Source organism: Sporichthyaceae bacterium (assembly GCA_036269075.1).
In the GTDB taxonomy this organism is placed as follows: domain Bacteria; phylum Actinomycetota; class Actinomycetes; order Sporichthyales; family Sporichthyaceae; genus DASQPJ01.
The window spans coordinates 1-57671 of record DATASX010000059.1; the positions used below are offsets into that span (position 1 = coordinate 1).

Below are 57671 nucleotides of genomic sequence, written 5' to 3' on the forward strand. Positions count from 1 at the left end.
CGTTGGTTCACCGCCGAGGAGGCCAAGGAATACGGCTTCGTCGACCACGTCGTCACAAATGCCCGCCAGGTCCAGGGTTCCGGAGGGACCGCATGAACGATCGGTGCGATCACGAGCCGGCGATGAGCGCCGCGCAGGCGCCCTACCTGCCGCAGTCCCGGTACGTCCTGCCGCGCTTCGTCGAACGCACCAGTCAGGGCTATCGCGAGTACGACCCGTACGCGAAGTTGTTCGAGGAGCGGATCATCTTCCTCGGCGTGCAGGTCGACGACGCCTCGGCCAACGACGTCATGGCGCAGTTGCTGACTCTGGAGTCGATGGACCCGGACCGCGACATCCAGATCTACATCAACTCCCCGGGCGGCTCGTTCACCGCGCTGACAGCGATCTACGACACCATCCAGTTCGTCAAGCCGGACGTGCAGACGATCTGCATGGGGCAGGCGGCCTCGGCGGCGGCGGTGCTGCTGGCCGCCGGCACACCGGGCAAGCGCCTGGCGCTGCCGAACGCCCGGATCCTGATCCACCAGCCCGCGATCGAGGGCAGCGGCGGTCAGGCCTCCGACGTCGAGATCATCGCCAACGAGGTGCTGCGAATGCGCGCCAAGTTGGAGGAGATGCTGGCCAAGCACACCAACCAGGACATCGAGATCATCCGCCGCGACATCGAGCGCGACAAGATCCTCACCGCCGAACAGGCAAAGGCGTACGGGATCGTCGACGACGTGATCTCGTCCCGCAAGTCCTCGCTGCTGTCGCTGCAGGCCTGACCGTCCTCGGGCGCGCGCGCCGACCCTCGGAAGGTCGGCGGGGCGGGGGCGGTGTCCGGGCGGTGTCCGGGCGGCGACGGGTAGCCGTCCCGAGCGTGTCCACGGGCGGTGTCCGCTTACGGCTGAATAGTCCGACTCGCCCGCTGAAGATGGTGTGGCGTCCGTTCGAGGAAGGTAACGTCGAGGCCAGAACGCTGGTCCCGAGGGTCCGGGCCGGCGTGCGATGAGCAGAGGGGATACGCCGCGTGGCACGCATCGGAGACGGTGGAGACCTGCTCAAGTGCTCTTTCTGTGGAAAGAGCCAGAAGCAGGTCAAGAAGCTGATCGCCGGGCCAGGCGTGTACATCTGCGACGAGTGCATCGACCTGTGCAACGAGATCATCGAGGAAGAGCTCTCCGAGAACTCGGAGATGCGCTGGGACGAGCTCCCCAAGCCGATGGAGATCTGCGAGTTCCTCGACTCCTACGTGGTCGGGCAGGAAATCGCCAAGAAGGCGCTCGCGGTCGCGGTCTACAACCACTACAAGCGGGTCCAGGCAGGCGAGGCCGCCAAGGGCACCGGGCCGGACGTGGTTGAACTGGCTAAATCCAACATCCTGCTCATCGGCCCCACCGGTTGCGGTAAGACTCACCTGGCACAGACGTTGGCGCGCATGCTGAACGTGCCGTTCGCCATCGCCGATGCCACCGCGCTGACCGAGGCTGGCTACGTCGGCGAGGACGTCGAGAACATCCTGCTCAAGCTGATCCAGGCCGCGGACTACGACGTCAAGAAGGCCGAGACCGGCATCATCTACATCGACGAGGTCGACAAGATCGCCCGCAAGAGCGAGAACCCGTCGATCACGCGCGACGTCTCCGGTGAGGGCGTCCAGCAGGCGCTGCTGAAGATCCTGGAGGGCACGACCGCGAGCGTGCCGCCGCAGGGCGGGCGCAAGCACCCGCACCAGGAGTTCATCCAGATCGACACCACCAACGTGCTGTTCATCGTCGGTGGCGCCTTCGCCGGCCTCGAGAAGATCATCGAGGGCCGCGTCGGCAAGAAGGGCATCGGCTTCTCGGCGACCCTGCACTCGAAGGTCGACCTGGACAAGACCGACGCGTTCGGCGACGTGATGCCCGAGGACCTGCTGAAGTTCGGCATGATCCCGGAGTTCGTCGGCCGGTTGCCCGTCATCACCAGCGTCCGCAACCTGGACCGCGACGCGCTGGTGCAGATCCTCAGCGAGCCGCGCAACGCGCTGGTGAAGCAGTACCAGAAGCTCTTCGAGCTCGACAACGTCGAGCTGGAGTTCACTCCGGACTCGCTCGAGGCCATCGCCGACCAGGCCATCCTGCGCGCCACCGGCGCCCGTGGCCTGCGCGCGATCATGGAGGAGGTCCTGCTCTCGGTGATGTACGAGGTCCCGAGCCGCAAGGACGTCGCCCGGGTCGTCATCACCCGCGAGGTCGTGCTGGAGAACGTCAACCCGACCCTCGTCCCGCGCGAGGTCGAGTCCCGCAAGCGCGCCCCGCGCGAGAAGTCGGCCTGACCGAAGCCTGGGGGCGCACCCAGCCGCCCAACTACCTAGCCGCCCAACTACCTAGCCGCCCAAGTACCCCCGGGCAGAGTTGCAACTGGTGATGCGACCGGCGCCGGATTGTCGTCACACCAGTTGCAACTGCGCCCATGGGTGGTCCCGTGGGTGGTCCCGCGCACCCGTCGAACGGTCGACGATCACCCGCCCGTAGCCTCCGGGCCATGGACAAGGCGAAGTACCACCAGGCCGTCGGCGCGATGATCGGCCACATGACCGGCTCGATGGTCTGCTTCGGCATCTGGCTGGGCGACGAGGTCGGGCTATGGCGGGCGATGCACGGCTCCGAGCCGATGACCGCGGCGGACATCGCCAAGGCTGCCGGCACGAACGAGCGCCTGACGCTGGAGTGGCTGCGTGGGCAGGTCGCGGCGCAGCTGCTGGACTACGACGAGGCCGCCGAGACCTTCCTGCTGTCCGAGGAAGTGGCCGCGCTGGTCGCCGACGACACCTCGCCGGTGTTCATCTCGCGGGGCATGTACACCACGTCCGCGCTGTACCACGACATGGACCGCATCGCCCAGACGATGCGCGGCGACGGGAAGTTCGCCTGGGGCGACCACCACCCGCACCTGTTCAAGGGCACCGAGTGGTTCTTCCGCACCGGATACCGCGCTCACCTGACCAGCAGCTGGATCCCGGCGATGGACGGGGTCGTGGAGCAGCTGACGGCCGGTGCCGCCGTGGCCGACGTCGGCTGCGGGCACGGCGCCTCGGCGATCGTGCTCGCCGGCGAGTTCCCGGCCAGCCGAATCGTCGGCTTCGACTATCACGCCGCCTCCGTACGAGTGGCCCGCGAGCGGGCCGCGGAGGCCGGGGTCGGCGACCGCGTCGAGTTCGAGGTCGCCGGCGCGCACGACTACCCCGGTAGTTTCGACCTGATCTGCTTCTTCGACTGCCTGCACGACATGGGCGACCCGGTGGGCGCCGCGCGGCACGCCCGGGAGCGGTTGAACCCGGACGGCTCGGTCCTGCTCGTGGAGCCGTTCGCCCTGGACGGGCCGAGCAATCTGACCGACAACCCGATGGCGCCGATGCTCTACATCGCCTCGGCCGCGATCTGCACGCCGACCTCGTTGGCCCAGGACGTCGGACTGGGTCTGGGCGCCCAGGCCGGACCGGGCCGGCTCCGGGAGGTCTTCGCCGAGGCCGGCTTCAGCCGCTTCGACGTCGTCAGCACCTCGGCCCTGAACATGATCGTGCAGGCCCGCGTCTGATCCCCAACTAAACTCACGCCCGTGAGTGACGCGTCCGCCACCGAACTGTCCACCCGCTACGTCCCCGCCGAGGTGGAGGCGCCGCTGTACGAGAAGTGGGTGAAGGCGGGCTACTTCGAGGCGGACCCGGCCTCCGACAAACCCCCGTACGCGATCGTGATCCCGCCGCCGAACGTGACCGGGTCGCTGCACCTCGGCCACGCGTTCGAGCACACGCTGATCGACGCGCTGGTCCGACGCCGCCGGATGCAGGGCTACGAGGCACTGTGGTTGCCGGGCACGGACCACGCCGGGATCGCGACCCAGAACGTCGTGGAGCGGGAACTGGCCAAGCAGGGGCTGTCCCGGCACGACCTCGGCCGCGAGGCGTTCGTGGCCAAGGTCTGGGAGTGGAAGGCGCAGTCCGGCGGGAAGATCCTCGACCAGATGCGCCGACTGGGCGACGGCGTCGCGTGGGACCGGGAACGGTTCACCATGGACGAGGGCCTGTCGCGCGCCGTGCTCACGATGTTCAAGCGCCTCTACGACGACGGTCTGATCTACCGCGCCAACCGCATCACGAACTGGTGCCCGCGCTGCCACACCGCGCTGTCCGACATAGAGGTCGAGCACTCCGAGGACGCCGGCGAACTGGTCTCGATCCGCTACGGCGACGGGGCCGGCTCGATCGTGGTCGCCACCACCCGGCCCGAGACGATGCTCGGCGACACCGCGGTCGCCGTGCACCCGGAGGACGAGCGCTACCGACACCTGATCGGCACCACGGTCGAGCTTCCGCTGACGGGTCGTCAGATCCCGATCGTCGCGGACGAGCACGTCGACCCCGAGTTCGGCACCGGCGCCGTGAAGGTCACCCCGGCGCACGACCCGAACGACTTCGAGATCGGCAAGCGGCACAACCTGGCCGAGATCACGATCATGGACGACAGCGCCATCGTCACCGTGCCCGGACCGTTCCAGGGCCTGGACCGCTTCGAGGCCCGGCCGGCCGTGGTCGCCGCGCTGCGCGAGGACGGGCGCATCGTCGCGGAGAAGCGGCCGTATCTGCACTCGGTCGGGCACTGCTCCCGGTGCAAGACCGTTGTGGAGCCGCGGCTCTCGCTGCAGTGGTACGTCAACGTCGCGCCGCTGGCCAAGGCCGCCGGCGACGCGGTCCGCGACGGCCGCGTGGTGATCCACCCGAAGGAGTTGGAGCCACGCTGGTTCGCCTGGGTCGACAACATGCACGACTGGTGCATCTCCCGGCAGTTGTGGTGGGGCCACCGGATCCCGGTCTGGTACTCCGCCGCCGGAGAAGTGCGTTGCGTCGGGCCGGACGACGAGGCGCCGGGGGAGGGCTGGACCCAGGACCCCGACGTGCTCGACACGTGGTTCTCCTCGGGCCTGTGGCCGTTCTCGACCCTGGGTTGGCCGGAGCGCACGCCGGACCTGGCGCGCTTCTACCCGACCTCGGTCCTGGTCACCGGCTACGACATCCTGTTCTTCTGGGTCGCCCGGATGATGATGTTCGGCTTGTACGCGATGCAGTCTGACGGTCCGTCAGGAGATATTCCCTTCGGCACTGTCGCCCTGCACGGCATGGTCCGCGACCAGTTCGGCAAGAAGATGAGCAAGTCGTTCGGCAATGCCGTCGACCCGTTGGACTGGATGGACGCCTACGGCTCCGACGCCCTGCGGTTCACCCTGGCCCGTGGTGCCAACCCCGGCGCGGACGTGCCGATCGGTGAGGAGTGGGTCCAGGGCAGCCGGAACTTCTGCAACAAGCTCTGGAACGCCACCCGGTTCGCGATGCTCAACGGCGCGGCCGTCCGCGAACTGCCGGGGCCCGAGGCGCTCTCGCCGGTCGACCGGTGGATGCTGTCCCGGCTGCACGCCACGGTGGCCGAGGTCGACGCGCTCTATGAGGACTACGAGTTCGCCAAGGCCACCGAAGCGCTCTACCACCTGGTCTGGGACGAGTTCTGCGACTGGTACGTCGAGCTGGCCAAGGGCCCGCTGGCGGCCGGCGGCGCGGCGGCGCAGGCCACGACCGCGGTGCTCGGCCACGTCCTCGACGTCCTGCTGCGCCTGCTGCACCCCGTCATTCCGTTCGTCACCGAGGCCCTGTGGACCACGTTGACCGGCGGCGAGTCGGTGGTCGTCGCGCCCTGGCCGACCGCGCAACCCCAGTACCTGGACCCGGCGGCCGAGGCCCAGATCGCAGCGGTGCAGGACCTGGTGACCGAGGTCCGCCGCTTCCGGGCCGACCAAGGCGTGCCCCCGGGCAAGAAGGTCGCCGCGCGGATCACCGCCGACGGCTCGGTGCCCGGTCTGGCCGAGCACGTCGAGGCGGTCCGGTCGCTGTCCAAGCTGACCGTCGACGACGGCACCTTCGCAGCGACCGCGACCCTGCGGATCCCCGGCGCGGTCGTCGAACTCGACCTGGCCGGCGCGATCGACGTCGCGGCCGAACGGGCCCGCCTGAGCAAGGACCTCACGACGGCTGCGTCCGAGGTCGCCGCCGCCCGCGGGAAGCTCGAGAACAACGATTTCCTGCAGAAGGCACCGGAGCCCGTCGTCGCGAAGATCCGCGGCCGACTGTCCAGCGCAGAGGCCGACATCGCCCGCATCACCGCGCAACTCGACGCCCTGGGTCCCGCGTGAGCGACGAAGGGCGCCACCTGACCTCGGTGCCGGAGCCCGACGTCGCGGAGCAGTTGGCAGCCGTCGAGAAGGCGCTGCTGGCGCGGTGGCCGGAGTCGCGGCTGGAGCCATCGCTGGACCGGATCGCCGCGCTGTGCGACGTTCTCGGTTCGCCGCAGCGCGCGTACCCGGTCATCCACGTCGGCGGGACGAACGGCAAGACCAGTACCGCGCGGATGATCGAGTCGCTGCTGCGCGCGTTCGGGCTGCGCACCGGGATGTTCACCAGCCCGCACCTGCAGAGGATGCGCGAGCGGATCGCCTTCGACGGCCGACCGATCGACGCCGAGCGCATGGTCGCCGCCTACGTCGACCTCGAGCCGTACCTCGGCCTGATCGACAGCTCGCAACCGCACCGACTGTCGTTCTTCGAGACGATGACGGGGCTGGCCTTCGCCGCGTTCGCCGACGCCCCGGTCGACGTGGCCGTGGTCGAGGTCGGCATGGGCGGCAGCTGGGACGCGACCAACGTCGTCGACGGGCAGGTCGCGGTGATCACCCCGGTCGCCGTCGACCACGCCGCATACCTCGGCTCCACGCCGGCGCAGATCGCCGTGGAGAAGGCCGGGATCCTCAAGGACGGCGCGGCCGCGGTGCTCGCCGTCCAGTCGGAGGAGGTCGGCGAGGTGCTGCTGCGCCGCGCCGGCGAGGTCAACGCCGTCCTTGCCCGGGAGGGTCGGGAGTTCGGCGTGCGGGGCCGACTCGGCGCGCTCGGCGGCCAGGTGCTGGCCATCCAGGGCATCGGCGGGCTCTACGAGGACCTGTTCCTCCCGTTGTTCGGCGCGCACCAGGCCCACAACGCGGCCTGTGCGCTGGCCGCGGTCGAGGCGTTCCTGGGCGGCGGGCGCGAGCAACTCGACGTCGAGGTCTTGCGCGCCGGCTTCGCCGCGGTGAGCTCGCCCGGCCGGCTGGAGGTCGTCCGCAATTCTCCGACGATCGTGCTGGACGCCGCGCACAACCCGATGGGCGCGGCCGCGACGGCAGCGGCCATCGGCGAGGACTTCTCGTTCCGCCGACTGGTCGGCGTGGTCGGGGTGATGGCCGACAAGGACGCCGCCGGGATCCTGGCCGCCCTGGAGCCGGTGCTCGACGAGATCACGGTCACTGCGACCGCCGATCCGCGCGCGATGCCGGTCGACGAGCTTGCTGCCGTGGCCGTGGAGATCTTCGGTGCGGATCGGGTCACTGTGGCGACCCGGCTCGACGAGGCCCTGGACACCGCGGTCGGGCTGGCCGAGTCCGGCGACGACCCGGCCGGGGCCGGCGTGCTCGTGGTGGGCTCGATCGTGCTCGCCGGTGACGCCCGGACCCTGCTGCGCGGACCCAAGTGACGGGGGAGTATGAGCCGAAGGGGCTCACCGCGGCGTCCCGGGCGAAGATGCAGCGCCGGCTGTGCAGCGTCGTGCTGTTCTTCGAGGGCTTCGTGGTGTTCTTCGGCTCGCTGGTGGCCGCGCGGTCCTCCACCATGGTTTCCGAGGGACAGGCGCTGGCACTTGGGGGAGTGCTCGCCCTGGTGTGCGTGCTCGCGACCGGCTCGCTGCGGTCGCCCTACGGGATCCCGGTCGGCTGGGCCGTCCAGGTCCTGGTGCTGGCCACGGGCGTGGTCGTGCACGCGATGATCGTCATGGGGCTGCTGTTCGGGGCGCTGTGGGTCGCCGCGCTGCGAATCGGGGCGATGGTCGCCCAGGCGCCTTACGGGACGACGTCGGCCGAGAACCACCCCGGCCGATAGGCTCACGCCGACCTTCGCGCGCCCGCCAGGTGGCCGGCGCGCCGCCGTACTCAAGGAGATTTCGTGTCCCAGAACACCCTGGTCCTGGTCAAGCCCGACGGCGTGCGCCGCGGCCTGGTCGGCCAGATCCTCGCCCGCTTCGAGGCCAAGGGCTTCAAGATCGAGGCCATGGCCCTGCGCACCATCGACAAGCAGCTCGCCGACCAGCATTACGCCGAGCACGTGGAGAAGGGCTGGTACCCGGAGCTCCGCGAGTTCATCACCTCCGGCCCGCTGATCTCGCTGGTCCTGTCCGGCGACCAGGCGATCGACGTCGTCCGGCAGATCGTCGGCGCCACCGACGGTCGCAAGGCAGCCCCAGGAACCGTGCGCGGTGACTACTCGCTGTCCAACCAGGAGAACCTGATCCACGCGTCGGACTCCGAGGAGTCCGCGGCACGCGAGCTCGCACTCTGGTTCCCCGACTTCTGACAGGTCACATAAGCCACATCTGCCGCGGGAGTGGAACGCCGTCACGGGCGTGCCGCTCTCGCGTTTCCGTCCCTGGGGTTACTATCTTCGCAGTAGACCAATTTGGTCACACTGCGAACTTCAGTCACATCCATCACGGAGGTCGCCACCATGGCGATGACGCCCACCCGGCCGCGCCCCACCGGTTCCACCAGCGGTTCGGTCCCCAACCAGCTCTCGTCGCTGGTGGGCCGTGACATCGGGGTTGACCTGGGGACCGCGAACACCCTGGTCTACGTGCGCGGCCGGGGGATCGTGCTCAACGAGCCGTCCGTGGTGGCGGTCAACACCGTCACCGGCGAGGTTCTGGCGGTCGGCTCGGAGGCCAAGGCCATGATCGGCCGCACCCCGGCGCACGTCGTCGCGGTCCGGCCGCTGAAGGATGGCGTGATCGCCGACTTCGAGCTTGCCGAGCGCATGCTGCGCTACTTCATCCAGAAGGTGCATAAGCGCCGCTACTTCGCCAAGCCCCGCGTGGTCGTGTGCGTCCCGTCGGGGATCACCGGCGTCGAGCGCCGTGCCGTGATCGAGGCGGCCGACCAGGCCGGTGCCCGTGCAGTGCACATCGTCGAGGAGCCGATGGCGGCGGCGATCGGGGCCGGGATGCCGGTTGGCGAGGCCACCGGCAGCATGGTCGTCGACATCGGCGGCGGTACCACCGAGGTCGCGGTGATCTCCCTCGGCGGGATCGTCTGCGCCCAGTCGATCCGCGTCGCGGGTGACGACATGGACGAGGCGATCATCTCCTACCTGAAGAAGGAGTACTCGCTGCTCGTCGGCGAGCGCACCGCCGAGGAGATCAAGATGACGATCGCCGCGGCGCTGCCGGCCGGCGACGAGTACCGGGCCGACGTCCGCGGCCGCGACATGATCTCCGGACTGCCGAAGAACGTGGTCATCACCCCGGACGACGTGCGTCGCGCCATCGAAGACCCGATCAAGCAGATCATCGAGGCGGTTCGGGCCACCCTCGACGCCTGCCCGCCGGAACTGGCCGCCGACGTCATGGACCGCGGCATCGTGCTCACCGGTGGTGGCGCACTCCTGCGCCGCCTGGACGACCGAATCTGTGCCGAGACCGGAATGCCGGTCATCGTCGCTCCGCGTCCGCTGGACTGCGTGGCGCTGGGCGCCGGGCGGTGCGTCGACGAATTCGAGGCCCTGCAGTCGGTGTTCGCCGCCCACAACCAGAGCTCGTACCAGAAGCGGTACTGAAGCCAGATCTGCCCGGCCCGCAAGGGAACTGAGTCTGCGTCAGGAATTCGGCGATGATTCGCGACACCACCACCACGCGGGTGCTGCTGGGCGCACTGCTGCTCACCACGGTGGGCGCTGCGGTGGTCGACTCACGCTCGAGCTCCGCGGACTCGCCGCTGGCACCGGTACGCACGTTCGCGGCGCGGGTGTTCGGGCCGGTCGAGTCGGGGGTGGTCTGGGTGGCCGGTCCGGTCGCCGAGACCGTTACCGGGATCGGTCGCGCCCACTCCCGGCAGATCCGGATCGACGCCCTGGCGGGCCAGAACGCCCGCCTGGCCGCCCAGTTGGCCGCGACGCAGCAGCAGTTGGCCGGCAACGGCGCCCGGAGCGCGCTGGCCGAGGCAGCCCGCACCGCCGCCGTGAACGTCCGGCCGGCGCACGTGATCGGTGTCGCGCCGGACCGTGGTTACTCGTGGAGCGTGGCGATCGACCTCGGCAGCGACGACGGCGTTGCCCCGGACACCGCCGTGCTGGACGCGGCCGGATTGGTCGGCCGGGTCACCTCGGTCACCTCGCACACCGCCACCGTGGTGCTGCTGCTCGACCCGATTTCCTCGGTGGGCGTGCGATCGGCAAGTTCCGGCCAGATCGGGACGCTCACCGGGACCGGTGAGGACCTGTGCCGACTGACGATGTTCGACCCGCACAGCATCCCGGCGGTGGGCGAGGATCTGCGCACCTTCGGCTCTCGCGACGCCCGGCCGTACACCGCCGGGATACCGGTGGGGAAGGTCGTCTCGGTGACCCCGCGGCCGGACGGGGTGACGATCCTGGTGCGGCCGTACACCGGCTTCGGCGACCTGGACACGGTCGGCGTGGTCGTGCCCCCGGGCACCAGCCCTTCGAGCGTGACGGCGGCGGGCCCGACGTCATGACCAGGCGTGCGGGAAGCAGGACGAAGCGGTGAGCAAGCGCAGTGCGGTGGCCCTGGGCGTGCTGCTGGTGACCGTCGCGATGCTGCAGATCTGTCTGCCGGCCGGCGACGGGCGACTGTCGCTGTCCCCGGACCTGGTCCCGGCGCTGGTGTTCTGCGCCGCCGTGGTCGGCGGTTCCCGGATCGGTACGATCACTGGGTTGGCCTCCGGTGCGGTCCTCGACCTCGCGCCGCCGGCTGATCATCCGCTGGGGCAGTGGGCGCTGGTCCTGGCCGCGTGCGGGGCCCTGACCGGCGCGGCGCTGCGTGTCGAGCACCACCCGCTGTGGAACCTGGCCGGCGCCGCCGTGATCGGGGTCGTCGCCCAGTTGCTGTTCACCGGTGTCGGGCTGGCCTTGGGCGACCTGCACGCGCGCACGGACGAGACGGTGCAGGCGATCCCCAACGCAACGGTGTGGACGGTGTGCACGGCGCTGGTGCTGTTCCCGTTGACCCGTCGGATGATCCGTCCCGCGGTGGAGGCGGTCCGATGAGGATTCCCGCGAGCGTGCGCCGAGTCTTCCTGGTCCAGTGCATGCTGCTGTGCCTGATGCTCGTCCTCGGCGGGCGTCTCTGGTTCCTGCAGGGTCTGCGTTCCGGGCAGTACGTCGCGGCCGCGGACGCCAACACGGTGCGTGAGGTCGTCGTTCCGGCCGCCCGCGGCCTGATCCTCGACGACATGGGCCGGGTGCTGGTCCGCAACAAGAGCCGGACGCGGATCAGCATCGACCGGTCCTTGCTGCTCGCGCAGCCCGACCGGGGCGCCAAGACGTTGGACCGACTCGCTGCGGTGCTCTCCGTGCCGGCCGACAAGCTGCGCGCGCAACTGCGGCTGTGCGGCGCCGGTGTCGGTGCGCCGTGCTGGAGTGGCTCGCCGTACCAGCCGATCCCCGTCGCCGACAACGTCGACCCGAGCACCGCGCTGGCAGTCTCCGAACGCCGTGAGGACTTCCCGGGGGTCAGCGTCGATCAACTCGCGGTGCGCGACTACCCGGCCCCCTACGGGGTGAACGCCGCCCACATCCTCGGCTACGTCGCGGCCGCCGACGAGGGGCAGGTCAAGGCGCAGCGCGTGAACGGTGCCGTGGACCCGAAGCTCGGCACCGCCGACCTGGTCGGCCAATCCGGACTGGAACAGCAGTACGACTCGGCCCTGCGCGGGCGAGCGGGCGTCTCCCGCATCTCCGTCGACCACCTCGGGCATGTGCTCGGACCGGTGGGGGAAACCCCTGCGGTACCCGGCGACAACCTGGTCACCACGATCGACTCGAAGGTGCAGGCGCTGGCCGAGCAGCAGTTGGCCGCGGCCATCGACCGCGCCCGCCACGTCGCTGACTACCGCGGCCGCAAGTACCCGGCCGACTCCGGTGCCGTCGTCGTGCTGGACGTGAACACCGGTGCGGTCGTCGCGATGGCCGGTGCGCCCAGCTACGACCCGTCGGCCTGGGTCGGCGGGATCTCGCCGGACAACTACACGGAGCTGACCGGCGACTCGGCGAACCAGCCGCTGCTCGACCGGCCGATCGCCGGCGGTGGCGCGCCCGGCTCGACGTTCAAGGTGATCACCACCGCCGCGGCCCTGAGCGACGGTTACGACCCCGAGAAGCGATGGGAGTGCTCGAGCTCGTTCGGCATCGGGGGCCGCGCCTTCGGCAACTACGAGGGCGAGGCCTACGGGTTCATCACGATGGCGCGGGCCGTCGAGGTCTCCTGCGACACGGTCTTCTACCGGGTCGCATACGAGATGTGGCAGAAGGCCGGCGGCAGCAAGCCGGCGCCCGGCGCCGTCGACCCGATCCAGGACATGGCTCACCGGTTCGGCCTGGGCAAGCGCACCGGCATCGACCTGCCGGGGGAGTCGCCGGGCCGGATCGTCGACCGCGACTGGAAGCATGCCAACTGGCTGGCGACCCGCGTCGAGACCTGCAAGCGCGCCCTGACCGGGTACCCGGAGCTCGCGGCCACCGACCCGAAACGGGCCGCCTTCCTCACCGACCTGGCCAAGGAGAACTGCACGGACGGCTACCTCTACCGGGGCGGCGACGCGGCGAACCTGGCCATCGGGCAGGGCGACACGGCGGTCACTCCGTTGCAGCTGGCCCGCGTGTACGCGGCGATCGCCAACGGCGGGACGATGTGGCGCCCGCACGTGGCCAAGGCCGAGCTGAGCCCGACCGGCACGGTGGTCCATCGCTTCGGCCCGGTGTCGGACGGCAAGGTGGGCCTGCCGGACTCGGTGCTGGACTACATCCGTCAAGCATTGGTCGGGGTCACCACCAAAGGCACCGCCCAGGGCGACTACCACGGCTGGCCCCTGGCGCAGATCCCGGTGGCGGCCAAGACCGGCACCGCTGAGCACTTCGGCGAGCAGCCCACCTCCTGGTTCGCGGGCTTCGTCCCGGCCGGTGCGCACCCGCAGTACGCGGTGGTCATGACGGTCTCGCACGGCGGTACCGGCAGCGGCACCTCCGGCCTGGCCGTGCGCACGATCGAGGCGGCCCTGCTCGGCGTCGGTGAGAAACCCTTTGTTCCCAACGGTCAACTGCCCGCCGCGCTGCCGGTCGCGCGTCCTGACGGCAGCTTCCGGGAGCCTCGATGAGCGAGCTTGCGAGCTCATCAATGAGCACTGCGCGGCCGCGCCTATGAGCGTCTTACGGCCTGCTCCGATGGCCTTGGCGCCGGTCGGCGTCGGGGCTGCCCGGCGCGCCCGGACGGTGGTCCGCCGACTGTCCCGACTCGATCCGGTGCTGTGCCTGACCACGATCGGCTTGACCGCGTTCGGCTCGACCCTGGTGTGGGCCGCGACGCGGGCACGCGCCGGGGACGGCGGCGGCAGCAGTTCGCTGATGGCCCGTCACCTGCTGTTCGCAGCGGTGGGTCTGGTCGTCGCGCTGGTGGTCGCGACCGTGGACCACCGTCGACTGCGCGTGCTCGCCCCGGCCGTGTACCTGGCGGCCGGCGCCGGCCTGCTGCTGGTGCTGACGCCGTTGGGCGCGACTGTGAACGGCTCGCACTCCTGGATCCGCTTCGGCGGCCTCTCGGCCCAACCGTTGGAGTTCGCCAAGCTCGCGATCGTGCTCGGCCTGGCGCTGCTGCTGGCCGAGCGCCGGGAGAGTCGGGGCACGGCCCGTTCCGGCGCCCGGGCGACCAACGCGGAGGTCCTGCTCGCGCTGGCGGTCACCGCCGTCCCGGTCGCGCTGGTGCTGTTCCAACGGGACCTCGGCTCGGTGCTGGTCATGCTGGTCACGGTGGCCGGGATGCTGGTCGTGGCGGCGGTCCCGCTGCGGTGGATCCTCGGCCTGGCCACAACTGCCGCCGTCGGCGTCGTGGTCGTCGTGCAGGCGCACCTGCTCAGCCAGTACCAGATCGACCGATTCGCCGCGCTGGCCGACCCGAACCTTGACCCGTCCGGCATCGGCTACAACGCACACCAGGCACGCATCGCGATCGCCTCGGGCGGGTTGACCGGAGCCGGCCTGTTCCACGGCACCCAGACCGTGGGTCAGTTCGTGCCCGAGCAGCACACGGACTTCATCTTCACCGTCGCCGGGGAGCAGTTCGGGTTGCTCGGCTCCGGTGCGGTGGTGCTGGCCTTCGCGGTCCTGCTGTGGCGTGGCTGCTCGATCGCGCGGGCCGCCACGGACCTGTTCGGGTCGCTGGTCGCCACCGGGGTGGTCTGTTGGCTGGGCTTCCAGGCGTTCGAGAACATGGGCATGGCGACCGGAATCATGCCGGTGGCCGGCCTGCCGCTGCCGTTCCTGTCCTACGGGGGCAGCGCGATGGTCGCGAACCTGGTGGCGATCGGACTGCTGTTGAACGTGGATGCGCAACGCCGTAACCCCGTCGGACCGCGCGGATGAGCGAGGTGCTCCGCTTCCGCGGCGCCCGAGGCACGGATCTGACGTACCGTCAGATGGGCGCCGGGCGGCCGTTGATCCTGCTGCACGGGTATTTCTCGAACGCCGAGGTGAACTGGCTGAAGTACGGTCATGCCGCGGCGCTGGCTGCGGCCGGGCACCTGCTGGTGCTGCCTGATCTGCGAGGCCATGGCGACAGCGCCAAGTCGCACGACCCCGCCGATTACCCGCCGGACGTGCTGGCCGAGGACGGTCTGGCGCTGCTTTCGCACCTCGGTCTCGACCCGGGGGACCCGAAGGCCTATGACCTCGGCGGATACTCGCTGGGGGCACGCACCACGATCCGGATGATGGTCCGCGGGGCCCGGCCCGGCCGCGCGGTCCTCGCCGGGATGGGTTTGTCCGGGCTGACCGCGGCCACCGTCCGCAGTGCGCACTTCCGCGATGTGCTCACCAACCTCGGCTCGCACCCGCCCCGTTCGGCGGCCTGGATGGCCGAGGCATTCCTGCGCACCACCGGCGGCGACCCGACGGCCCTGCTCCTGCTGCTGGACAGCTTCGTCGACACCAGTTCGGCCGAACTGGCGGCTATCACCGTGCCGACCGCCGTGGTGCTCGGCTCCGAGGACGACGACAACGGCTCCGGGCCGGAATTGGCCGCGGCCCTGGGCTCCGGCCTGAGCATCAGCGTCCCGGGCAACCATATGAGCGCGGTGACCAAGCCCGAACTCGCCGCGGCCTTCGTGGGCTTCTTGGCCCCCTAGCACACGTACTACCTGCCACGCCGATCATCGATGATCGGGGTTTCAGAGGGTGCGGAACTCCGGGGGAGGACTACCCAACCGGGCGCGCATCGTTTCGATCGCGTCCGGGTGCGAGTCGACCAGCAGGTAACGGCGGCCCAGGTCGCGGGCCACGGCGCCGAGGGTGCCGGAGCCGGCGAAGAAGTCGGCGACCCGGTCGCCCGGGCGGGAACTGGCGGCAACCATCCGGCGAACGATGCCCATCGGCTTCTGCGTCGGGTAGCCGGTCTTCTCCTTACCGGTCGGCGAGACGATCGTGTGCCACCACACGTCGGTGGGCAGCTTGCCGCGCGCGACCTTCTCCGGCGTCACCAGACCGGGGGCCATGTACGGTTCGCGGTCGACCTCGGCGGAGTCGAAGTGGTAGCGCGTCGGGTCCTTCACGTACACCAGGATGTTGTCGTGCTTGGTGGGCCACCGGTCCTTCGCGCGAGCGCCGTAGTCGTAGGCCCAGATGATCTCGTTGAGGAAGCACTCCCGGCCGAACAAGGCGTCCAGGGCGACCTTCGCGTAGTGCACCTCGCGGTAGTCCAGGTGCAGGTAAAGGGTTCCGTCGTCGGCGAGCACCCGCTGGACCTGCTCCAGACGGGGCGTCAGAAACGCCCAGTAGTCGTCGAAGACGTCGTCGTAGGAGCGCAGGGTGGCCCTCGTCTGCTCGTACGTGTGGCCGCCGAATCCGACGCGAGTGCCGGTGGCCGAACGCACCGTCCGCAGGCCGACCCGCTTCTGTGCCCGGCCGGTGTTGAACGGTGGGTCGAGGTAGACCACGGTCACGCACCCGTCGGGCAAGGCTTCGAGCACGCGCAGGTTGTCGGCGTGGACGACCAGGTCGCGGTCCGGGTGCAGCACGCCATCATGCTTACAGGGCCAGCGCCGCCCGACGCCCCGTCAGGTGCGCGTGTTCCAGGTCGTTCTCGGTGAGCTGCAACGCCCGACCGAAGCACTCGTCGGCCTCGGCCGTCCGCCGGGCCCGCGTCAGCAGTTCGGCGCGGGCCACCCAATAGGGTTGGTAGTCGCTCAGCTCGAGGCCCTCCAGCTCCGCCAGCGCGATCTCCGGCGACGCGATCTGAGCCAGCGCGACCGCCCGGTTCACCGCGACCACCGGGGTCGGCGCCACTGCCAGCCACTGGTCGTAGAGCGCCAGGATCTGCGTCCAGTCGGTGTCCTGGGCCCGGGCGGCGTCGGAATGGACGGCGTTGATCGCGGCCTGGAACTGATACGGCCCCGGGGCGCCGCGGCGCAGGCAGGCCCGCACCAACTCGTGCCCCTCGGCGATGAGGGCGCGGTTCCACCGGCAGCGGTCCTGGTCCGGCAGCAGCACCAGCCGCCCGGCCGAGTCGACCCGTGTCCCCCGCCGGGACTCCGACAGCAACAACAGCGCCAGCAGCCCGAGGGCCTCCGGTTCATCGGGCATCAACTCGACCAGCAGTCGAGCCAGCCGGACGGCCTCCGAGCACAGGTCGCCGCGGCTCAATTGCGAGCCCACCGCGACGTGCCCACTGGTGTAGACCAGATACACCACCGCCAGAACCGCACCGAGTCGCCCAGGCAGGTCCGCGTCCGCGGGGACGCGGTACGGGATGTTGGCGTCGCGGATCTTGCGCTTGGCCCGCACGATCCGCTGGGCCAGGGTCGCCTCGGGGACCAGGAAGGCGCGGGCGATCTCGGTGGTGTCCAGCCCGCCGAGCAGGCGCAGCGTCAACGCCACCTGCGACTCGGCGGCCAGTGCCGGGTGGCAGCAGGTGAACAGCATCCGCAGTCGGTCGTCGCGCACCGGACCCACCTCTCGCGTCGATTCGTCGGGCTCGGCCGGCAGCAGTGCCTCGGCGTGCCGGGCCTCGCGGGTGGCCTCCCGGCGCAATCGGTCGATTGCCCGGCGCCGCGCGGTGGTCATGATCCAGCCGCCCGGGTTGGGCGGGGGAGCGTCCGGGTCCCACCGCTCCAGGGCGACCACGAACGCGTCGGCCACGGCCTCCTCGGCCAGCGTGATGTCGCCGAGGAGGCGGGTCAGCGTCGAGACGCACTTGCCGTACTCGTCGCGGAAAACCCCAGCTACGAAGGACTCTGACGAACAGTCAGGAGTCACCGGGCTCGTCCTGGAACGGACGCACCTCGACCGGCAGTCGGCACGCGACCGTGGCCCGGGCGGCCAGCGCGAGCGCGGCGTCGAGGTCGGCGAGGTTCACGATCCAGAAGCCGCCGATCATCTCCTTGGTCTCGACGAACGGGCCGTCGGTCGTGGTCACCTTGCCGTCGACCGAGCGCAGAACAGTCGCCGTGGTCGGCGGATGCAGGCCACCGCCGAACACCCATTGGCCCGCGTCCTGGATCTCCTTGTTGAGCGCGCCGACGTCGGCGTAGATCTGTTGCATCTCGGAGTCCGCCGGGGCGTAGTCGCCGGAGTGCCACACCGACATCAGGTACTGGGTCATCGAGTCTCCTAGGTAGCCGGGTCGGCGTCGCGCCGACCGTCACCCTCTCCACGAACTCACCGGCCCGGAATCGACACGCTCCACGAGGGAGTTGATGTGACCTGGGTCACATCAGTTCACCTGGCGCTGGTGCCCCGCCCAGTACGGCTCCCGCAGCTTGAACTTCTGCAGCTTCCCGGTCGCCGTGCGGGCCAGCGAGTCGACGAAATCGACGCGCTTCGGGCACTTGTAACCGGCCAACCGAGTACGGCAGTGGGCGATCAACTCGTCGGACGTGGCCGGAGTGGCCAGCACGACCAGGGCTGTGACCAGTTCGCCCCACTTCTCGTCGGGGATGCCGATGACCGCGACCTCGCGCACGGCCGGGTGCGACATCAACGCGTCCTCGACCTCGATCGATGAGACGTTCTCTCCGCCGGAGATGATCACGTCCTTCTTGCGGTCGGAGATGACCACGTAGCCCTCGTCGTCGATCTCCCCGCCGTCGCCGGTGTGGAACCAGTTGCCGGCCTGGGCCTTCGCGGTCTCCTCGGGCAGCTCCCAGTAGCCGCCCAGACAGTGGTTGGACTGGGCGAGCACCTCGCCGTCGGCGTCGACGGCCATGCGCACGCCCAGGGCCGGCGCCCCGGCGCGACCGAGTTTGCGGGCCTGCTCGATGGTGGGCAGGTCGTCCCACTCGGCGCGCATCCGATTCACGGTCAGCAGCGGCGAGGTCTCAGTGAGCCCGTAGATCTGGATGAATTCCCAGCCCAACTCGCTGCCTACCCGCTCGATGGTCCGGGTCGGCGGCGGCGCGCCGGCGACGACGATCCGAACCCGGTCGCGCCCGGGGATCGGTCCGTCCCACGATGCCGCGGCCTCCAGCGCCGCGTTGACCACGGCCGGCGCGGCGCACATCAGCGTGACTCCGTGGCGCTCGACCCGGCGCAGGATCTCCGCCCCGTCGATCTGGCGGAGCACGATCTGCTTGGCGCCCAGGCCGGTCAGCACGTACGGCATTCCCCAGCCGTTGCAGTGGAACATCGGCAGGGTGTGGAGGTACACGTCGCGGTCGGTGACGGTGGCATGCAGGCCGAAGACGGTGGCGTTGAGCCAGAGGTTTCGGTGCGTCAGCTGCACGCCCTTGGGTCGCGCGGTGGTGCCCGAGGTGTAGTTGATCGTCGCGGTTGACGCCTCGTCAGGTTCTGCCCAGGGCTGCGGTTCGACCCCGCGCAGATAGAGCGACTCGTCCTCACCGAACACGAACTTGTGCGGCGCGTCGATCGCGTCCAGGCAGTCCTTCAGCGCCGGGTCGGCGTAGACGACCTGCGCCCCGGAGTGGGCGATGATGTAGTCGATCTCCGGCTGCGCCAGGCGGAAGTTCACCGGCACCAGGATCCGGCCCCACCCGGACACCCCGAAGAACGACGTGAGCAGGCGCGAGGAGTTCTGCGAGATCACCGCGACCCGACCGCCGGTCGGGATGCCCAGCTGGTCCAGCCGGGCCGCCTGGGCCCGGGCCATCGTCGCCATCTCGCGATAGGTGAACGCGCCCTGGTCGGGCGCCGGCTGATCCGGTTCGTCGACGACGCCCACGCGGTCGGGGTAGACCGACTCGGCGCGGTCCAGGAAGTCCTTGACGGTGAGCGGGTGGTACATGGGAAAACCTCCGAGCGATGCTGCTCTGCCGGGACACCGTGACCCTAGACACAACCGCGCTGACCAGGCCAGAGATCGAGCGCGAAAAGACGCTCGCGAAGCGGACGCCCGCGGCCGACTAGGCTGGCCCCGTCCCGTACCCGCAAGGAAGCTGGCTCCGCCGTGCCCGTCGAGTCGTTGTTCCCACGGCTGGAACCGCTGCTGCCGCTGGTGAGCAAGCCGGTGCAGTACATCGGCGGGGAGCTCAACGCGACCGTCAAGGACTGGGACTCCGCCACCGTCCGCTGGTGCCTGATGTACCCGGACGCCTACGAGGTCGGCCTGCCGAACCAGGGCGTGCAGATCCTCTACGAGATCCTCAACGAACGCGACGGCGTGCTCGCCGAGCGGACCTACGCGGTGTGGCCGGACCTCGAGGCGCTCATGCGTCGCGACGGGGTCCCGCAGTTCACCGTCGACGCGCATCGGCCGGTGTCGGCCTTCGACGTGCTCGGCGTCAGCTTCTCCACCGAACTCGGGTACACGAACCTGCTCAACGCCCTCGACCTGGCCGGGATCCCGTTGCGGGCCGCCGACCGCGGGCCTGACCACCCGCTGGTGATCGCCGGCGGCCACGCCGCGTTCAACCCGGAGCCGATCGCCGACTTCCTCGACGCCGCCGTGCTCGGCGACGGTGAGCAGATTGCGCTGGCGATCACCGAGGTGATCCGCGAGTGGAAGCTCGAGGGCTCGCCCGGCGGCCGCGACGAGGTGCTCTTCCGGCTGGCCGCGGGCGGCGCGGTGTACGTGCCGCGGTTCTACGACGTCAGCTACACCCCCGACGGCGCGATCGCCGCGATCCGGCCGAACCGGCCCGGCGTGCCGGCCCGGATCGTCAAGCACACCGTGATGGACCTCGATCAGTGGCCATACCCGCGCAAGCTGCTGGTACCGCTGGCGGAGACCGTGCACGAGCGGTTCAGCGTCGAGATCTTCCGCGGTTGCACGCGCGGCTGCCGCTTCTGCCAGGCCGGGATGATCACCCGTCCGGTCCGCGAGCGCAGCATCAGCTCCATCGGCGAGATGGTTCGCGAGGGCCTGGCCAACACCGGCTTCGAGGAGGTCGGCCTGCTGTCGCTGTCCAGCGCCGACCACTCCGAGATCCACGAGATCGCCAAGGGCCTGGCCGACCGCTACGCCGACGAGAAGGTCTCGCTCTCGCTGCCCTCCACCCGGGTCGATGCGTTCAACGTCACGCTGGCCCAGGAGCTGACCCGCAACGGCCGGCGCAGCGGGCTGACCTTCGCCCCGGAGGGCGGAAGTGAACGGATGCGCAAGGTGATCAACAAGATGGTCACCGAGGAGGACTTGATCCGAACGGTCACCACCGCGTACTCGAACGGGTGGCGGCAGGTGAAGCTCTACTTCATGTGCGGTCTGCCCACCGAGACCGACGACGACGTGCTCCAGATCGCCGACCTGGCGCGCCGCGTGATCGCAGCCGGCCGGGCGGCGACGGGCAGCCGCGACATCCGGTGCACGGTCTCGATCGGCGGTTTCGTGCCCAAGCCGCAGACTCCGTTCCAGTGGGCCGCGCAGCTGGATCACGAGACGACCGACGCCCGGCTGCGCCGACTCCGCGACGTGCTGCGCAACGACAAGCAGTACGGCCGGGCGATCGGATTCCGTTACCACGACGGCAAACCAGGTGTGGTCGAAGGCCTGCTCTCGCGCGGTGACCGACGCGTCGGCCGGGTGATCGAGGAGGTCTGGCGCTCCGGCGGACGCTTCGACGGCTGGAGCGAACACTTCTCGTTCGAGCGCTGGATGACGGCCGCGCAGGGCGGGCTGGCCGGCACCGGGGTCGACGTGGACTGGTACACGACCCGCGAACGCGGCTTCGACGAGGTGCTGCCGTGGGACCACCTCGACGCCGGCCTGGACCGGCACTGGCTGTGGCAGGACTGGCAGGACTCGCTGGCCGCCGACAGCGCGGATGTCGAGGACTGCCGCTGGGAGGGCTGCTACGACTGCGGCGTGTGCGGCGAGATGGGCACCGACATCCAGATCGGTCCCACTGGCCGGACGCTGTTGCCGCTCACCGTCAGTTGAGCAGGTCCCCGGAAGGTCCGCCGCCACCGCCGACCGTGCAGCGGCTGCGGGTCCGCTACGCCAAGCGCGACCGGTTGCGGTTCAGCAGCCACCGCGACTTCGCGCGCGCGTTCGAGCGCGCCCTGCGCCGCGCCGGGGTCCCGATCGCATTCTCGGCCGGGTTCTCGCCGCACCCGAAGGTCTCCTACGCGAACGCCGCGCCGACCGGGGTCGCCAGCGAGGCCGAGTACCTCGAGATCGGCCTGGCCGAGCGCCGCGAGCCGGACGAGGTGCGCCGGGCGCTCGACGCGGCCCTGCCACCCGGGCTGGACGTGCTGGAGGTCGTCGAGGCCGCCGCGGGCGCGCTGGCAGACCGGCTGGAGGCCTCGGTCTGGCGGATTCAGCTCGACGGGCTGGACAGGGAGACGGTCGCCGCCGGGCTGGCGAAGTTCCTCGCATCGGACCTGGTCGAGGTCGAGCGGATGACCAAGAACGGCCTGCGGCGGTTCGACGCCCGCGCCGCCGTGGCGAGTGCCGAAACACTCGATGTTGACCCATTGGTGAGTGGCTCGGCTCACCAGGACGAGCCCTGTGCGATAATCAAGTTGGTCGTCCGGCATGTCACACCCGCTGTTCGACCCGACGACGTCCTTTCCGGACTGCGCCGAGTGGCTGACCTCACGCCGCCACACCCACCTCGGGTGACCCGGCTGGCGCAGGGGCCGCTGGGCGCGGCCGCAGGTGAGGTGTATGACCCGCTGGCTGTCGATCGGTCCGGAGAAGGATCGATCGAGGTTCCGCGACCTGATCGGGTCGCGGGTCCGGCTTGCTGAGCTGGTCGTCGGTCCCACCCTGAGGGGTTCGCCCCTCGACCATTGCTCGACCGCTCCGCCGCCGCCTCCCGTGGGCGCGAACGAGTGGCTGAAACGACTTTCACGTCCGGCTCGATCGGCGCTGTGCCGCTCGGGACCGGGCACGAACTTTCGTTCGGTGCGGCTCCTGTCGCCTCGAGCGGACCAACGCAAGGTTCCCGTGCGGCGCTGCTACTCGGCGCCCGGGAGTCGGAACGGCAGAAGCCAGAAATGCTCGAAGACGAGCCCACCGAACAACCCAGCGAAACCCAGTCCTCCTCCGCCGCAGCTCCGGCCAAGCCCGCCCGCCGCCGTCGTGCGGCGGGTCGCCCGGCCGGCCCGCCCGTCGAGGCCGCCGCGGACCAGCCCGCATCGGCCGCGGACGAGCCGCCGCCCGCCGACGAGCAAGCGGCGCAGGCGCCCGCGCCCCGGGCCCGGCGGACCCGCAAGCGCGCCGAGGCCCCGGCTGACGCGCCGGATGCGCCAGCACTGACGACCACGGCCGAGGAACCGGCGCCCGAGGCCCCACCGACCCGCGCCCGGCGCTCCAGGTCGCGTGTTGCCGAGAAGCCCGCCGAGCCGGTCGAGGCGACCGACGCGGCCACCGAGGAGTCGGACGAGGCCGCGGCGAGCTCCGGCCCGCCCGCCCCGACCGTCCTGTTCCAGGCCCCGACCATCTCGACGCCCCGCCGCAGCCGCCGCGCCGGCTCGGCCGTCGGTGAGCCGACCGCGGTCGAGGAGGCCGCCGATCAGGCCGAGGCCCCCGCCGGGCCGGCCCGGCCACGTCGGCGCTCGCGCTCCGGCTCCGCGCCGGTGGAATCGGCGGCCGGGGACGTCGCGAAGGCGGCGGCCGACACCGCCGAGGCCGAGGACGACGGCACTGACGACCACGAGGACCACGATGGCTCCGAGTCGGGTCCGCGCCGCCGGCGCCGCCGGGGCGGTCGCGGCCGCCGCGGCCGTGGCGGCACGGGCGACTCCGCCACCGAATCCGAGGAAGACTCGGGGGACGCCGCCGCCGAGGCCGAGGAGTCCGGCGACGACGCCGGCGAGGACTCCGGCGACGATGCCGCCGACGGCACCGGCTCGCGGCGCCGCCGCCGCCGGCGGCGCCGGGGTGAGGACGGCCCCACCGCCGCCGACGATCCGGAGAAGACCGTCACCCGGGTGCGCAGCACGCGCACCGCACGCAGCGGCGGCGGCAGCAGCAGCAGCAGCGACAACGAGGTCACGGCGGTCCGCGGCTCGACCCGCCTGGAGGCCAAGAAGCAGCGTCGACGCGAGGGCCGCGAGGCCGGCCGGCGCCGTGCGCCGATCCTCTCGGAGGCCGAGTTCCTGGCCCGCCGCGAGGCCGTCGACCGGGTCATGGTCATCCGCCAGGGCAAGGAGCGCACCCAGATCGCCGTGCTCGAGGACGGCGTCCTGGTCGAGCACTACGTCAACAAGGTCAGCAGCTCCTCGCTGATGGGCGACATCTTCCTGGGCCGCGTGCAGAACGTGCTGCCGTCCATGGAGGCCGCGTTCGTCGACATCGGCAAGGGCCGCAACGCCGTCCTGTATGCCGGTGAGGTCAACTTCGAGGGCCTCGAGGGCCAGCCGAAGCGGATCGAGCACGTGCTGAAGTCCGGCCAGTCGGTGCTGGTGCAGGCCACCAAGGACCCGATCGGCCACAAGGGCGCCCGGCTGACCAGCCAGATCTCGCTGCCTGGCCGTTACCTGGTCTACGTCCCGGAGAACTCGATGACCGGGATCAGCCGCAAGCTGCCCGACACCGAGCGCAACCGGTTGAAGTCGATCCTGCGCCAGGTGCTCCCGGAGGACGCGGGCGTGATCGTCCGCACCGCCGCCGAGGGCGCCTCGGAGGACGAACTGCGCCATGACGTCGAGCGGCTGGCCGCGCAGTGGGAACGGGTCCAGGCCAAGGCCAAGACCGCGAACGCCCCGGCGCTGCTGCTCGGCGAGCCCGACCTGATGATCCGTGTGGTCCGCGACGTGTTCAACGAGGACTTCGGCTCGCTGGTCGTCTCCGGCGACGAGGCGTGGGCCGAGATCTCCGACTACGTCGGCCGCGTCGCGCCCGACCTGGCCTCGCGGCTGACCCGCTGGGTCGAGCCGACCGACGTGTTCGCCGCGCACCGTGTCGACGAGCAGATCCTCAAGGCTCTGGACCGCAAGGTCTGGCTGCCCTCGGGCGGTTCGCTGGTCATCGACCGCACCGAGGCGATGACGGTCGTCGACGTCAACACCGGCAAGTTCACCGGTTCGGGGGGCAACCTCGAGGAGACCGTCACCCGGAACAACCTCGAGGCGGCCGAGGAGATCGTCCGCCAACTGCGGTTGCGCGACATCGGCGGGATCATCGTCGTCGACTTCATCGACATGGTGCTGGAGTCCAACCGGGAACTGGTGCTGCGCCGAATGGTCGAGTGCCTCGGCCGCGACCGGACCAAGCATCAGGTCGCCGAGGTCACCTCGCTGGGCCTGGTCCAGATGACCCGAAAGCGCATCGGCCAGGGCCTGCTGGAGGCGTTCTCCGAGCCGTGCGAGCACTGCTCGGGCCGCGGGATCATGGTCCGAACCGACGATCCCAAGGCCAAGTCGCCGAAGCCGGCCCCGCCCAGCGGAAACGGCAACGGCCGCAACGGTCACGCCGCGGACTCGGCCGCGGAGGAGTCCGGCGAGACCACCGGCGAACCGGCGCCGCGGAGCTCCTCCCGCGGTGGGCGGCGGCGCGCACGCGGCGGCGGCGACCCTTCGACGCCGGGCTCGGTCACGGCCTCGCCGGACGATCCGGACGCGGCGGCGGTCGAGCCCGCGGTGGTCCACCAACGCGACGTGACCGAGAACAAACCCCAGGCGGAATCGCAGGCCGAAACCGAGGAGGTCCGGCCCGCGCGCCGGTCGCGGCGGCGCCGCGCCGACTCGGCTCCGGCGGTCGAGGCATCGGTTTGAGCCACGACGGCACCGGGCGGTAAGGTTCTGCGTCGGCGCCCAAGCGTCGGTTCAACCATGGGCTGATCCGGTGCCGCGCAGCGCCACTGGAAAGGCAGTGCCCAGCAAGCAGCCAGCAAGCAGAAGGTGAGTACTGCGGTGTACGCGATCGTCAAGGCCGGCGGCCGGCAGGAGAAGGTCAGCACCGGCGATGTCTTCGAGCTCGATCGCGTCGCGGCCGACCCGGGTGCCACCCTGGAGTTGCCCGCAGTGCTGCTGGTCGAGGGCACCACGGTGACCTCGGACTCGGCCGCCCTCGCGACCGTCAAGGTGACCGCCGAGATCTTGGCCCACACCAAGGGTCCGAAGATCGAGATGATCCACTTCAAGAACAAGACCGGGCACCGGGTTCGTCGCGGCCACCGCGCGAAGCTGACCCAGGTCAAGATCACCTCCATCACCAAGTAGGGACGCGGCAATGGCACACAAGAAGGGCGCGTCCTCCACGCGCAACGGGCGCGACTCCAACGCCCAGCGCCTCGGCGTCAAGCGGTTCGGCGGCCAGCAGGTCAACGCCGGCGAGATCATCGTGCGCCAGCGCGGCACCCACTTCCACCCGGGCGACGGCGTCGGCCGCGGTGGCGACGACACGCTGTTCGCACTGGTCGCCGGTGCGGTCCAGTTCGGTACGCGGCGCGGGCGCCGCGTGGTCAACATCGTCGCGGCGGAGTAATAACCGCCCGATTCGCATTTTTCAGACGAGGGTGACCGGCGACCCCGGTCACCCTGTCGTCTTTTGTGCCCCTGGTTTCGTAGCTCTGGAGTGAGATGACCACCTTCGTCGACCGCGTCGTCCTGCACGCCGCTGCCGGCGACGGTGGCAACGGCTGCGCGTCGGTCCACCGGGAGAAGTACAAGCCGCTCGGCGGCCCGGACGGGGGTAACGGCGGGCGCGGTGGCGACGTGCTGCTGGTCGTGGACCAGAACGTCACGACGCTGCTCGAGTACCACCACTCGCCCCACCGGCGCGCCGTGTCCGGCAAGCCTGGTCAGGGCAACAACCGCAGCGGCGCCGACGGCGAAGACGTGGTGCTGATCGTGCCGGACGGCACCGCGGTGATGACTCCCGACGGAACGCCGATCGTCGACCTGGTCGGGGCCGGTGCCCGATACGTGCTGGCCCGTGGGGGCCGCGGCGGGCTGGGCAACGCCGCGCTGGCCTCGCCGCGTCGCAAGGCCCCCGGATTCGCCCTGCTCGGTGAGCCCGGCGACTCCTGCTCGGTGGTCCTGGAGCTGAAGACCGTCGCCGATGTCGCGCTGGTGGGCTTCCCCAGCGCCGGGAAGTCCTCGCTGATCGCGGCAATGTCCGCGGCTCGGCCCAAGATTGCCGACTACCCGTTCACGACACTGATCCCGAACCTGGGCGTGGTCCAGGCCGGTGAGATGCGGTTCACCGTTGCCGACGTGCCCGGATTGATCCCGGGGGCGAGCGAGGGCCGGGGCCTGGGCCTGGAATTCCTGCGCCACGTGGAGCGCTGCGCCGTGCTCGTGCACGTCCTGGACTGCGCGACTCTGGAGCCCGACCGCGACCCGCTGACGGATCTGGCGGTCATCGAGGCCGAACTGTCCGCCTACGGGGGGCTGGACGACCGGCCCCGGATGGTCGTGCTGAACAAGGTCGACGTGCCCGAGGCAGCCGAACTGGCCGAGTTGGTCACCGCCGACCTGGTCGCCCAAGGGCTGCCCGTCCACCACGTCAGCGCGGTCAGCCACCACGGCCTGCGAGCGCTGGGTTTCGCGATGGCCGAGGTGGTAGCCGCCGCACGCGCCGCGGCCCCGCCGTTGGCGCCCAGTCCCATCGTGCTGCAGCCGAAAGCCGTCGACGACACCGGATTCACCGTCACTGTCGAGGAGTACGAGGGCGCACCGGCCTACGTCGTGCGCGGCGAGAAACCCCAGCGCTGGGTGCGGCAGACCGATTTCAGCAACCCCGAGGCCGTCGGTTTCCTCGCCGACCGGCTGGCCCGGATCGGCATTGAGGATCGCCTGCTGGAGCTGGGCGCCCAGGAGGGCGACACGGTGATGGTCGGCGGCTCGGGTCCGCTCTCCGAGGGTGCCGTCGTGTTCGACTGGGAGCCGACGATCAAGGCAGGCGCCGAGCTGTTGCACGGTCGGCGGGGGACCGACTTGCGCCTGGAGGGCCGATGACTCGAGCCGACGTCCTGGCCGCCAAGCGAATCGTGGTCAAGGTCGGCTCGTCGTCGCTGACCACCGCCCGCGGCGGGTTGGACACCGCGCGGGTCGACGCCCTGGTCGACACCTTGGCCGCGGTACGCCGGTCGGGGCGGGAGATCGTGCTGGTCTCCTCCGGGGCAATCGCCGCCGGGCTGGCACCGCTGGGGTTGACCCGCCGCCCGCGCGACCTGGCGACGCAGCAGGCCGCGGCCAGCGTGGGGCAGGGCTCACTGATTGCTCAGTACGCGAATTCCTTCAGCAGACATGATGTGACGGTGGGTCAGGTTCTGTTGACCGCCGACGACGTGATTCGTCGGGCCCACTACCGCAACGCGCAGCGGACCTTGTACCGGCTGCTGGCGATGTCCGCGTTGCCCGTGGTCAACGAGAACGACACCGTCGCCACCGACGAGATTCGCTTCGGCGACAACGACCGCCTGGCGGCGCTGGTGGCGCACCTGGTGCACGCCGACCTGCTGGTGCTGCTGTCCGACGTCGACGCCCTGTACAACGGCGACCCGTCCCGACCGGGCGCCGTCCGGATCGCCGACGTCCGCGGGCCGGAGGACCTGGCCGGGGTCCGCATCGGGACCGCGGGGAAGGCCGGCGTCGGCACCGGCGGGATGCAAACGAAGATCGAGGCCGCGCGTATCGCCACCTCGGCCGGGGTGCCGGTGGTGCTGACCGCCGCCGCGGCGGCGGCCGACGCGCTGGCCGGGAAATCCGTCGGGACGCATTTCCGGCCGACCGGCCACCGGGTGGCCACCCGCCTGCTGTGGCTGGCCCACGCGGCAACCCCGCGCGGTGAGCTGCACCTGGACGCGGGGGCCGTGCGCGCGGTTGTCAAGGGTGGAAAGTCACTGCTTCCCGCCGGCGTCACCGAGGTGGCGGGTGGTTTCGTGGCGGGGGATCCGGTGGACCTTTTGGACGAAAACGGTCACGCGGTGGCACGCGGGCTGGTCAACTTTGATTCGTCGGAACTGCCCAACCTGCTCGGTCGGTCGACACGGGATCTGGCACTTGAACTGGGACCCGCCTACGAGCGGGAGATCGTCCACCGCGACGATCTTGTACTGCTGCAGCGCTGAGAGAGGAGGTGGTCCGGTGGATCCGGACGGTGCGCATCGGCTCTGGCACGTCACCGTCACGGTGGCCGGGCCCGAAGCTCCGCTCGAGCAGGTCCGCGACGGGCTGGAGAGCATGTCCCAGGACCACCCGTTCCTGATGTCCGGCCGCTACGCCACGGACCGCGCCGAGGTGCGGTACTGGGAGGAGGCCGAGGATGTCCACGACGCCCTGGCGCTCGCCCTGCGGCTGTGGGGCGAGCACCGCGACAGCGCCGGGCTGCCGCACTGGGCCGTCGTCGGCCTGGAGGTCGTCGACCGCGACACGCACCGGCGGCGCGGCGAGGGCGCGGCCCTGCTGAGCCCGGGCGTGCGCCCCTTCTAGAACCCACATCTGCTGCCCGTCCCACCTGTCGGCGGGCCGCGATACGTGGGGCACGCCGCAGAAGTGCGTCATGTGGGGCGCCCGCCGGCTAGGCTGGGCCCGCGATGACCTATCTGGACCACGCGGCCACCACGCCGATGTTGCCGCAGGCATTGGCCGCAGTGACCACCGAGATGGGGCGCTGCGGGAATCCGTCCTCCTTGCACGCCGCCGGGCGAAGCGCGCGGCGGGTCGTCGAGGAGTCGCGCGAGGCGGTCGCCGCCGCCCTGGGCGCGCGTCCCGGCGAGGTCATCTTCTGCGCCGGCGGCACCGAGGCCGACAACATCGCGCTCAAGGGGCTGTACTGGGCCCGGCACGCCGCCGATCCGGCGCGGCGCCGGGTGCTGATCAGCGCGGTGGAGCACCACGCGGTGCTGGACCCGGCGCTTTGGCTCGAACGCTGCGAGGGCGCCGAACTCGAACTGCTCGAGGTCGACCAGGCCGGTCGGGTGCGCCCGGAGACCCTGGCCGCGGCGTTGGCTCGCGACCCGGGCTCGATCGCGCTGGTGTCGGTGATGTGGGCCAACAACGAGGTCGGCACCGTGCAGCCGATCGCCGAGCTCGCCGAGCGCTCGCGCGCCGCCGGTGTCCCGTTCCACACCGACGCGATAGCCGCGTTCGGCGCCGTGCCCGTCGACTTCGCCGCCTCCGGCGTGGACGCCCTTTCGGTGACCGCGCACAAGGTCGGCGGCCCGGTCGGGGTCGGCGCGCTGCTGCTGGCTCGCGGGGTCGTCCCGGAGCCGCTGCTGCACGGCGGCGGGCAGGAGCAGGAGGTCCACTCCGGCACGGTCGCGGCGCCGCTGGTGGCTGGGTTCGCCGTGGCGGCAGGCGCCGCGGCGGCCGAACTCGAGGTGCACGCCAAGCAGTTGGCGGGGCTGCGCGACGAGCTCGTCGCCGGGGTCGGTACCGCGATCCCGGACTCCGTCCTGAACGGCGACCCGGTCGACCGCCTGCCGGGCAACGCGCACTTCTCGTTCCCGGGCTGCGAGGGCGATTCGCTGTTGATGCTGCTGGATGCCCGGGGCATCGAGTGCTCCACCGGTTCGGCGTGCTCGGCCGGTGTCGCGCGGCCCAGCCACGTACTGCTGGCGATGGGCCGCGGCGAGGAGACCGCCCGCAGTTCGCTGCGGTTCTCGCTGGGCCGCACCTCGACCGTGGCCGATGTGACGGCACTGCTGGCGGCGCTGCCGCCGGTCGTCGAGCGAGCGCGCCAGGCCGGGGCGGCCGCGGCCGTCCGGCGGGGTTAGGCAAGCCGGTGCGGATCCTGGCAGCGATGTCCGGCGGGGTGGACTCCGCCGTGGCCGCGGCGCGCGCGGTGGCGGCCGGCCACGATGTGACGGGTGTTCACCTGGCGCTCAGTCAGAATCCCGCGACGTACCGCTCCGGCGCCCGCGGTTGCTGCACGCTGGAGGACTCCCGCGACGCCCGCCGGGCGGCCGACGTCCTCGAAATCCCTTTCTACGTCTGGGATCTGGCCGCCGAGTTCCGGGCCGAGGTGGTCGAGGACTTCGTCGCCGAGTACGCCGCCGGGCGGACCCCGAACCCGTGCCTGCGCTGCAACCAGAGCATCAAGTTCGCCGCGCTGCTGGACCGGGCCGCCGCGTTGGGCTTCGACGCCGTGTGCACCGGCCACTACGCCCGCATCGTCGAGGGCCCGGCCGGCCGCGAACTGCATCGGGCGCTCGATTCGGACAAGGACCAGTCCTACGTGCTCGGCGTGCTCGACGAGCGGCAGGTGCGGCATGCGATATTCCCGCTCGGCGACACCCGCAAGGCCGACGTGCGGGCGGAGGCGGCCGAGCGCGGGCTGGCCGTGGCGGCCAAACCCGACAGCCACGACATCTGCTTCATCGCCGACGGCGACACCGCCGGATTCCTGCGGCAGCGACTGGGGGATCGGCCGGGTCGGATCGTCGAGCAGGACGGGACCGAGATCGGCTCGCACGAGGGAACCTTCGGTTTCACCGTCGGCCAGCGCAAGGGGCTGCGAATCGGCACCCCGGCGTCCGACGGTCGGCCCCGCTACGTGCTCGACATCTCCCCAGCGACCGCCACGGTCGTGGTCGGCCCGGCCGAGGAACTCGACGTTCGGGGCCTGCTCGGCATCGCCCCGCGGTGGTGCGGGCCGGCGGTGGACGGAACGATCGGCTGCCTGGTGCAGATCCGGGCGCACGGGGACGCCGTGCCGGCGAAGCTGACCGTGGCCGGCGGATCGGTCGCGGTGCGATTCGCCCAACCGGTCCGCGGCGTGGCGCCGGGGCAGGCCGCGGTGTTCTACCTCGGCACCCGGGTCCTGGGCTCGGCCACGATCGCCTCGACCGACTGAACGGCTCCCAACGGGTTCTGTCGGACGCCGCCGATAATCTGAACAAATGCCGCCTGCGCTCCGCTTCGACCCCCCGCCGCTGTCGGCGTCGGGCATCGGTTCCCTGCCCGGAAGCGCCGCTCGGGAGGCCGCCGGCCTGGTGCTCGAGAGCGTCACGGGCCTGCCGTACCTGCCCGAACTGCCCAACCGCGGCCCGGGCGCGGACCTGATCGGGCGGTCGTTCGCGATCCTCACCGAGTTGTACGCAGGGACCGAGCCGAGCGGTTGGCGCTTCGCGGACCGACCGGGCCGGGAGACCCGGCGGGCGATCGCCTATCTCGGCGAGGATCTCGACGCGGTCGAGGAGCGATGGTCCCAGGCCGGGGCCTTCAAGGTCGCCGTCGCCGGGCCGTGGACCCTGGCAGCGTCGGTCGAGTTGCGGCACGGCGACAAGGCGCTGTCCGACCCAGGAGCGTGCCGCGACATCGCCTCCTCGTTGGCCGAAGGCCTGCGCGAGCACGTCGCGGAGGTTCGCAAGCGGTTGTCGGGCGTCGAGCCGTTGGTCGTCCAACTCGACGAGCCGGCGTTGCCCGCAGTGCTTCGAGGGTCGGTCCCGACAGCCAGTGGATTCGGGCGATTGGCCCTGATCGAGCCGGCCATCGCCCGGGCGGGCCTGCGGATCGTGGTCGACGCGTTGGCCGGCGAGGGTGTCGCGACGCTCGTGCACTGTTGCGCCGGCGGGGTCCCGGTCGACCTGCTGACCGAGGCCGGCGTCGCCGGGTTGGCTGTCGACCTGTCCTACCCGACGCCGGAGGAGCAGTGGGGCGAGTTCCTCGAGTCCGGTGGCGTCCTGCTGGCAGGCGTCGTGCCGAGTACCGACGTCGCGGTGCTGCCGAGCGCGCAGCGGACTGTCGATCCGGTCCGGCAGTTGTTCGGGCGGCTCGGCCTGCCGCCACGGGAGTTCGGCCGGGTGGTCCCGGTGCCGACGTGCGGGATGGCGGGGGCCTCCGACGCGCATGTCCGGGCCGCGACCCGGTTGTGCGTCGACGCCGCGAAAGTGCTCGCCGACCTTGCCGAAGGATGAGGTGGGGGGTCGATGACCACACCTGACGAGGTGTCGGTCGAGGCGTCGCCGGAGGCTCGGGCCCGGCACGCCGAACTGGCGGACCGCATTGGCGAGGCCGGGTTCCAGTACCACGTGCTGGACCGCCCGACCATCTCCGACGCCGACTACGACGCCTTGATGCGTGAGCTGCTCGCGTTGGAGGACGCGCACCCGGAGCTGCGCACCCCGGACTCCCCGTCGCAGAAGGTCGGTGGGGCAATCAGCAACGAGTTCGCCGAGGTGACCCACCTCGAGCGGATGATGAGCCTGGACAACGCGTTCAGCGCCGCGGACCTCACCGCCTGGGCTGCGCGACTGGACCGCGAGGGTGGCAGCGGGGCCGATTTCCTCTGTGAGCTGAAGGTCGACGGTCTGGCCGTCGCCCTCGTCTACGAGCAGGGCCGCCTGATCCGCGCCGCCACCCGCGGCGACGGCACGACCGGCGAGGACGTCACCCCGAACGTGCGCACGCTGGCGGGGATCCCGGAACGACTGACCGGCGCCGAGGTGCCCGAGCTGATCGAGGTCCGTGGCGAGGTGTACTTCCCGCGGGCCGACTTCGCGGACCTCAACGCGAGCCTGGTCGAGGCCGGCAAGAAACCGTTCGCCAACCCACGTAACGCCGCGGCCGGGTCGCTGCGGATGAAGGACCCGCGGATCACCGCGTCCCGGCCGTTGCGGATGGTCGTGCACGGGATCGGTGCGGCTACCGGGCTGACCGCCGACCGGCAGTCCGAGGTCTACGAACTGCTCGGGGCGCTCGGCCTGCCGGTGGCCACGACCTTCAAGCGGGCGAAGGATCTGACGGAGGTTCAGGACTACATCGAGTACTACCGCAAGCACCGGCACTCGGTGGTGCACGAGATCGACGGCGTGGTCGTGAAGGTCGACCAGCGCGACCTGCAGCGCCGGCTCGGGTCGACGTCGCGGGCCCCACGCTGGGCGATCGCGTTCAAGTACCCGCCGGAGGAGGTCAACACCAAGCTGCGCGACATCCTCGTCAACGTCGGGCGCACCGGGCGGGCGACACCGTTCGGCGTGATGGAGCCGGTCGTGGTCTCCGGGTCGACGGTCGGGATGGCGACTCTGCACAACGCGCGGGAGGTCAAGCGCAAGGGCGTGCTGATCGGCGACACGGTCGTGCTGCGCAAGGCCGGCGACGTGATCCCGGAGATCGTCGCCCCGGTGGTCGAACTGCGCGACGGCACCGAGCGCGAGTTCGTGATGCCGACGCACTGCCCAGCCTGCAACACCGAACTGCGGCCGGAGAAGGAGGCCGACGTCGACCTGCGTTGCCCGAACTCCCGGTACTGCCCGTCACAATTGCGGGAGCGGGTCTCGCACGTCGGCGGTCGCGGGGCCCTGGACATCGAGATCCTGGGGTGGAAGGCCGCGATCGCGTTGCTGGACAGCGGTGTCATCGGCGACGAGGGCGACCTGTTCACCCTCGACGAGGCCGCGCTCGCGCAGTCCCGGTTCTTCACCAAGGCCGACGGGACGCTGTCCGCGAACTCCGCCAAGTTCCTGGCCGCACTCGAGGCGGCGAAGTCCCGGCCGCTGTGGCGGGTGCTGGTCGCGCTGTCCATCCGCCACGTCGGGCCGACTGCCGCCGAGGCACTGGCCCGCCAGTTCCGGTCGATCCCGGCGATCATCGACGCCGACGAGGAGGCCCTGGCCGCCGCCGACGACGTCGGGCCCACGATCGCCGCGGCGGTGCGCGAGTGGTTCGCCGAGGACTGGCGGCGCGCGATCGTAGACAAGTGGGCTGCTGCGGGCGTCCGAATGATGGACGAGGTCGCCGACGAAGGCCCCCGGCCGTTGGAAGGCGTCTCGGTGGTGGTCACCGGCTCGCTGGAACGCTGGTCCCGGGATGAGGCCACGCTGGCGATCCAGAACCTCGGAGGCAAGGTCAGCGGCTCGGTGTCGAAGAAGACCGGCTTCGTCGTCGTCGGCGACAGCCCGGGCTCGAAGTACGAGAAGGCCGTCAGTCTCGGCGTCCCGATCCTCGACGAGGCCGGGTTCGCGGTGCTGCTCGAGCAGGGCCCCGAGCCTGCCCGAGCGGTTGCCCAACCCCAGACCCCCGACTTGTGACGGCGCTGGTTGCGTACTGAGGTTCAGTCAGATCCGCTGCGGATCGCCCGGGCGAGGTTGACCAGGTGGCCGAGGCGGGCCAGTTCGGAGCTGAGGAACTCCGGTCCGCCGCGGCGTGCCACGACCAGCACGCAGTTCGGGCCGCCGATCGTCACGGCGGCCGCCGCGGTCTCACCCCACGAACTCGCCCAGTCGATCGGGTCGAGCAGGCGGCGGGCCCGGGTGACCGGCAGCCACGGGGCGCTCACGCCGTCCAGGTCCTCCGGGGCCGCCTGGCTGCGGTGCACCAGCGCCAGTTCGCCGTCGTCGGAGCGCTCCATGATCAGCGCCCAGTCCGCGCGGAAGACGTCCGGGGCGAGGTCGACCAGGATCGCGTCGGCGCGCAGGGGCGACTCGGTCATCGCCTCCACTGCCTGCAGGTCGCGCTGCAGCCCGCCGCGGTGCGGGTAGAACCGCACGAACTCGACCTCGGCGCCGTCCACCGAATTGCACGCGCTCACCAACGCATCCGGCAGGCGGCCGTGCGGCAGGTCGACCAGGATGTCGTCGACGACCCTGCCGTCGTCGCGACGCTCGATGACGTCGACCCCGACGATGTCGGCCTCGGCGAGGCCCAGGGCCGTGGCGAGAGCGCCCAACGAGCCAGGTCGGTCCGCGATGACCACCCGCAGCAGATGCACGGGGGACATTGTGCTCCCCGCAGGCCCCGCCCGCCCCTGCGGCGCGACTTCGGCGGAAACCGGCGCCGCATAAGCTGACCAGGTTGTCCGCAGGCCCCGGCAGGAGATCGCAACCGTGTCCATCACCCGCGACGAGGTGGCTCACCTCGCTCGGCTGGCCCGTCTCGACCTGTCCGAGGAGGAGCTGGCCCGCATGCCCGGGCAACTCGACGCGATCCTCGGCGCGGTCGCCCAGGTCTCGGAGGTGGCGGGCCCCGACGTGCCGCCCACCTCGCACGCGATCGGCCTGGTGAACGTGCTGCGGGAGGACGTCGTCCGCCCGTGCCTGACCTCGGCCGCCGCGCTCTCGGGAGCACCCGCCGCCGAGGACGAGCGCTTCCGGGTGCCGCGGATCCTGGGGGAGGAGCCGTGAGCGAGCTTGCGAGCGGACCAATGTCGCAGTGCACGCCAGCTACGGCGACGCACCGGACGACGGAGGCACGCCGGTGAGCGAGCTGACCCGGCTCGATGCGGTGGGGGTCGCCGCAGCGATCGCCTCCGGCGCGGCAAGCGCCGTCGAGGTGACGCAGGCGCACCTGGACCGCATCGCCAAGACCGACGCGACCCTGGGCTCCTTCCTGCACGTCGACGCCGAGGGTGCGCTGAGCGCGGCTGCGGCCGTGGACGCCAAGCGCGCGGCCGGTGAGCGTCTCGGCCCCCTGGCCGGAGTGCCGCTGGCGTTGAAGGACGTCCTGACCCAGGACGGCATCCCGACCACGTGCGGGTCGAAAATCCTGGAGGGCTGGCGGCCGCCGTACGACTCCACGGTCGTGCGCCGGCTGCGGGCGGCCGACGTGGTGATCCTCGGCAAGACCAACATGGACGAGTTCGCGATGGGTTCCTCCACCGAGAACTCCGCCTACGGACCCACCCGCAACCCCTGGGACACCGACCGGGTGCCGGGCGGTTCGTCCGGCGGTTCCGCGGCGGCGGTCGCCGGGTTCCAGGTCCCGCTGTCGATCGGCACCGACACCGGTGGCTCGATCCGGCAACCGGCCGCGCTGACCGGCATCGTAGGCGCCAAGCCGACCTACGGCGGGGTAAGCCGTTACGGGCTGGTGGCGTTCTCCTCCAGCCTCGACCAGGCCGGGCCGTTCGCCCGCACCGTGCTGGACGCGGCTCTGCTGCACGAGGCGATCGGCGGGCACGACCCCTGCGACTCGACCTCCATCAGCGCGGCGGTCCCGCCGGTCGTCGAGGCCGCCCGCGCGGCCGACGTGGCCGGCATGCGGGTCGGCGTGGTGTGTGAACTCGGTGGCGAGGGCTACCAGGACGGCGTGAACGCGCGTTTCGCCGAAGCCGTCGCGATCCTGCGCGACCTCGGTGCCGAGGTTGTCGAGGTGTCGTGCACCCACTTCTCGTACGGGCTGCCGGCGTACTACCTCATCGCGCCGAGTGAGGCCTCCTCGAACCTGGCCCGGTTCGACGCGATGCGCTACGGCCTGCGGGTCGGCGACGACGGCACGGCCGGCGTCGAGGAGGTCATGTCGCGCACCCGGGCCGCCGGGTTCGGCGCCGAGGTCAAGCGACGCATCATCCTCGGCACCTACGCGTTGTCGGCGGGCTACTACGACGCCTACTACGGCAGCGCGCTGAAGGTCCGCACGTTGATCATCCGCGACTTCGCGGCCGCGTTCACGAAGGCCGATGTGCTGATCTCGCCGACCGCTCCGACCACCGCGTGGCGTATCGGTGAGAAGGTGCACGACCCATTGGCGATGTACCGCGGCGACCTGTGCACGATCCCGGCCAGCCTCGCGGGCATTCCCGCGATGTCGGTTCCGATCGGCCTCGCGGCCGAGGACGGCCTGCCTGCCGGGCTGCAGATCATGGCACCCGCGATGGCCGACGAGCGCATGTACCGGGTCGGCGCCGCACTGGAGAACGCGCTGCGGGAACGCGACGGAAAGCTGTTGATCGAGGGGGCACCGCAATCGTGAGCGACTGCGACGAGCGAGGAACGAGCGAGGAGCGCAAGCGAACGTGAGCACTGTGACGAGCGTTCTGGTTCCCTACGACGAGGCGATCGCGGCCTACGAGCCACTGATCGGGCTCGAGGTCCACGTCGAGCTCGGCACCGCGTCGAAGATGTTCTGCGGCTGCGCGACCGCGTTCGGGGCAGCCCCCAACACGCAGGTCTGCCCGACGTGCCTGGGCCTGCCGGGTTCGCTTCCGGTGGCCAACGCCAAGGCGATCGAATCGATCGTCCGGCTCGGGCTGGCGCTGAACTGCTCGATCGCCGCGTCCTGTCGGTTCGCACGGAAGAACTACTTCTACCCGGACATGCCGAAGGACTTCCAGATCTCGCAGTACGACGAGCCGATCTGCACCGACGGCTACCTCGACGTGGAGGTCGAGCGGAAGACCGTCCGCATCGAGATCGAGAGGGTCCACCTGGAGGAGGACACCGGCAAGTCGACCCACATCGGCGGGGCCACCGGTCGGATTCACGGGGCGTCACATTCCTTGGTGGACTACAACCGCGCCGGGATCCCGTTGGTCGAGGTCGTCACCCGCCCGGTGCCCGGCACCGGCGCGATGGCCCCGGTGGTCGCGAAGGCCTACGTCACCGAGCTGCGCGACATCTGCCGGACGCTGGGGATCTCCGACGTTCGCATGGAGGAGGGCTCGCTGCGCTGCGACGCCAACGTCTCGCTGGCCAAGCCCGGGGCGAAGTGGGGCACCCGCACCGAGACCAAGAACGTGAACTCGCTGCGCTCGGTGGAACGAGCCGTGCGCCACGAGATCTCCCGGCAGGCGGGTGTTCTCAATGCGGGCGGCCGGGTGATCCAGGAGACCCGGCACTTCAACGAGGACGCCGGCACGACAACCTCGGGGCGCAGCAAGGAGACCGCCGAGGACTACCGGTACTTCCCGGAGCCGGACCTGGTCCCGGTCGCGCCGGACCCGGCCTGGGTCGAGTCGTTGCGCGCAGCGCTGCCGGAGCTGCCGGCAGCCCGGCGGCGGCGGTTGCAGAGCGAGTGGAACCTGTCCGACCTCGAGCTGGAGTCGCTGCTCAACGCGGGCGCGGTCGAGCCGGTGGAGGCCACGGTCGCGCTGGGTGCCTCCCCGGATGCGTCCCGCAAGTGGTGGCTGGGCGAGATCGCCCGCGCGGCCAACGTGGCCGGCGTCGAGGTGACCGAACTGCCGATCACCCCGGCCGACGTGCACGCCGTCATCGGCCTGGTTGACGCGGGCAAGCTCAACGACAAGCTGGCCCGCCAGGTGATCGAGGGCGTGCTGGCCGGCGAGGGGAGCCCGGAGCAGATCGTCGCGGCCCGCGGTTTGGCGGTCGTCTCCGACACCGGGGCGTTGGCCACCGCGGTCGACGCCGCGATCGAGGCCAACGCGGACGTCGCGGAGAAGATCCGCGGCGGCAAGGTCGCGGCCGTGGGCGCCCTGGTCGGCGCGGTCATGAAGAGCACCCGGGGCCAGGCCGACGCGGCCACCGTCAAGGCGCTCATCCTCGACCGCCTCGGCGTCACCGAAGGCTGACAATGCTCGGAACGAGGTGCGGAACGGTCGGCGGCCGAGCGGCGCGACACCGGCCGATGGGGCAGGACGAAGGACAGGACGGCCACCGAGGGCGAAACTACCGGGACGAAACGTTCGAGGCGATCACCGAGTCATCGGCTGCGGCTGGTTCGCCTGCTGCGGCGCTATCCGCGTCGAGCCGATCTCCTTCAGCCCGTCCGGGTCCAGCAGATACACCGATGTCCCGCTGATCGCGACCAGGCGGCCGCCCACCGGCAGTACCCGGACGATCATCGAGTCCGCGACGAACTTGCCGGCCTGGTGCAGCCCGCCGTGGCTGTCGACGCTGATCGCCAACGCTGCGGGGACGCTGATCTGACCGACGAAGCCGGGCCCTGCGCTGTAACACTGGGCGTTCGGCGGGCACTTGACCTGCTCGGTCACGAACGCCGGCAGCACCGCCAGCTGACGGTCAGTCAGATACGTGAACGCCCGGGAGTCGTTCTGGACCGTGGTCGAGCCCTGACCGAACTCGACCTTGCCGGTCCGAGTCGGGTGCGCCAACCGCGAGACGTCGAACTCCTGAGCCTGCAGGCCGGTCGGATGGCCTTGCGCGTCGGCGTCCTGCCCGATGCCCATCAGCCGTGAGCTGCCGGTCGGGTGCAGGTAGGCCGAGTAGCCGGTCAGCTCGAGTTGACCGCGCAACGCCGGCGAGTGCGGGTCGGACAGATCAACCAGGTACAGCGGGTCCATCTGCCGGAAGGTCACAACTGCGGCCAGGTCGTCGAACCACCGGATCCCGTAGATGCGCTCGCCGGCGCCCAACCCGCTCACGCTGCCGACCTGGCGCAGCCCGTCCGGCTTCTCGGCCAGCACCACGACACTGCTCTGCGAGGTTCCCGGGCCGGACGGCCCCTCGCCGGGCGGCGCCCACGGCTGACCTGTCGTGGTCGCCACGCGCAGGTAGCCGTTGTGCTCGGAGAAGGCCCAGCGGCCCAGCAGGAAACCGTCGACGGTCCCGCTGCCGAGGTACGGAGTGGCCGCGCGCCCGGTCGCGTCGAACGCATGGATGGCGGTCCGACGTTCAACCGGTGCGGCGGGTGTCGAACCCGCCGCCGGGACCGGGCGCGCGGAGTTCCAGCCGCCCTCGGTGGTGGCCACATACAACCGATCGGCGCTGCTGTAGACCAGATCGCCGGTGCCGACCACCCCGGTGCCGCGGGCGGAGGTGAAGCGCGCGGCATCCTGCCGGGTGTCGACGGTCAGGATCGTGATGATCCCGCTGCCGGACTCCTGCGCCGGTCGGCTCACGTCGGTGCACCGCAGCAACGGACCGGAGGCCGTCAGGTGCCCGGCGCCGTCGTGGACCTGACGGGTCGGCAGGAAGTCCTCGGCCGGGGCCTTGTGCAGCCTCGCCTTGTTGGCGTCGGTCGCGGCCTGGGCGGACTCGCCGTCCTGCATCGGGCGGTAGACGACGTGCGGCGCGGAGCCCAGCACGATGCGGGCCACGCCGTCGTGCAGTCGTGCGGCCACGTACGAGCCGCTGATCGTCTCGACCCACTCGACGGCCGGCCGGTCGGGATTGGCGACGTCGACGACGGTCAGGCTCGCCTCCGACGAGCCGGGCCGGACCACCATCGCCGTGCTGGGCTGCCGCCGGATCGGGCCACCGGGCATCGGCCGGATCGGACCGGGCCCGTAGGAAGCGACCCACGTGTTGCCGATGACCAGCAGGCGGTGCTGCGGCAGTACCAGCAGCTCGTCGGTCGAGCTGCTCGGGAAGGTGAGGTTGCCGCGGGCCCGCGGGGTGCGCCCGCTGACGTCGACGACGTCGAGCCGGCCGCCGTTGAGCGTGTACAGGGTGGAGCCGTCGACCTTCGCCACGTCCGGCTCGTCGACCCCGGCCTCCTGGACGTTGGTGCCGGTCGGCCCGTTGGACACCCCGTCGGCGGCGGAAGAACTGCGCGCCTCCGGGCTCGCCGCGTTCGTCATAGGCGCGCTGCGGTAGAGCATCGGCCCACCGCCACCGGTCCCGTACGGGCCGACGTCGGGGTCGGTGACGGTGCGCATGTACTGGGTGAACGACGGGCAGTCGCCGAAGCCGCGCAACCCGGACCCGCCGGGGGAGGTCGCGCCGGAGGCGACACCGGCAGGCGTCCCGACGACAGCGACGGCGAGCACCAGCGTCGCCACTCCCCAGCGGCGGCGGCCGGATCGATTCCGGCTACCCGCTGGAGGTGGCGTGCTGATGCCCGCCGCCTGCGGTCGTACCGACGAGTCGTTGACGCCGATGAGCCCCCGCGCGCCGGCGAACGACCTGCCGTCTGCTCCCGCCGTCCCCTCCGCGACGGGATCGAACCGGTGGCCGGAGGCCGCTGACGGATTCTGCGAAAAATCCTCGTGCTGCACAGCGCACCTCCCGGTCATCCCCCCCGGTCGATACGTGCTTCGACGCTGACCCGATCGATCCGGTTCCACCCCATCCGGCAGCATTCGCGGAATTTATCCGCGCGGCCACCGGCGGTTACGGACGTCACCGACACGGGAGCTCGACTTGACAGCGGGCGGTCGATCGGCGAGGTTCTCCCTATGTGTTTCGCGATCTCCGTAGTACTTGGCCAGCGCGCCGGCTGACACACCCGTCTGCCGAGCGCGCCACCCCTCGTTCCGCCCGCAGCGGGCGCGAGGGGTTTTTTGTGCCCACAAACCCCGCCCGATGAGGAAGAACGCAACGATGTCGGAAGCCAGCAGCGAGTCCATAACCGGCGCTCAATCACTGATCCGCTCGCTCGAGGCGGCCGGGGTCGAAATCATCTTCGGTATCCCGGGCGGGGCGATCCTCCCCGCCTACGACCCGTTGTTCGACTCCCAGCAGATCCGGCACGTCCTCGTCCGGCACGAGCAGGGCGCCGGCCACGCGGCCCAGGGCTACGCGATGGCCACCGGCCGGGTCGGCGTCTGCATGGCCACCTCCGGACCGGGTGCCACGAACCTGGTGACGGCCATCGCGGACGCCCACATGGACTCGGTCCCGATCGTCGCGATCACCGGCCAGGTCCCCAGCAGCGCGATCGGGTCGGACGCCTTCCAGGAGGCCGACATCCGCGGCATCACGATGCCGATCACCAAGCACAACTACCTCATCACCAACGCCGACGAGATCCCGCGCGCCATCGCCGAGGCGTTCCACATCGCCTCGACCGGCCGCCCGGGCCCGGTGCTGGTCGACATCTCCAAGGACGCGCTGCAGGCGCGGACCAAGTTCGTCTGGCCGGAAACCCTCGACCTGCCCGGGTACCGCCCGGTCACCCGACCGCACGCCAAGCAGGTCCGCGAGGCAGCCAAGCTGATCGTGTCCGCGTCGCGACCGGTGCTCTACGTGGGTGGCGGCGTCATCAAGGCCCACGCCGCGGCAGAGTTGCGGGTGCTGGCCGAGCTGACCGGCATCCCGGTCGTCACCACGCTGATGGCCCGCGGCGCGTTCCCGGACAGCCACGAACTGCACCTGGGCATGCCCGGCATGCACGGCACGGTCGCCGCGGTCGGTGCTCTGCAGAAGTCCGATCTGCTGATCACCCTCGGCGCGCGCTTCGACGACCGGGTCACCGGCAAGCTGTCCTCGTTCGCGCCCGGCGCCAAGGTCATCCACGCCGACATCGACCCGGCCGAGATCGGCAAGAACCGCGTGGCCGACGTCCCCATCGTGGGCGACTGCCGTGAGGTGATCGCGGACCTGATCGTCGCCGTCCAGGCCGAGCACGACGCCGGCCACCACGGCAACTACAGCGAGTGGAGCGAGCAGGTCCGGTCCCTGCGGGCCCGCTACCCGCGCGGCTACGACGTGCCCGAGGACGGGGGCCTGTCGCCGCAATACGTCATCGAGCGTCTCGGCGAGATCGCCGGGCCGGACGCGATCTACGTCGCCGGTGTCGGCCAGCACCAGATGTGGGCCGCCCAGTTTGTGAACTACGAGAAGCCGGGCACCTGGCTGAACTCCGGTGGCCTGGGCACCATGGGTTACTGCGTGCCGGCTGCGATGGGCGCCAAGGCGGGTCGTCCGGACGCGGTGGTCTGGGGCATCGACGGCGACGGCTGCTTCCAGATGACCAACCAGGAGCTGGCGACCAGCTCGATCGAGGGCTTCCCGATCAAGATGGCCATCATCAACAACGGCAACCTGGGCATGGTCCGCCAGTGGCAGACCCTCTTCTACGAGGGCCGCTACTCGAACACCGACCTGCAGTCCAAGCGCATCCCGGACTTCGTCAAGTTGGCCGACGCCTACGGCTGCGTCGGGCTGCGCTGCGAGAAGGCCGAGGACGTCGACGCCACGATCCGCAAGGCGATGGAGATCAACGACGTCCCGGTGGTCATCGACTTCGTGGTCCACGCCGACGCGATGGTGTGGCCGATGGTCGCCGCCGGCACCAGCAACGACGAGATTCTCTACGCCCGCGGCATGGCGCCGACCTGGGACCGCTCGGAGGAAGAGGAGGTCGACCCCCGATGACCGTTCACACCCTGTCGGTTCTGGTCGAGAACAAGCCGGGGGTGCTGGCTCGCATCGCGAGCCTGTTCTCCCGCCGCGGCTTCAACATCGACTCCCTGGCCGTCGGCCCGACCGAGCACCCGGAGATCTCCCGGATGACGATCGCGGTCAACGTCGACTCCTCGCCGTTGGAGCAGGTCACCAAGCAGCTGAACAAGCTGATCAACGTCATCAAGATCGTCGAGCTGGAGCCGGGCTCGTCGGTGCAGCGCGAACTGCTGCTGGTCAAGGTCCGCGCCGACGCCGACAGCCGCTCGCACGTGCTGGAGACCGTCCAGTTGTTCCGGGCCAAGGTCATCGACGTGTCCACCGACTCGGTGACGATCGAGGCCACCGGCAGCGCCGACAAGCTCGACGCGTTCCTGCGGATCCTCGAGCCGTTCGGGGTCAAGGAACTCGTCCAGTCCGGCATGGTCGCGATCGGCCGCGGACCTCGTTCGATCACCGACCGCAGCCTGCGTCCGGTCGAACGCAGCGCCTGACCTAACCTCAGTCACCGAACCCGACGATTCGACGAAGCAGGAGTTTAGAGCCGTGGCAGCAGAGATGTTCTACGACGAAGACGCCGACCTGTCCGTGATCCAGGGCCGCAAGGTCGCGGTGCTGGGCTACGGCAGTCAGGGGCATGCGCACGCGTTGTCCCTGCGCGACTCCGGCGTCGACGTGCGTGTCGGCCTGCCCGAGGGTTCGAAGAGCCGGGCGAAGGCGGAGGAGGAAGGCCTGCGGGTCGTCACTTCCGCCGAGGCGTGCGCCGAGGCCGACGTGATCATGATCCTGACGCCGGACCCGGTGCAGCGGAAGGTCTGGGCCGAGGCCGTCGCCCCGAACCTCAAGGACGGCGACGCGGTCTTCTTCGGCCACGGCCTGAACATCCGCTTCGACCTTGTGAAGCCGCCGGCCAACGTCGACGTCTGCATGGTTGCCCCCAAGGGCCCGGGCCACCTGGTGCGCCGTCAGTTCGTCGAGGGCAAGGGCGTCCCCTGCATCATCGCCGTCGAGCAGGACGCCACCGGGAAGGCCTGGGACCTCGTGAAGTCCTACGCCAAGGGCATCGGCGGCACCCGCGCCGGGATCATCAAGACCACCTTCACCGAGGAGACCGAGACCGACCTGTTCGGTGAGCAGGTCGTGCTCTGCGGTGGCCTGTCGCACCTGATCATGGCCGGCTTCGAGACGCTGATCGAGGCGGGCTACCAGCCCGAGGTCGCGTACTTCGAGTGCCTGCACGAGGTGAAGCTGATCGTCGACCTGATGTACGAGGGCGGTATCTCCAAGATGCGCTGGTCGATCTCGGAGACCGCCGAGTGGGGCGACTACGTCTCCGGTCCGCGCATCGTCACCGCCGAGACCAAGGCCGAGATGAAGCGGATCCTGGCCGAGATCCAGGACGGCTCCTTCGCCAACCGGTGGATGGAGGAGTACGACAACGGCCTGCCCAACTACAAGAAGTACGTCGAGGAAGGCCACAACCACCCCATCGAGAAGACTGGCGCCAAGCTGCGCCCGCTCATGAGCTGGATCACCTCCGACTAGTTGTCCAGGAAACGCGCCCGCCGGCCCGACCTCGGAGTGGCCGAGGTCGTGACCGAGGAGGTCCCGGACTTGGTCGAGGTCGGGCCGGACGCGTTGTCCGAACTGCTGAAGCCGCACCGCCGTACGGCGGTCGTCGACATCGGGGCCAACCCGGTGGACGGCGACCCGCCGTACGCGCCGATGTTGCGGGCCGGTCTGTGCACGGTCGTCGGCTTCGAGCCGCAGGCCGAGGCGTTGGCGCGATTGCGTCAGGTCGCCGGTCCCGACGAGACCTACCTGCCGTGGGCGGTCGGCGACGGCGGGACCCACACCCTGCACATCTGCGCGGCCGAGGGCATGACCAGCCTGTTGCGTCCGGACCCGAAGGCGCTTGAACGCTTTCACCTGTTCGACCAGTTCGGTGCCGTCGTGTCTACCGTCGAACTGCCGACCCGCCGGCTGGACGACATCGCCGAGATCCCGGCGATCGACCTGCTGAAGATCGACATCCAGGGCTCGGAGCTGATGGTCTTCCGCAACGGGCGCCAGGCCCTGCGCGACTGCGTGGCCATCCACACCGAGGTCTCGTTCCTGCCGCTCTACGAGGGCCAGCCCACGTTCGGCGAGGTCGACGTCGAGCTGCGCGCGGCGGGGTTCGTGCCCCACGGATTCGCCGCGGTCAAGAACTGGGCGTTGACCCCGCTGGTGCGCGAGGGCAACCCGCGCGTCCCGTTCCATCAACTGCTCGAGGCCGACGCCGTCTACGTCCGCGACGTTGCGCCGCCGACCACCGAGGAGCAGCTCAAGCACCTCGCGCTGCTGTCGCACCACGTGTACGGATCGGTCGACCTGGCGGCGCGGTGCGTGCGTGAGCTACGCGACCGGGGTGCCGCGGCACCGGACGCCGTCGAGACCTACTGCGCGCTGTTGGTCGCCGCGGGGCTGGATGTCTCGCTGGCCTCGCCCGGCACGTAGCCGGAAACCGGTGCGCCGGGTGCCATGCCCCGGGCGAGGACTGGACCGCGGACAGTTCCGACCGCAACCGGGACAGCACGACCACTGTTGTGGTGCTCTGCCGGCACACGGCCGGATTTCGACCCAAGCGCGAAGGGTGCCCGCGATTGCGGGCACCCTTTGTCGTCGTTCGTCCGCGGGAGCTGTACGGAGGCCAAGAACACGCTGGTCGGGGGCGCGGAGCGTGTTTCGAGCTGGTTACACTGATCACCTCGCGGGCACAGTGCTGTGTTCCTGTTCGCCGGTCAGTCGAGCCGTCCAGAAGGAACTTTCCTGTGTCCAAGCCCGTCGTTCTAATCGCCGAAGAGCTCTCGCCCGCCACCATCGATGCCCTCGGGCCGGACTTCGAGATCCGGCATTGCGACGGCGCGGACCGGGCGGTCCTGCTGCCCGCCATCGCCGACGTGGACGCGATCCTGATCCGCTCCGCCACCCAGGTCGACGCCGAGGCGTTGGCGGCGGCCAAGAAGCTGCGGGTTGTCGCCCGCGCCGGTGTCGGCCTGGACAACGTCGACGTCCCGGCGGCCACGAAGGCCGGCGTGATGGTGGTCAACGCGCCGCAGTCCAACATCACCAGCGCGGCCGAGCTCGCCGTGGCCCTGCTGCTGGCCAGCGCTCGGCACGTGTCGCCGGCCCACGCCGCGCTGAAGGCCGGGCAGTGGAAGCGGTCGAAGTACACCGGCGTCGAGGTCGCCGACAAGGTTGTCGGGGTCGTCGGCCTGGGGCGCATCGGTGCCCTGGTCGCCGCCCGGCTGGCCGCTTTCGAGGTGAACCTGATCGCCTACGACCCCTACGTCTCCGCCGCGCGCGCCACCCAGCTCGGGGTTCGCCTGGTCTCCCTCGACGAGCTGCTGCGCGAGTCCGACTTCATCACCGTCCATCTGCCGAAGACTCCGGAGACGGTTGGCCTGATCGGCGAGGAGGCGTTGCACACCGTCAAACCGACCGTGCACATCATCAACGCCGCCCGCGGCGGGATCGTGGACGAGGCCGCGCTGTACTCCGCACTCAAGGAAGGGCGCGTGGCCGGGGCCGGACTGGACGTCTACGCCAAGGAGCCGTGCACCGACAGCCCGCTGTTCGAGCTGGACACCGTGGTCGCGTTGCCGCATCTGGGAGCCAGCACCGACGAGGCGCAGGAGAAGGCCGGCATCTCGGTCGCCAAGTCGGTGCGTCTCGCGCTGGCCGGTGAGCTCGTGCCGGACGCCGTCAACGTCCAGGGCGGCGTCATCGCCGAGGAGATCCGTCCGGGCCTGCCGCTGGCCGAGAACCTGGGCCGGCTGTTCACCGCGATGGCCGGTGGGGTCGCCCACCGCCTCGACGTCGAGATCCGTGGTGAGATCGCCAAGCACGACGTGAAGGTCATGGAGTTGGCCACTCTCAAGGGTGTGTTCACCGGCGTGGCCGAGGAATCGACGGTCTCCTACGTCAACGCCCCGCTGTTCGCGCAGGAGCGCGGCGTCGAGGTGCACCTAACCACCAGCCCGGACAGCCCGCGCTACCGGAACCTCATTACCGTCCGGGGCACGATGGCCACCGGCGAGATCGTCTCGGTGTCCGGCACGCTGTCCGGTGCCCGCAAGCTGGTCGAGCGAATCGTGGAGATCGACGGCTTCGAGGTCGACGTCGAACTCGCGCGCCACATGGCGTTCTTCCGCTACGACGACCGGCCGGGCGTGATCGGCATCGTCGGTGGGATCCTCGGCGACGCCGGGATCAACATCGCCGGCATGCAGGTCGCCCGCGACGAGAAGGGCGGCACGGCCATGGTGGTGCTCACGGTCGACTCGGCGATCCCGTTCGACAACCTGAACGACCTCGCCGTGGGCATCTCGGCCGATTGGGCCCGCGCCGTCGACCTGGACTGACACCGGCCTGTCATCGCCCCGGCCGCTGCGTCTCGCAACCTGGGACGCGGCGGCCGAGTCGTGAGACGGCCCCCTAAACTGAGGGCATGGACAGCCTTCGCCTCGCAGTGATTCCCGGAGACGGCATCGGCCCGGAGGTCGTGGCCGAGGGACTGAAGGTCCTGGACGCCGCGGTCGGGTCGTCGGTCAAGATCGAGACCCAGCACTACGACCTCGGGGCGCGGCGCTGGCACGCGACGGGGGAGACCCTGCCGGACTCGGTGCTCGCCGAACTCGGCGGGCACGACGTGATCCTGCTCGGCGCCGTCGGCGACCCGGGCGTCCCGTCCGGGGTGCTCGAGCGGGGCCTGCTGCTCAAGCTGCGCTTCGCGTTCGACCACCACGTGAACCTGCGGCCGGCCAAGCTCTTCGCGGGAGTGACCTCGCCGCTGGGGGACACGAGCATCGACTTCGTCGTGGTGCGCGAAGGTACCGAGGGTCCGTACACGGGCAACGGCGGCAGCCTGCGTACCGGCACCCCGCACGAGGTCGCCACCGAGGTCAGCCTGAACACCGCGTTCGGGATCGAGCGCGTCGTGCGCTACGCGTTCAACAGCGCCGCGGCCCGACCCCGCAAGAAGTTGACGCTGGTCCACAAGAACAACGTTCTCGTCCACGCCGGGCGACTGTGGACCCGGATCACCGACGAGGTCGCCGCGGAGTTTCCCGACGTCACCCACGACTACCTGCACGTCGACGCGGCCACGATCTTCTTCGTGTCCCAGCCGGAACGATTCGACGTGATCGTGACCGACAACCTGTTCGGCGACATCCTCACCGACCTGGCCGCCGCGATCACCGGTGGCATCGGGCTGGCCGCCAGCGGCAACCTCGACGTCAGTCGCGCACACCCGTCGATGTTCGAACCGGTCCACGGTTCGGCGCCGGACATTGCCGGGCAGGGCAAGGCCGACCCGACGGCCACCGTGCTGTCGGTGGCCATGCTGCTCGAGCACGTCGGCCAGGCCCCTGCCGCCGCCAAGGTCGTCGCCGCGGTCGAGGCCGACCTGGCCGAGCGCGGCTCGGCGGCCCGCAGCACCTCGCAGGTCGGCGACGCGATCGCGGCTCGAGTAGCGGGCTGATCTTTCAGCCCCCTTCCCGAGTCCTCGCGAGGAGCACGTGATGAGCGCCACCTCCACGAGTAACGTTTCAGCCATGCAGACGATCGGCCGCACCGAGTTCACGTTCCAGCCAAACCCGGCCGCGGCCGGCGACGCCCGGCGCGCCGAGATCCTGGCCGACCCCGGGTTCGGCAAGTACTTCACCGACCACATGGTCGCGATCACCTGGACCGCCGAGCGCGGTTGGCACGAGCCGACCGTGCGGCCGTACGGGCCGATCTCGATGGACCCGGCCAGCGCGGTGCTGCACTACGCGCAGGCGATCTTCGAGGGACTCAAGGCCTACCGGCACGCCGGCGGCTCGATCTTCACGTTCCGTCCGGAGTCCAACGCCGCCCGCTTCCAGCGCTCCGCGCAGCGGCTGGCACTGCCGGAGCTGCCGGCTGAGATGTTCGTCGGCGCCATCGACGCGTTGGTGACGACCGATCAGAACTGGGTGCCGAGCCGGCCGGAGCAGAGCCTGTACCTGCGCCCGTTCATGTTCGCCTCCGAGGTCTTCCTCGGGGTCAAGCCGGCCGGGCACGTCACGTTCCTGGTGATCGCCTCACCGGCCGGGGCGTACTTCAAGGGCGGGCTCAAGCCCGTGCGGATCTGGCTGTCGGAGGAGTACACCCGCGCCTCGCCCGGCGGTACCGGCGCGGCGAAGTGCGCCGGCAACTACGCCGCGAGCCTGATCGCGCAGCAGGAGGCCATCGCCAACGGCTGCGACCAGGTGGTCTTCCTCGATGCCGTCGAGCGTCGCTGGATCGAGGAACTCGGCGGGATGAACCTGTACTTCGTCCACGCCGACCGCTCCATCCGGACCCCGGCGCTGACCGGTTCGATCCTCGAGGGTGTCACCCGCGACTCGATCGGCAAGCTCGCCGCCGACCTGGGACACCGGGTCGAGGAGACCCGAATCTCGATCGACGACTGGCGCGACGGCGTCGCGAGCGGCGCAATCACCGAGGTGTTCGCCTGCGGCACCGCGGCGGTCATCACCCCGGTCGGGTCGCTGCACTGGCGCGGGGGCGACCAGCCGATGGCCGGTGCTGGCATCGGCCCGGTCACCACCGCGATCCGCCACGCCCTCTTGGAGATCCAGCACGGGCACGCCCCGGACAAGCACGGCTGGCTGCACAAGGTCTGCTGAGCGCCTTCCCTACTCCGATGCCGTGCGCGTCGGCTCGCTCTACGTGGCGGGCAACCTCGGCCTCGACAAGGGCGGAAAGATCGTCCCCGGCGGAATCACCCCCGGAGGCCGAACAGGCGATGGAGAACCTCAAGGCCGTTGTGGAGCGCAACGGGTCCTCGCTGGACGGCGCGGCACGCCTTCGGCGTCACCGGGCTGTACCTGGGCGCGCGGGTGGAGATCGCCTGCATCGCGGTGACCGGTTAGCATTCGCTAACACGGGTCCCGCGTTACACTGATCCCGTGGCAAATCTAACCATCGCTGTTGACGACGATGTGCTTCGTCGCGCCCGGGTTCGCGCGGCGGACCAAGGCACCTCGGTGAACGCGGTGTTGCGCGACGAGCTGATCCGCTACGCCGCCGGCGACGGCTCCGATCGGGCCGCCGATGAATTCCTGGCCTTCGCCCGGGCCAACAGCGGCCGCAGCGATCAGGGCCAACGCGGCTGGTCGCGCGATGAGCTGTGGCACGAACGCCTCGAGCGCGCGTGAGCGCCAGGGTTTTCCTCGACACCAACGTCTTCGTCTATTCGCTGGATTTGGCGGATCCGGACAAGCAGGTACGAGCCCTTCAACTGATCGATGAACGACGCCGGGACATCGTGGTCAGCACCCAGGTGCTGCTCGAATTGCACAGCGTCTGCACTCGCAAACTCGGACTCACCCGGCACCAGGCTGACACGGCCGTGCGCTCCGTGGCGAAGTTCCCGGTGGTCGAAGCCGATCGTGAGCTGGTGCTGCAGGCCTCGCAACTCGCGGATGATGCGCAGCTGTCGATCTTCGACGCCGCCATCGTCGTCGCGGCCAGACGCGCAGGATGCCGGACGATCCTCAGCGAGGACCTGGGCCCGAATCAGAAATACGGCGACCTCGCTGTCGAGAACCCCTTCGGCTGATGAACCACCTGCCGATGGCGCGGAATTTTGCGTCGGCCACGGCCTGTGTCACACTGACCACGTGGCACAGACCCTGATTATTGAGTGAGCGCACCTGCTGAGTAAGACTCAGGTGCGCAAACCTCTCGCCGTCCGGCGAGGGGTTTTTTGTTTGTCAGGGGCAAGCGAACAGGAGAAGCACGATGAGCACGGTCTTCACTACCCCGGCGGTCGGTGACGCCTTCCACGTCTACGACACGACGCTGCGCGACGGTGCGCAGGGCGAGGGCATGGCGCTGACCGTGGCGGACAAACTGGCGATTGCCCAGCACCTTGACGACCTCGGTGTCGGGTTCATCGAAGGTGGCTGGCCCGGTGCCCTGCCCAAGGACACCGAGTTCTTCGCGCGCGCTCAGCAGGAACTGAAGCTCCGGAACTCGGTGCTCACGGCCTTCGGCTCCACCCGCAAGGCAGACGGAAAAGCGGCCGACGACCCACAGGTTGCGGCGCTTCGCGACTCCGGGGCCGGCACGATCTGCCTGGTCGCCAAGAGCCACGACCGACACGTCCTGCGGGCGCTGAAGACCACGCTCGACGAGAACCTCGCGATGATCCGCGACACCGTGGCACACCTGCGGGCCGCGGGTCGTCGGGTGTTCGTCGACGCGGAGCATTTCTTCGACGGCTACGCGGCGAACCCGCACTACGCCCTCGAGGTCGTGCGCACCGCGGCCGAGGCCGGAGCCGATGTCATCGTGCTCTGCGACACCAACGGCGGGCAGTTGCCCAGCCGGCTGATGGATTCCGTCGGTGAGGTGCTGTCCCGCTCCGGTGCCCGCTTGGGCATCCACTGTCACGACGACGCCGGCTGCGCGGTGGCGAACACCATCGCAGCGGTGGAGGCCGGCGTCACCCACGTGCAGGGCGTGATGAACGGTTACGGCGAGCGGTCCGGCAACGCGAACCTGGCCACCGTGGTGGCGAATCTCGAACTCAAGATGGACCGCCTCGTACTCCCGCAAGGCAGCCTCGGGGAGCTGCGCCGGGTCAGTCACGCGATCGCCGAAGTGGCCAACCAGACGCCGCGCCACCAGTCGCCCTACGTGGGGGAGAGCGCCTTCGCGCACAAGGCCGGGCTGCACGCCAGCGCCATCAAGGTCGACCCGGACCTCTACCAGCACACCGACCCGTCCAAGGTCGGAAATGACATGCGGATGCTCGTCTCGGAGATGGCCGGCCGGGCCAGCGTCGAGCTCAAGGGCCGCGAGATGGGTCACGACCTGTCCGCGGACAAGGATGCGCTCGGCCGGGTCGTCGAGCGGGTCAAGGAACTGGAGGCCCGTGGTTACTCCTTCGAAGCCGCGGACGCCAGCTTTGACCTGCTGGTCCGCCAAGAGCTCGACCCGGGTGCGGTGAGCACCTTCGAGTTGGAGTCCTGGCGTGTCATCGTGGACCGCGACGGGGCGGGCACGGTGCGTACGGAGGCCACCGTCAAGGTGCATGCGGGCGGACGGCGGATGGTCGCCACCGGCGAGGGGAACGGCCCGGTCAACGCGCTGGACACCGCGCTGCGGCAAGCGCTCGAACAGGTCTACCCGGATCTCGCGCACCTTGAACTTCTCGACTACAAGGTGCGCATCATCGAGGGCTCGCACGGGACCGGCGCGGTCGTGCGGGTTCTGGTGGAGACGACCGACGGCGAACGTGAGTGGGACACCGTCGGCGTCCACGAGAACATCATCGAGGCGTCCTGGCAGGCCCTTGCGGATTCCGTCACATATGGACTGCTGGCGCGGTCCGCCGGCTGAGCCGAACAGCTCCAATTCCGACGTCGCGGGCAGGCACCAAGCGCCCGCGACGTCGCGTTTTGCGGCCGGTGGGGCTCGCGGATCGACCCGGAGTGACGCGGCTCACAGCCGGTCCGGATCAACTCGGCGCGTCCGAAGTAGCCCACTTCACAACGCGATGCTGTGGCCAAGGACTGCCGACGCCGAGAAGAATTCCCTGGTCAGCCGGTACGGCTGACCAGGCCCGTGCTGATTGGCCGTCGCGACCGAAGCCGCGACCGAAAGTCCGCACGTAGTGTCTGGTCCGCCGAAGCTTGCAGGCGCGCCCGGACCGTCCCCCCGTCCCCCCGGCGCGCGCCTGTCGGGCAAGTACCGCAAACGGCGTTCCACTCGTGCGAGCTTGGAGTAATCAGGTGAAAATCACTGCTGCGGTCTGTCGTGGTCAGGGCGAGGATTTCCAGATCGAGGAGGTCAACCTGGCCGACCCCCGTGAGGACGAGGTCCTCGTCCGCAACGTGGGTGCCGGTGTTTGCCACACCGACCTGATCTGCCGGGACCAGTGGTATCCCGTCCCGCTGCCCGCCGTGTTCGGTCACGAGGGTTCGGGTGTCGTCGAGGCCGTCGGCAAGAACGTCACCCGGGTCCAGCCGGGCGACCACGTGGTCATGAGCTACATGTCCTGCGGCATCTGCAAGTCCTGCACCCTCGGCCGCCCCGCCTACTGCGCCCAGCTCTACGGCGCCAACTTCTCCGGCGGCCGCCTGTCCGACGAGTCCAGCGCGCTCACCGACGCCAAGGGTGAGCGGCTGTCCGGTCACTTCTTCGGTCAGTCGTCCTGGGCCAGCCACTCCATCGCCTACGAGCGCAGCGTCGTCAAGGTCGACCCGGCCGCTCCGCTGGAACTGCTCGGCCCGATGGGTTGCGGCATCCAGACCGGCGCGGCCGCAGTGCTGAGCACGTTCAACCCGGAGCTCGGCACCTCGATCGCGATTTTCGGCGCCGGCTCGGTCGGTCTGGCCGCGCTGATGGCCGCCAAGGCCGTCGGCTGCACGACGATCATCGCGGTCGACATCAAGCCGCAGCGCCTCGAGCTCGCCAAGTCCCTGGGCGCGACCCACGGTGTGAACGGCGCCGAGGTCGACTCGGTCGAGGCGATCAAGGAGATCACCGGTGGCGGTGCGGACTACTCCATCGAGCTCACCGCGAGCCCGAAGGTCGCCCGGCAGGCAATCGACAGCCTCGGCACTATGGGCACCTGTGCGCTGATCGGCGCCGCCGCCCTGGGCACCGAATACAGCTTCGACATGAACGACGTCATGCTGGCCGGCAAGCGGATCGTCGGGCACATCGAGAGTGGCAACCTCTCGCCGCAGATCTTCATCCCGCGTCTCGTCACGTTGATGCAGCAGGGCAACTTCCCGCTGGAAAAGCTCGTCACCACCTACAAGCTCGACGAGGTCAACAAGGCTGCGCACGACACCGAGGCCGGCGTCAGCGTCAAGCCCGTCCTGGTGTTCTGAGGGTTCGCAATGCCCAGCCCGCTACGGACCCAATGGCGTAGAGCGCGAAGCGCTCTACGCCGCGAAGCGACGCGGAGCGTCGCAATGTAACTGTCTGACGTCCCCTCAGCTCTCTACTGCGTAAGGAATCCCAGATGAAGGAGCACACCCGATGAGTGCCAAGGCAGCGGTGGAGGCCTTGGTCGCTGCCGTCGCGGCGCGGGACATCGACGCGGTCGCGGCGGCCACCAAGGGCGGCAAGATCGACATCGTTCCGCTGAACATCAAGGGCGCGGCCAGTACCAAGGCCAAGGAGTTCTTCGAACCCCTGTTCACGGCTTTCCCGGACCTCGAGATCATCGTCGGGAAGACCGTCCTGGCGGGGGAGAAGGCTCTGATCGACGTGGTTCTGACCGGCCCTCAGAAGGAGCCGTTCTTCGACGTCCCCAACCGCGACGGCCGCATGCTGGAGTCCCGGCAGGCGTGGAGCATCGAGGCCGGCGGCAACACGGTCGCCTCGTTGAAGGTCTTCTTCTGCACGAATGAGCTGAAGTGGAGCCTCGGCGCCAACAAGACCTACGAAGAGGCGATTGCGGGGGTGCGGGCATGAGCAAGCGTTCGGACGCCGCGACCAAGACGGTCGAGGACTTCTTCGCGGCACACAAGAAGCGCAGCACGATCGCGATGGCCGACCTGTGCACGCCACGCGCTAAGTTCGACTACGTCCCGTTCGTGCAGCACGACCGGACCCGCCGGGTCTCCGGCACCGGCTACGTGAACGGCGTCGGCCGCACGGTCTGGGGCCTGGGTTTCCGTGCTTTCCCGGACCTGACCAACAAGGTCAACGACATCTACGCCGATGACGACGGCAATGTCGTCGCCGAGGTCACCATCTCGGGCACGCAAGCCGCGCCCTACCTGACGGTGGCCGCCACGGGGAAGAAGTTCTCCGAGCGGCATTTGTTCCGCTTCCACGTCGACGCGGGGGGCAAGATCGACGACGTGACGTCCTTCTGGGACGCCGGCGGCATCAACACCCAGCTCGGGCACGACGAGCTCGACTGATCCGGCGCCTGCGACTCAGAGAGGAAAAGGAACTGTGAGCGACGAAGTTCAGATGATCCCGGTGAATGCCTGGTTCAAGGGCGACCACATCACCCACCTGGTGGTCTTCGAGTCCACCGACACGATCCCGCAGGCGATCGAGAAGGTCACCGACCTGATGATCGGCAAGCGCTTCTTCAAGCGCCAGGGTGCCGAGTACAAGATCTCGTACGAGGGCACGCCTGTCCCCAACGACATCACCGTGGGGGAATCGATCATCCAGCCGCTGGGTGAAGTCACCGTCGAGTACGCCAACTAGGCACGGAAGGGAGATCGAACATGCCAGGAGTTGGCCCCATCCTCCGAATGAGCGACGAGATCGACGGCATCATCCAGGCCGCCCGGGACGACAACCCGGACAAGGAGGTTCGCGTTATCGACCGGCACGCCTACGTGCGCATCGAGTGCGACCCACCGATGCTGCTCACCCGCTCCTCGATCGAGAAGGAACTCGGTCGTGACTACCCGATGCGCGAACTGGAGATGCTGATGTCCTCGTTCAACGGGGTCATCGACAGCTCGAACTCCGACCAGCTGATCTGGACTCGAAAGAAGGTCTGACAGCGCACATTGCGGCTTTCTGGCCGGGGCTCGGGCAGGCCCTCGCTCCGGCTCAGTTCAGCCGCTGTGGCACCGACCCAACGTCGCGCCGGAACCGCGCGACCCGTCCCACTCAGGAGTGTCAAGTGGCCAGCAGGCTGCGGACCTGGTCCGCCTTCGGCGACATCCGTCGCCGTCCGAGCGAGTACGAGATCGTCACCCACCAGCTTCACTACAGCATGCGCAAGGGCCGCGACGCGCCGTACGAGGCGAACCCCGCGGCCCCGATGAACATGTGGTTCTCCACCTACCGCGACGACTCGCCGCTGGCGTGCGAGGACTGGGACGGGTTCCGCGACCCCGACCAGTACACCTACCGCGAGTACTGCGCGCGCCAGGACGAGAAGGAGGTCGTGGTCCGCGAGCTGTGTTCGGAGTTCCACGACCGGGGCCACGACGGGAAGCTGTCCAAGGATTGGGTGAACACGCTTCGCACGGTGTTCACGCCGGGCCGGTACCCGTTGCACGGCATGCAGCTGATGGCCGCCTACGTCGGGCAGATCGCCCCGTCCTCGTACATCACCAACGCGTCGTGCTTCGAGGCCGCGGACTACGTGCGTGCGGTCTGCGTCGTCGCCTATCGCACCCGTGAGCTGCAGATGGCTCACCCGAAGGCCGGGTTCGTCGACGGCGAGCAGGCCACCTGGCAGAGCCAGAAGGAGTGGCAGCCGGCCCGGAAGATGATCGAGGAGGCGCTGGTCGCCTACGACTGGAGCGAGGCGTTCACCGCTCTCAACCTGGTCTTCCGGCCCACGCTGGAGTCGGTCTTCTACAAGACCTTCTCCGAGGTTGCCAGCAAGAACGGCGACGAACTCACCTCGCTGCTGCTGGCGAACCTCAACGACGACAACGAGCGGTCCGCGCGGTGGAGCGCGGCGTTGTGCCAGTACGCGATCGGGCAGGACAAGAAGAACGCCGCCGTGCTGCAGCGGTGGGTCGACAAGTGGACCCCGGCCGCCGACGAGGCTGCCAAGTCCGTTGCCTCGATGCTGAACACCATCCCGGCGGAGGGCAAGGCCGATGTGAAGAAGGCCACGGCCGCGGCCAAGGGTGCCCGCGCAGCCCTGCTCGAGCGCTGCGGGCTGGCTGGTGGTACTAAGAAGTGAGCAAGCCGAACCGGCTGCGACACGAGTGCAACGAGGTGGCGACGTGAGTAATTGGGTCGACGTCTACGACGACGACGAGCTGTGGGACGGCGACATCGCCGGTGTCACGGTCGGCAAGGAGAAGGTCCTCATCTGCCGGAGCAACGAGAAGTTGCTCGCTTTCCAGGACGCTTGCCCCCACAAGGGCACGCCGCTGTCCGACGGCGACCTGTCGGACGGGGTGCTGACCTGCAACGTCCACCTCTGGGAGTTCGACGTCGCCAGCGGCGACAGCGTGAACCCCACCGGGGAGAAGCTGACCTGCTTCGCCGTCCGTGCCAACGGCGGTCGCATCGAGGTCGAGATCCCGTGAGCTGATCCTCGGCCCCGGGAGCGTCATATGGTCCGTCTCACCCGCCACAAGCCGTGGGGCAGACAGAACGGCGCCGGGCATATGGCCCGTCTCACCCGCCACAACCTGTGGTGGAGTGAGACGGGCCATATCGCTTTCGGCGCGGTGCGTTCACACTCGTTCAGACATATTTAGTCCCAGCAACGGAGCCCCACATGACGCGCCGCCCACTCGAAGGCGTACGGATCATCGCGCTCGAGCAGTACGGCGCCGGCCCGTACGGCAGTGTGCACCTCGCCGACCTCGGAGCCGAGGTCATCAAGATCGAGGATGTGCCCACCCGGGGCGACATCGGCCGCTACGTGGTGCCCTTCCAGGAGGGCGAGGACTCCCTGTTCTACGAGACCTTCAACCGCAACAAGAAGAGCCTGGGCCTGG

53 protein-coding genes (1 of these 53 running past the window's edge) are annotated in these 57671 nt (G+C 70.0%); 47 read left to right on the forward strand and 6 right to left on the reverse strand.

Annotated elements, in window-relative coordinates:
* The 14 genes from VHU88_10370 to VHU88_10435 form a co-directional block, all read left to right on the forward strand.
* Positions 1 to 96: ATP-dependent Clp protease proteolytic subunit (locus VHU88_10370; protein ID HEX3612079.1), on the forward strand; the 96-nt coding region annotated here is incomplete at its 5' end.
* The gene (locus VHU88_10375; protein HEX3612080.1) at positions 93 to 770 is read left to right on the forward strand and encodes an ATP-dependent Clp protease proteolytic subunit; all 678 of its coding nucleotides are present in this window, start codon (positions 93 to 95) and stop codon (positions 768 to 770) included. The genes VHU88_10370 and VHU88_10375, both read left to right, overlap by 4 nt.
* 245 nt (positions 771 to 1015) lie before the next feature.
* Positions 1016 to 2302: an ATP-dependent Clp protease ATP-binding subunit ClpX gene (gene clpX, locus VHU88_10380; protein HEX3612081.1), complete on the forward strand. Its 1287-nt coding sequence runs from the start codon at positions 1016 to 1018 to the stop codon at positions 2300 to 2302.
* Between the two features lie 209 nt (positions 2303 to 2511).
* The gene (locus tag VHU88_10385; GenBank protein HEX3612082.1) at positions 2512 to 3564 is read left to right on the forward strand and encodes a methyltransferase domain-containing protein; all 1053 of its coding nucleotides are present in this window, start codon (positions 2512 to 2514) and stop codon (positions 3562 to 3564) included.
* 21 nt (positions 3565 to 3585) lie between these two features.
* Positions 3586 to 6207 carry a valine--tRNA ligase gene (locus tag VHU88_10390; GenBank protein ID HEX3612083.1) on the forward strand — a complete coding sequence of 874 codons (2622 nt, stop codon included), beginning with the start codon at positions 3586 to 3588 and terminating at the stop codon, positions 6205 to 6207.
* The gene (locus VHU88_10395) at positions 6204 to 7577 is read left to right on the forward strand and encodes a folylpolyglutamate synthase/dihydrofolate synthase family protein (protein ID HEX3612084.1); all 1374 of its coding nucleotides are present in this window, start codon (positions 6204 to 6206) and stop codon (positions 7575 to 7577) included. Before VHU88_10390 ends, VHU88_10395 begins: the two co-directional genes overlap by 4 nt.
* Complete coding sequence (locus VHU88_10400) at positions 7574 to 7978, forward strand: DUF4233 domain-containing protein (GenBank protein ID HEX3612085.1); 405 nt, start codon at positions 7574 to 7576, stop codon at positions 7976 to 7978. Before VHU88_10395 ends, VHU88_10400 begins: the two co-directional genes overlap by 4 nt.
* Before the next feature lie 63 nt (positions 7979 to 8041).
* Entirely contained in the window at positions 8042 to 8449 is a 408-nt protein-coding gene (gene ndk, locus VHU88_10405; protein ID HEX3612086.1) for a nucleoside-diphosphate kinase, read from the forward strand.
* Between the two features lie 150 nt (positions 8450 to 8599).
* A complete protein-coding gene (locus tag VHU88_10410) occupies positions 8600 to 9703 on the forward strand; it encodes a rod shape-determining protein (GenBank protein ID HEX3612087.1) in 1104 nt (367 codons plus the stop codon).
* A 53-nt stretch (positions 9704 to 9756) separates the two neighbouring features.
* Positions 9757 to 10620, forward strand: a complete 864-nt coding sequence (mreC, locus tag VHU88_10415) for a rod shape-determining protein MreC (protein ID HEX3612088.1) — start codon at positions 9757 to 9759, stop codon at positions 10618 to 10620.
* 28 nt (positions 10621 to 10648) lie between these two features.
* The gene (locus tag VHU88_10420) at positions 10649 to 11152 is read left to right on the forward strand and encodes a hypothetical protein (protein ID HEX3612089.1); all 504 of its coding nucleotides are present in this window, start codon (positions 10649 to 10651) and stop codon (positions 11150 to 11152) included.
* Entirely contained in the window at positions 11149 to 13257 is a 2109-nt protein-coding gene (mrdA, locus tag VHU88_10425; GenBank protein ID HEX3612090.1) for a penicillin-binding protein 2, read from the forward strand. The genes VHU88_10420 and mrdA overlap by 4 nt, the downstream gene beginning before the upstream one ends.
* Positions 13258 to 13324: 67 nt before the next feature.
* Positions 13325 to 14518: an FtsW/RodA/SpoVE family cell cycle protein gene (locus VHU88_10430; GenBank protein ID HEX3612091.1), complete on the forward strand. Its 1194-nt coding sequence runs from the start codon at positions 13325 to 13327 to the stop codon at positions 14516 to 14518.
* Positions 14515 to 15279 carry an alpha/beta hydrolase gene (locus VHU88_10435; GenBank protein ID HEX3612092.1) on the forward strand — a complete coding sequence of 255 codons (765 nt, stop codon included), beginning with the start codon at positions 14515 to 14517 and terminating at the stop codon, positions 15277 to 15279. The genes VHU88_10430 and VHU88_10435 overlap by 4 nt, the downstream gene beginning before the upstream one ends.
* Positions 15280 to 15321: 42 nt before the next feature.
* Here the strand turns inward: VHU88_10435 and VHU88_10440 are convergent, their stop codons facing one another.
* The 4 genes from VHU88_10440 to VHU88_10455 all read right to left on the reverse strand — a co-directional run bounded on the left by VHU88_10440 (position 15322) and on the right by VHU88_10455 (position 19388).
* Positions 15322 to 16167 (reverse strand): site-specific DNA-methyltransferase, encoded by an 846-nt coding sequence (locus tag VHU88_10440; GenBank protein HEX3612093.1) that lies wholly within the window; start codon positions 16165 to 16167, stop codon positions 15322 to 15324.
* 10 nt (positions 16168 to 16177) lie between these two features.
* Complete coding sequence (locus VHU88_10445) at positions 16178 to 17404, reverse strand: sigma-70 family RNA polymerase sigma factor (protein HEX3612094.1); 1227 nt, start codon at positions 17402 to 17404, stop codon at positions 16178 to 16180.
* Positions 17394 to 17750, reverse strand: a complete 357-nt coding sequence (locus tag VHU88_10450; GenBank protein ID HEX3612095.1) for a YciI family protein — start codon at positions 17748 to 17750, stop codon at positions 17394 to 17396. The genes VHU88_10445 and VHU88_10450 overlap by 11 nt, the downstream gene beginning before the upstream one ends.
* 111 nt (positions 17751 to 17861) lie before the next feature.
* Positions 17862 to 19388: an AMP-binding protein gene (locus VHU88_10455; protein ID HEX3612096.1), complete on the reverse strand. Its 1527-nt coding sequence runs from the start codon at positions 19386 to 19388 to the stop codon at positions 17862 to 17864.
* Between the two features lie 162 nt (positions 19389 to 19550).
* On the opposite strand from VHU88_10455, the gene VHU88_10460 reads away from it, so the two are divergent.
* The 12 genes from VHU88_10460 to ligA all read left to right on the forward strand — a co-directional run bounded on the left by VHU88_10460 (position 19551) and on the right by ligA (position 34464).
* Positions 19551 to 21479, forward strand: coding sequence for a TIGR03960 family B12-binding radical SAM protein (locus VHU88_10460; protein HEX3612097.1), 1929 nt, complete (start codon positions 19551 to 19553; stop codon positions 21477 to 21479).
* Complete coding sequence (locus VHU88_10465; GenBank protein HEX3612098.1) at positions 21476 to 22291, forward strand: TIGR03936 family radical SAM-associated protein; 816 nt, start codon at positions 21476 to 21478, stop codon at positions 22289 to 22291. Before VHU88_10460 ends, VHU88_10465 begins: the two co-directional genes overlap by 4 nt.
* Positions 22292 to 22540: 249 nt before the next feature.
* Positions 22541 to 25261: an Rne/Rng family ribonuclease gene (locus VHU88_10470; protein HEX3612099.1), complete on the forward strand. Its 2721-nt coding sequence runs from the start codon at positions 22541 to 22543 to the stop codon at positions 25259 to 25261.
* A 138-nt stretch (positions 25262 to 25399) separates the two neighbouring features.
* A complete protein-coding gene (gene rplU, locus VHU88_10475) occupies positions 25400 to 25708 on the forward strand; it encodes a 50S ribosomal protein L21 (protein HEX3612100.1) in 309 nt (102 codons plus the stop codon).
* Between the two features lie 10 nt (positions 25709 to 25718).
* Entirely contained in the window at positions 25719 to 25973 is a 255-nt protein-coding gene (rpmA, locus tag VHU88_10480) for a 50S ribosomal protein L27 (protein HEX3612101.1), read from the forward strand.
* Positions 25974 to 26068: 95 nt separating this feature from the next.
* Positions 26069 to 27448, forward strand: a complete 1380-nt coding sequence (gene obgE / locus VHU88_10485) for a GTPase ObgE (GenBank protein HEX3612102.1) — start codon at positions 26069 to 26071, stop codon at positions 27446 to 27448.
* Positions 27445 to 28563, forward strand: coding sequence for a glutamate 5-kinase (gene proB / locus VHU88_10490; protein ID HEX3612103.1), 1119 nt, complete (start codon positions 27445 to 27447; stop codon positions 28561 to 28563). The genes obgE and proB overlap by 4 nt, the downstream gene beginning before the upstream one ends.
* A 16-nt stretch (positions 28564 to 28579) precedes the next feature.
* A complete protein-coding gene (locus tag VHU88_10495) occupies positions 28580 to 28924 on the forward strand; it encodes a hypothetical protein (protein HEX3612104.1) in 345 nt (114 codons plus the stop codon).
* Positions 28925 to 29028: 104 nt separating this feature from the next.
* Positions 29029 to 30210 carry a cysteine desulfurase family protein gene (locus VHU88_10500; protein ID HEX3612105.1) on the forward strand — a complete coding sequence of 394 codons (1182 nt, stop codon included), beginning with the start codon at positions 29029 to 29031 and terminating at the stop codon, positions 30208 to 30210.
* A gap of 8 nt (positions 30211 to 30218) precedes the next feature.
* Positions 30219 to 31289: a tRNA 2-thiouridine(34) synthase MnmA gene (gene mnmA, locus VHU88_10505; protein HEX3612106.1), complete on the forward strand. Its 1071-nt coding sequence runs from the start codon at positions 30219 to 30221 to the stop codon at positions 31287 to 31289.
* A gap of 46 nt (positions 31290 to 31335) precedes the next feature.
* The gene (locus VHU88_10510) at positions 31336 to 32352 is read left to right on the forward strand and encodes a methionine synthase (GenBank protein HEX3612107.1); all 1017 of its coding nucleotides are present in this window, start codon (positions 31336 to 31338) and stop codon (positions 32350 to 32352) included.
* A 12-nt stretch (positions 32353 to 32364) separates the two neighbouring features.
* A complete protein-coding gene (ligA, locus tag VHU88_10515) occupies positions 32365 to 34464 on the forward strand; it encodes an NAD-dependent DNA ligase LigA (GenBank protein ID HEX3612108.1) in 2100 nt (699 codons plus the stop codon).
* Positions 34465 to 34487: 23 nt separating this feature from the next.
* Here the strand turns inward: ligA and VHU88_10520 are convergent, their stop codons facing one another.
* Positions 34488 to 35144, reverse strand: coding sequence for a hypothetical protein (locus VHU88_10520; GenBank protein ID HEX3612109.1), 657 nt, complete (start codon positions 35142 to 35144; stop codon positions 34488 to 34490).
* A gap of 115 nt (positions 35145 to 35259) precedes the next feature.
* Between VHU88_10520 and gatC the strand changes: the two genes are divergently transcribed.
* The 3 genes from gatC (at position 35260) to gatB (ending at position 38678) form a co-directional block, all read left to right on the forward strand.
* Complete coding sequence (gene gatC, locus VHU88_10525) at positions 35260 to 35556, forward strand: Asp-tRNA(Asn)/Glu-tRNA(Gln) amidotransferase subunit GatC (protein ID HEX3612110.1); 297 nt, start codon at positions 35260 to 35262, stop codon at positions 35554 to 35556.
* 73 nt (positions 35557 to 35629) lie between these two features.
* Positions 35630 to 37123, forward strand: a complete 1494-nt coding sequence (gene gatA / locus VHU88_10530; GenBank protein HEX3612111.1) for an Asp-tRNA(Asn)/Glu-tRNA(Gln) amidotransferase subunit GatA — start codon at positions 35630 to 35632, stop codon at positions 37121 to 37123.
* A 43-nt stretch (positions 37124 to 37166) separates the two neighbouring features.
* Positions 37167 to 38678, forward strand: a complete 1512-nt coding sequence (gene gatB, locus VHU88_10535; protein HEX3612112.1) for an Asp-tRNA(Asn)/Glu-tRNA(Gln) amidotransferase subunit GatB — start codon at positions 37167 to 37169, stop codon at positions 38676 to 38678.
* 123 nt (positions 38679 to 38801) lie between these two features.
* Here the strand turns inward: gatB and VHU88_10540 are convergent, their stop codons facing one another.
* The gene (locus VHU88_10540; protein HEX3612113.1) at positions 38802 to 40838 is read right to left on the reverse strand and encodes a beta-propeller domain-containing protein; all 2037 of its coding nucleotides are present in this window, start codon (positions 40836 to 40838) and stop codon (positions 38802 to 38804) included.
* A gap of 535 nt (positions 40839 to 41373) precedes the next feature.
* Here VHU88_10540 and VHU88_10545 point away from each other — a divergent pair.
* The 18 genes from VHU88_10545 to VHU88_10630 all read left to right on the forward strand — a co-directional run.
* A complete protein-coding gene (locus tag VHU88_10545) occupies positions 41374 to 43167 on the forward strand; it encodes an acetolactate synthase large subunit (GenBank protein ID HEX3612114.1) in 1794 nt (597 codons plus the stop codon).
* Positions 43164 to 43688 (forward strand): acetolactate synthase small subunit, encoded by a 525-nt coding sequence (gene ilvN, locus VHU88_10550; GenBank protein HEX3612115.1) that lies wholly within the window; start codon positions 43164 to 43166, stop codon positions 43686 to 43688. The genes VHU88_10545 and ilvN overlap by 4 nt, the downstream gene beginning before the upstream one ends.
* 52 nt (positions 43689 to 43740) lie before the next feature.
* Entirely contained in the window at positions 43741 to 44739 is a 999-nt protein-coding gene (gene ilvC / locus VHU88_10555; GenBank protein ID HEX3612116.1) for a ketol-acid reductoisomerase, read from the forward strand.
* Positions 44740 to 45693 carry an FkbM family methyltransferase gene (locus VHU88_10560; GenBank protein ID HEX3612117.1) on the forward strand — a complete coding sequence of 318 codons (954 nt, stop codon included), beginning with the start codon at positions 44740 to 44742 and terminating at the stop codon, positions 45691 to 45693.
* 314 nt (positions 45694 to 46007) lie between these two features.
* Positions 46008 to 47600 carry a phosphoglycerate dehydrogenase gene (gene serA / locus VHU88_10565; GenBank protein ID HEX3612118.1) on the forward strand — a complete coding sequence of 531 codons (1593 nt, stop codon included), beginning with the start codon at positions 46008 to 46010 and terminating at the stop codon, positions 47598 to 47600.
* A gap of 86 nt (positions 47601 to 47686) precedes the next feature.
* Positions 47687 to 48721, forward strand: coding sequence for a 3-isopropylmalate dehydrogenase (locus VHU88_10570; protein ID HEX3612119.1), 1035 nt, complete (start codon positions 47687 to 47689; stop codon positions 48719 to 48721).
* A gap of 73 nt (positions 48722 to 48794) precedes the next feature.
* Positions 48795 to 49892 carry a branched-chain amino acid aminotransferase gene (locus tag VHU88_10575; GenBank protein HEX3612120.1) on the forward strand — a complete coding sequence of 366 codons (1098 nt, stop codon included), beginning with the start codon at positions 48795 to 48797 and terminating at the stop codon, positions 49890 to 49892.
* A gap of 282 nt (positions 49893 to 50174) precedes the next feature.
* Positions 50175 to 50423 carry a hypothetical protein gene (locus tag VHU88_10580; protein ID HEX3612121.1) on the forward strand — a complete coding sequence of 83 codons (249 nt, stop codon included), beginning with the start codon at positions 50175 to 50177 and terminating at the stop codon, positions 50421 to 50423.
* The gene (locus tag VHU88_10585) at positions 50420 to 50827 is read left to right on the forward strand and encodes a PIN domain-containing protein (GenBank protein HEX3612122.1); all 408 of its coding nucleotides are present in this window, start codon (positions 50420 to 50422) and stop codon (positions 50825 to 50827) included. Before VHU88_10580 ends, VHU88_10585 begins: the two co-directional genes overlap by 4 nt.
* 182 nt (positions 50828 to 51009) lie before the next feature.
* On the forward strand, positions 51010 to 52614 hold the full coding sequence (gene cimA, locus VHU88_10590; protein ID HEX3612123.1) for a citramalate synthase: 1605 nt from the start codon (positions 51010 to 51012) through the stop codon (positions 52612 to 52614).
* Between the two features lie 392 nt (positions 52615 to 53006).
* Positions 53007 to 54113 carry an NAD(P)-dependent alcohol dehydrogenase gene (locus tag VHU88_10595; protein ID HEX3612124.1) on the forward strand — a complete coding sequence of 369 codons (1107 nt, stop codon included), beginning with the start codon at positions 53007 to 53009 and terminating at the stop codon, positions 54111 to 54113.
* A 151-nt stretch (positions 54114 to 54264) separates the two neighbouring features.
* Positions 54265 to 54702: a hypothetical protein gene (locus tag VHU88_10600; protein ID HEX3612125.1), complete on the forward strand. Its 438-nt coding sequence runs from the start codon at positions 54265 to 54267 to the stop codon at positions 54700 to 54702.
* Positions 54699 to 55157 carry an ester cyclase gene (locus VHU88_10605; GenBank protein ID HEX3612126.1) on the forward strand — a complete coding sequence of 153 codons (459 nt, stop codon included), beginning with the start codon at positions 54699 to 54701 and terminating at the stop codon, positions 55155 to 55157. The genes VHU88_10600 and VHU88_10605 overlap by 4 nt, the downstream gene beginning before the upstream one ends.
* Positions 55158 to 55191: 34 nt before the next feature.
* Positions 55192 to 55455 carry a toluene-4-monooxygenase system B family protein gene (locus VHU88_10610; GenBank protein ID HEX3612127.1) on the forward strand — a complete coding sequence of 88 codons (264 nt, stop codon included), beginning with the start codon at positions 55192 to 55194 and terminating at the stop codon, positions 55453 to 55455.
* A 20-nt stretch (positions 55456 to 55475) separates the two neighbouring features.
* Entirely contained in the window at positions 55476 to 55757 is a 282-nt protein-coding gene (locus VHU88_10615) for an MmoB/DmpM family protein (protein HEX3612128.1), read from the forward strand.
* 125 nt (positions 55758 to 55882) lie between these two features.
* Positions 55883 to 56902 carry a hypothetical protein gene (locus VHU88_10620; protein ID HEX3612129.1) on the forward strand — a complete coding sequence of 340 codons (1020 nt, stop codon included), beginning with the start codon at positions 55883 to 55885 and terminating at the stop codon, positions 56900 to 56902.
* A gap of 43 nt (positions 56903 to 56945) precedes the next feature.
* Positions 56946 to 57254: a Rieske 2Fe-2S domain-containing protein gene (locus VHU88_10625; protein HEX3612130.1), complete on the forward strand. Its 309-nt coding sequence runs from the start codon at positions 56946 to 56948 to the stop codon at positions 57252 to 57254.
* A gap of 194 nt (positions 57255 to 57448) precedes the next feature.
* Positions 57449 to 57671, forward strand: the 5' portion of a protein-coding gene (locus VHU88_10630; GenBank protein ID HEX3612131.1) for a CoA transferase. It continues 998 nt past the right edge of the window; 223 of the gene's 1221 nt are visible here — the first part of the coding sequence; its start codon is at positions 57449 to 57451; its stop codon lies off the right edge, out of view.

Excerpts from the sequence above, each read along its gene's own strand:
- ligA (HEX3612108.1), top strand. The coding sequence starts at position 32,365 with ATGACCACACCTGACGAGGTGTCGGTCGAGGCGTCGCCGGAGGCTCGG.
- VHU88_10500 (HEX3612105.1), top strand. The coding sequence starts at position 29,029 with ATGACCTATCTGGACCACGCGGCCACCACGCCGATGTTGCCGCAGGCA.
- VHU88_10435 (HEX3612092.1), top strand. The coding sequence starts at position 14,515 with ATGAGCGAGGTGCTCCGCTTCCGCGGCGCCCGAGGCACGGATCTGACG.
- VHU88_10430 (HEX3612091.1), top strand. The coding sequence starts at position 13,325 with ATGGCCTTGGCGCCGGTCGGCGTCGGGGCTGCCCGGCGCGCCCGGACG.
- proB (HEX3612103.1), top strand. The coding sequence starts at position 27,445 with ATGACTCGAGCCGACGTCCTGGCCGCCAAGCGAATCGTGGTCAAGGTC.
- VHU88_10410 (HEX3612087.1), top strand. The coding sequence starts at position 8,600 with ATGGCGATGACGCCCACCCGGCCGCGCCCCACCGGTTCCACCAGCGGT.
- VHU88_10375 (HEX3612080.1), top strand. The coding sequence starts at position 93 with ATGAACGATCGGTGCGATCACGAGCCGGCGATGAGCGCCGCGCAGGCG.
- VHU88_10455 (HEX3612096.1), bottom strand. The coding sequence starts at position 19,388 with ATGTACCACCCGCTCACCGTCAAGGACTTCCTGGACCGCGCCGAGTCG.
- VHU88_10510 (HEX3612107.1), top strand. The coding sequence starts at position 31,336 with ATGCCGCCTGCGCTCCGCTTCGACCCCCCGCCGCTGTCGGCGTCGGGC.
- VHU88_10470 (HEX3612099.1), top strand. The coding sequence starts at position 22,541 with ATGCTCGAAGACGAGCCCACCGAACAACCCAGCGAAACCCAGTCCTCC.
- VHU88_10615 (HEX3612128.1), top strand. The coding sequence starts at position 55,476 with ATGCCAGGAGTTGGCCCCATCCTCCGAATGAGCGACGAGATCGACGGC.
- mrdA (HEX3612090.1), top strand. The coding sequence starts at position 11,149 with ATGAGGATTCCCGCGAGCGTGCGCCGAGTCTTCCTGGTCCAGTGCATG.
- ilvN (HEX3612115.1), top strand. The coding sequence starts at position 43,164 with ATGACCGTTCACACCCTGTCGGTTCTGGTCGAGAACAAGCCGGGGGTG.
- VHU88_10600 (HEX3612125.1), top strand. The coding sequence starts at position 54,265 with ATGAGTGCCAAGGCAGCGGTGGAGGCCTTGGTCGCTGCCGTCGCGGCG.
- VHU88_10605 (HEX3612126.1), top strand. The coding sequence starts at position 54,699 with ATGAGCAAGCGTTCGGACGCCGCGACCAAGACGGTCGAGGACTTCTTC.
- VHU88_10385 (HEX3612082.1), top strand. The coding sequence starts at position 2,512 with ATGGACAAGGCGAAGTACCACCAGGCCGTCGGCGCGATGATCGGCCAC.
- VHU88_10545 (HEX3612114.1), top strand. The coding sequence starts at position 41,374 with ATGAGGAAGAACGCAACGATGTCGGAAGCCAGCAGCGAGTCCATAACC.
- mreC (HEX3612088.1), top strand. The coding sequence starts at position 9,757 with ATGATTCGCGACACCACCACCACGCGGGTGCTGCTGGGCGCACTGCTG.
- VHU88_10575 (HEX3612120.1), top strand. The coding sequence starts at position 48,795 with ATGCAGACGATCGGCCGCACCGAGTTCACGTTCCAGCCAAACCCGGCC.
- obgE (HEX3612102.1), top strand. The coding sequence starts at position 26,069 with ATGACCACCTTCGTCGACCGCGTCGTCCTGCACGCCGCTGCCGGCGAC.
- VHU88_10570 (HEX3612119.1), top strand. The coding sequence starts at position 47,687 with ATGGACAGCCTTCGCCTCGCAGTGATTCCCGGAGACGGCATCGGCCCG.
- rpmA (HEX3612101.1), top strand. The coding sequence starts at position 25,719 with ATGGCACACAAGAAGGGCGCGTCCTCCACGCGCAACGGGCGCGACTCC.
- cimA (HEX3612123.1), top strand. The coding sequence starts at position 51,010 with ATGAGCACGGTCTTCACTACCCCGGCGGTCGGTGACGCCTTCCACGTC.
- VHU88_10450 (HEX3612095.1), bottom strand. The coding sequence starts at position 17,750 with ATGACCCAGTACCTGATGTCGGTGTGGCACTCCGGCGACTACGCCCCG.